This window comes from Escherichia sp. MOD1-EC6300, assembly GCF_002965045.1.
Lineage (GTDB): Bacteria > Pseudomonadota > Gammaproteobacteria > Enterobacterales > Enterobacteriaceae > Escherichia > Escherichia coli_F.
The window spans coordinates 115,343-173,013 of sequence record NZ_PTRH01000010.1 but is presented as its reverse complement, the minus strand read 5'-3'; the positions used below and the strand labels follow the sequence as shown (position 1 = coordinate 173,013).

49 protein-coding genes, 1 tRNA gene and 1 pseudogene (2 of these 51 running past the window's edge) are annotated in these 57,671 nt (G+C 49.2%); 26 read left to right on the top strand and 25 right to left on the bottom strand.

What is annotated here, in order from left to right; genetic code table 11:
- The 4 genes in view from waaO to rfaQ are tightly spaced (at most 15 nt apart) and all read right to left on the bottom strand, a layout consistent with a single transcriptional unit that may run on beyond the window.
- Positions 1-518: the 5' portion of a lipopolysaccharide 3-alpha-galactosyltransferase gene (gene waaO, locus BGE37_RS16380; RefSeq protein ID WP_105288216.1), read on the bottom strand. Its footprint begins 499 nt before the window's first position; 518 of the gene's 1,017 nt are visible here — the first part of the coding sequence; its start codon is at positions 516-518; its stop codon lies beyond the left edge, outside the window.
- 15 nt (positions 519-533) lie between these two features.
- Positions 534-1,331, bottom strand: coding sequence for a lipopolysaccharide core heptose(I) kinase RfaP (gene rfaP / locus BGE37_RS16375; RefSeq protein ID WP_001586431.1), 798 nt, complete (start codon positions 1,329-1,331; stop codon positions 534-536).
- Positions 1,324-2,448: a glycosyltransferase family 4 protein gene (locus BGE37_RS16370; protein WP_105288215.1), complete on the bottom strand. Its 1,125-nt coding sequence runs from the start codon at positions 2,446-2,448 to the stop codon at positions 1,324-1,326. The genes rfaP and BGE37_RS16370 overlap by 8 nt, the downstream gene beginning before the upstream one ends.
- Positions 2,445-3,503, bottom strand: coding sequence for a lipopolysaccharide core heptosyltransferase RfaQ (gene rfaQ, locus BGE37_RS16365; RefSeq protein ID WP_072001011.1), 1,059 nt, complete (start codon positions 3,501-3,503; stop codon positions 2,445-2,447). The genes BGE37_RS16370 and rfaQ overlap by 4 nt, the downstream gene beginning before the upstream one ends.
- A gap of 412 nt (positions 3,504-3,915) precedes the next feature.
- On the opposite strand from rfaQ, the gene waaA reads away from it, so the two are divergent.
- A complete protein-coding gene (gene waaA, locus BGE37_RS16360) occupies positions 3,916-5,193 on the top strand; it encodes a lipid IV(A) 3-deoxy-D-manno-octulosonic acid transferase (protein ID WP_000891553.1) in 1,278 nt (425 codons plus the stop codon).
- A gap of 7 nt (positions 5,194-5,200) precedes the next feature.
- On the top strand, positions 5,201-5,680 hold the full coding sequence (coaD, locus tag BGE37_RS16355) for a pantetheine-phosphate adenylyltransferase (RefSeq protein ID WP_001171863.1): 480 nt from the start codon (positions 5,201-5,203) through the stop codon (positions 5,678-5,680).
- Positions 5,681-5,718: 38 nt separating this feature from the next.
- On the opposite strand, the gene mutM is transcribed toward coaD, so the two are convergent.
- The 4 genes from mutM to radC form a co-directional block, all read right to left on the bottom strand.
- The gene (gene mutM / locus BGE37_RS16350) at positions 5,719-6,528 is read right to left on the bottom strand and encodes a bifunctional DNA-formamidopyrimidine glycosylase/DNA-(apurinic or apyrimidinic site) lyase (RefSeq protein ID WP_032185475.1); all 810 of its coding nucleotides are present in this window, start codon (positions 6,526-6,528) and stop codon (positions 5,719-5,721) included.
- Between the two features lie 97 nt (positions 6,529-6,625).
- Positions 6,626-6,793 carry a 50S ribosomal protein L33 gene (gene rpmG, locus BGE37_RS16345; protein WP_001051798.1) on the bottom strand — a complete coding sequence of 56 codons (168 nt, stop codon included), beginning with the start codon at positions 6,791-6,793 and terminating at the stop codon, positions 6,626-6,628.
- Positions 6,794-6,813: 20 nt separating this feature from the next.
- The gene (gene rpmB, locus BGE37_RS16340) at positions 6,814-7,050 is read right to left on the bottom strand and encodes a 50S ribosomal protein L28 (protein WP_000091955.1); all 237 of its coding nucleotides are present in this window, start codon (positions 7,048-7,050) and stop codon (positions 6,814-6,816) included.
- Between the two features lie 216 nt (positions 7,051-7,266).
- Entirely contained in the window at positions 7,267-7,935 is a 669-nt protein-coding gene (gene radC, locus BGE37_RS16335; RefSeq protein ID WP_032185477.1) for a RadC family protein, read from the bottom strand.
- A 171-nt stretch (positions 7,936-8,106) separates the two neighbouring features.
- On the opposite strand from radC, the gene coaBC reads away from it, so the two are divergent.
- The 3 genes from coaBC to slmA all read left to right on the top strand — a co-directional run bounded on the left by coaBC (position 8,107) and on the right by slmA (position 10,466).
- Positions 8,107-9,327, top strand: coding sequence for a bifunctional phosphopantothenoylcysteine decarboxylase/phosphopantothenate--cysteine ligase CoaBC (gene coaBC / locus BGE37_RS16330; RefSeq protein WP_032304055.1), 1,221 nt, complete (start codon positions 8,107-8,109; stop codon positions 9,325-9,327).
- The gene (gene dut / locus BGE37_RS16325; RefSeq protein WP_000976070.1) at positions 9,305-9,763 is read left to right on the top strand and encodes a dUTP diphosphatase; all 459 of its coding nucleotides are present in this window, start codon (positions 9,305-9,307) and stop codon (positions 9,761-9,763) included. Before coaBC ends, dut begins: the two co-directional genes overlap by 23 nt.
- A gap of 106 nt (positions 9,764-9,869) precedes the next feature.
- The gene (gene slmA / locus BGE37_RS16320) at positions 9,870-10,466 is read left to right on the top strand and encodes a nucleoid occlusion factor SlmA (RefSeq protein ID WP_000818601.1); all 597 of its coding nucleotides are present in this window, start codon (positions 9,870-9,872) and stop codon (positions 10,464-10,466) included.
- Positions 10,467-10,509: 43 nt separating this feature from the next.
- Here slmA and BGE37_RS16315 read toward each other — a convergent pair whose 3' ends face one another.
- The 3 genes from BGE37_RS16315 to rph form a co-directional block, all read right to left on the bottom strand.
- Positions 10,510-11,469: a reverse transcriptase family protein gene (locus BGE37_RS16315; RefSeq protein WP_105277666.1), complete on the bottom strand. Its 960-nt coding sequence runs from the start codon at positions 11,467-11,469 to the stop codon at positions 10,510-10,512.
- Positions 11,470-11,765: 296 nt separating this feature from the next.
- Positions 11,766-12,407: an orotate phosphoribosyltransferase gene (pyrE, locus tag BGE37_RS16310; protein WP_000806154.1), complete on the bottom strand. Its 642-nt coding sequence runs from the start codon at positions 12,405-12,407 to the stop codon at positions 11,766-11,768.
- A 65-nt stretch (positions 12,408-12,472) separates the two neighbouring features.
- Positions 12,473-13,189 (bottom strand): ribonuclease PH, encoded by a 717-nt coding sequence (gene rph, locus BGE37_RS16305; protein WP_001247087.1) that lies wholly within the window; start codon positions 13,187-13,189, stop codon positions 12,473-12,475.
- Between the two features lie 126 nt (positions 13,190-13,315).
- Between rph and BGE37_RS16295 the strand changes: the two genes are divergently transcribed.
- The 3 genes from BGE37_RS16295 to BGE37_RS16280 all read left to right on the top strand — a co-directional run bounded on the left by BGE37_RS16295 (position 13,316) and on the right by BGE37_RS16280 (position 16,133).
- Entirely contained in the window at positions 13,316-14,179 is an 864-nt protein-coding gene (locus tag BGE37_RS16295; protein WP_105277665.1) for a YicC/YloC family endoribonuclease, read from the top strand.
- A 220-nt stretch (positions 14,180-14,399) separates the two neighbouring features.
- Positions 14,400-15,224: a DNA damage-inducible protein D gene (gene dinD / locus BGE37_RS16285; RefSeq protein ID WP_001315077.1), complete on the top strand. Its 825-nt coding sequence runs from the start codon at positions 14,400-14,402 to the stop codon at positions 15,222-15,224.
- Between the two features lie 291 nt (positions 15,225-15,515).
- On the top strand, positions 15,516-16,133 hold the full coding sequence (locus BGE37_RS16280) for a trimeric intracellular cation channel family protein (protein WP_000924289.1): 618 nt from the start codon (positions 15,516-15,518) through the stop codon (positions 16,131-16,133).
- Here the strand turns inward: BGE37_RS16280 and ligB are convergent.
- A complete protein-coding gene (gene ligB, locus BGE37_RS16275; RefSeq protein WP_032185481.1) occupies positions 16,130-17,812 on the bottom strand; it encodes an NAD-dependent DNA ligase LigB in 1,683 nt (560 codons plus the stop codon). The two genes, BGE37_RS16280 and ligB, sit on opposite strands and share 4 nt — an antisense overlap.
- A gap of 257 nt (positions 17,813-18,069) precedes the next feature.
- Between ligB and gmk the strand changes: the two genes are divergently transcribed.
- Genes gmk through recG form a run of 5 tightly spaced genes read left to right on the top strand, consistent with a single transcriptional unit; the run spans position 18,070 to position 23,933 of the window.
- Entirely contained in the window at positions 18,070-18,693 is a 624-nt protein-coding gene (gene gmk / locus BGE37_RS16270; protein WP_001295237.1) for a guanylate kinase, read from the top strand.
- A 54-nt stretch (positions 18,694-18,747) separates the two neighbouring features.
- Complete coding sequence (rpoZ, locus tag BGE37_RS16265; RefSeq protein WP_000135058.1) at positions 18,748-19,023, top strand: DNA-directed RNA polymerase subunit omega; 276 nt, start codon at positions 18,748-18,750, stop codon at positions 19,021-19,023.
- 18 nt (positions 19,024-19,041) lie between these two features.
- Positions 19,042-21,150 (top strand): bifunctional GTP diphosphokinase/guanosine-3',5'-bis pyrophosphate 3'-pyrophosphohydrolase, encoded by a 2,109-nt coding sequence (gene spoT / locus BGE37_RS16260; protein WP_032185484.1) that lies wholly within the window; start codon positions 19,042-19,044, stop codon positions 21,148-21,150.
- A gap of 6 nt (positions 21,151-21,156) precedes the next feature.
- The gene (gene trmH, locus BGE37_RS16255; protein ID WP_001070177.1) at positions 21,157-21,846 is read left to right on the top strand and encodes a tRNA (guanosine(18)-2'-O)-methyltransferase TrmH; all 690 of its coding nucleotides are present in this window, start codon (positions 21,157-21,159) and stop codon (positions 21,844-21,846) included.
- 5 nt (positions 21,847-21,851) lie between these two features.
- Positions 21,852-23,933 carry an ATP-dependent DNA helicase RecG gene (gene recG, locus BGE37_RS16250; RefSeq protein WP_105288214.1) on the top strand — a complete coding sequence of 694 codons (2,082 nt, stop codon included), beginning with the start codon at positions 21,852-21,854 and terminating at the stop codon, positions 23,931-23,933.
- Between the two features lie 188 nt (positions 23,934-24,121).
- On the opposite strand, the gene gltS is transcribed toward recG, so the two are convergent.
- Positions 24,122-25,327, bottom strand: a complete 1,206-nt coding sequence (gene gltS / locus BGE37_RS16245) for a sodium/glutamate symporter (protein ID WP_000468836.1) — start codon at positions 25,325-25,327, stop codon at positions 24,122-24,124.
- A gap of 279 nt (positions 25,328-25,606) precedes the next feature.
- On the opposite strand from gltS, the gene xanP reads away from it, so the two are divergent.
- Positions 25,607-26,998, top strand: coding sequence for a xanthine/proton symporter XanP (gene xanP, locus BGE37_RS16240; RefSeq protein WP_001295238.1), 1,392 nt, complete (start codon positions 25,607-25,609; stop codon positions 26,996-26,998).
- Positions 26,999-27,118: 120 nt separating this feature from the next.
- Positions 27,119-28,828: an AsmA family protein gene (locus tag BGE37_RS16235; protein WP_088541995.1), complete on the top strand. Its 1,710-nt coding sequence runs from the start codon at positions 27,119-27,121 to the stop codon at positions 28,826-28,828.
- Positions 28,829-28,871: 43 nt separating this feature from the next.
- Here the strand turns inward: BGE37_RS16235 and BGE37_RS16230 are convergent, their stop codons facing one another.
- From BGE37_RS16230 to BGE37_RS16185, 10 genes are all read right to left on the bottom strand, one after another.
- Positions 28,872-29,552: a D-lyxose/D-mannose family sugar isomerase gene (locus BGE37_RS16230; RefSeq protein WP_088541994.1), complete on the bottom strand. Its 681-nt coding sequence runs from the start codon at positions 29,550-29,552 to the stop codon at positions 28,872-28,874.
- Entirely contained in the window at positions 29,533-30,465 is a 933-nt protein-coding gene (locus BGE37_RS16225) for an ROK family protein (protein WP_032185489.1), read from the bottom strand. Before BGE37_RS16225 ends, BGE37_RS16230 begins: the two co-directional genes overlap by 20 nt.
- 47 nt (positions 30,466-30,512) lie before the next feature.
- Positions 30,513-31,373 carry a ketose-bisphosphate aldolase gene (locus BGE37_RS16220; protein WP_032185490.1) on the bottom strand — a complete coding sequence of 287 codons (861 nt, stop codon included), beginning with the start codon at positions 31,371-31,373 and terminating at the stop codon, positions 30,513-30,515.
- Between the two features lie 80 nt (positions 31,374-31,453).
- Complete coding sequence (locus BGE37_RS16215) at positions 31,454-32,305, bottom strand: class II fructose-bisphosphate aldolase (RefSeq protein WP_088541993.1); 852 nt, start codon at positions 32,303-32,305, stop codon at positions 31,454-31,456.
- Between the two features lie 11 nt (positions 32,306-32,316).
- Entirely contained in the window at positions 32,317-33,408 is a 1,092-nt protein-coding gene (locus BGE37_RS16210; RefSeq protein WP_032185491.1) for a PTS fructose transporter subunit IIC, read from the bottom strand.
- Positions 33,409-33,432: 24 nt separating this feature from the next.
- A complete protein-coding gene (locus tag BGE37_RS16205; RefSeq protein WP_001028073.1) occupies positions 33,433-33,747 on the bottom strand; it encodes a PTS fructose transporter subunit IIB in 315 nt (104 codons plus the stop codon).
- Positions 33,748-33,764: 17 nt separating this feature from the next.
- Entirely contained in the window at positions 33,765-34,235 is a 471-nt protein-coding gene (locus BGE37_RS16200; protein WP_000355546.1) for a PTS sugar transporter subunit IIA, read from the bottom strand.
- A 26-nt stretch (positions 34,236-34,261) separates the two neighbouring features.
- Entirely contained in the window at positions 34,262-35,815 is a 1,554-nt protein-coding gene (locus tag BGE37_RS16195; protein ID WP_001314234.1) for a BglG family transcription antiterminator, read from the bottom strand.
- Between the two features lie 294 nt (positions 35,816-36,109).
- Positions 36,110-38,428: an alpha-xylosidase gene (gene yicI / locus BGE37_RS16190; protein ID WP_105288213.1), complete on the bottom strand. Its 2,319-nt coding sequence runs from the start codon at positions 38,426-38,428 to the stop codon at positions 36,110-36,112.
- Between the two features lie 9 nt (positions 38,429-38,437).
- The gene (locus BGE37_RS16185) at positions 38,438-39,820 is read right to left on the bottom strand and encodes a glycoside-pentoside-hexuronide family transporter (RefSeq protein ID WP_000834430.1); all 1,383 of its coding nucleotides are present in this window, start codon (positions 39,818-39,820) and stop codon (positions 38,438-38,440) included.
- A 292-nt stretch (positions 39,821-40,112) separates the two neighbouring features.
- Between BGE37_RS16185 and BGE37_RS16180 the strand changes: the two genes are divergently transcribed.
- From BGE37_RS16180 to BGE37_RS16165, 4 genes and pseudogenes are all read left to right on the top strand, one after another.
- Positions 40,113-40,207 (top strand) — tRNA-Sec (locus BGE37_RS16180).
- A 78-nt stretch (positions 40,208-40,285) separates the two neighbouring features.
- Positions 40,286-40,447: pseudogene (gene rhuM, locus BGE37_RS16175) on the top strand (RhuM family protein); the annotation flags it as partial.
- A gap of 398 nt (positions 40,448-40,845) precedes the next feature.
- Positions 40,846-42,030 (top strand): sugar efflux transporter, encoded by a 1,185-nt coding sequence (locus BGE37_RS16170; protein WP_088541991.1) that lies wholly within the window; start codon positions 40,846-40,848, stop codon positions 42,028-42,030.
- Positions 42,031-42,140: 110 nt separating this feature from the next.
- Positions 42,141-43,064, top strand: coding sequence for a carboxylate/amino acid/amine transporter (locus tag BGE37_RS16165; protein ID WP_000535948.1), 924 nt, complete (start codon positions 42,141-42,143; stop codon positions 43,062-43,064).
- Positions 43,065-43,067: 3 nt separating this feature from the next.
- Here the strand turns inward: BGE37_RS16165 and nlpA are convergent, their stop codons facing one another.
- Positions 43,068-43,886 (bottom strand): lipoprotein NlpA, encoded by an 819-nt coding sequence (gene nlpA / locus BGE37_RS16160; RefSeq protein ID WP_000779407.1) that lies wholly within the window; start codon positions 43,884-43,886, stop codon positions 43,068-43,070.
- A gap of 208 nt (positions 43,887-44,094) precedes the next feature.
- Between nlpA and yicS the strand changes: the two genes are divergently transcribed.
- The 7 genes from yicS to eilA all read left to right on the top strand — a co-directional run bounded on the left by yicS (position 44,095) and on the right by eilA (position 51,673).
- Positions 44,095-44,388, top strand: coding sequence for a protein YicS (gene yicS, locus BGE37_RS16155; RefSeq protein ID WP_001306625.1), 294 nt, complete (start codon positions 44,095-44,097; stop codon positions 44,386-44,388).
- A gap of 301 nt (positions 44,389-44,689) precedes the next feature.
- A complete protein-coding gene (locus tag BGE37_RS16150; protein WP_088541990.1) occupies positions 44,690-45,187 on the top strand; it encodes a SycD/LcrH family type III secretion system chaperone in 498 nt (165 codons plus the stop codon).
- Between the two features lie 9 nt (positions 45,188-45,196).
- On the top strand, positions 45,197-45,379 hold the full coding sequence (locus BGE37_RS16145; protein ID WP_088541989.1) for a hypothetical protein: 183 nt from the start codon (positions 45,197-45,199) through the stop codon (positions 45,377-45,379).
- Between the two features lie 55 nt (positions 45,380-45,434).
- A complete protein-coding gene (locus BGE37_RS16140; protein WP_088541988.1) occupies positions 45,435-47,216 on the top strand; it encodes a YopB/SseC family type III secretion system translocon subunit in 1,782 nt (593 codons plus the stop codon).
- 12 nt (positions 47,217-47,228) lie between these two features.
- Positions 47,229-48,380, top strand: coding sequence for a hypothetical protein (locus tag BGE37_RS16135; protein WP_105288212.1), 1,152 nt, complete (start codon positions 47,229-47,231; stop codon positions 48,378-48,380).
- A gap of 43 nt (positions 48,381-48,423) precedes the next feature.
- Positions 48,424-49,773, top strand: a complete 1,350-nt coding sequence (locus BGE37_RS16130) for an IpaD/SipD/SspD family type III secretion system needle tip protein (RefSeq protein ID WP_105288211.1) — start codon at positions 48,424-48,426, stop codon at positions 49,771-49,773.
- A 202-nt stretch (positions 49,774-49,975) separates the two neighbouring features.
- A complete protein-coding gene (gene eilA / locus BGE37_RS16125) occupies positions 49,976-51,673 on the top strand; it encodes a HilA family transcriptional regulator EilA (protein WP_001176834.1) in 1,698 nt (565 codons plus the stop codon).
- Positions 51,674-51,724: 51 nt separating this feature from the next.
- On the opposite strand, the gene iatC is transcribed toward eilA, so the two are convergent.
- On the bottom strand, positions 51,725-57,671 hold the 3' portion of the coding sequence (gene iatC, locus BGE37_RS16120; protein WP_105288210.1) for an inverse autotransporter adhesin IatC. The gene runs 2,858 nt beyond the window's last position; the window shows 5,947 of its 8,805 coding nt (coding positions 2,859-8,805); the start codon falls outside the window, past its right edge; it ends in the stop codon at positions 51,725-51,727.

The following is a 57,671-nucleotide window of genomic DNA, read 5'->3' as shown; positions in this document are numbered from 1 at the left end:
TGCAGACTTTGAGCCCGTAACGACCACCAGTTAGCATCGCGTTCAGTAACAACAGCAGCAACGTTATTGGCAAGATCCATTGTTATCAGCGGTTTTAAGGTTCCCTGACAGGCGATATCAGCATCCAGGTACAGGATCTTATCTTGTTGATCAATAAAGTAATCTGCAATTACAAAACGGAAATACATGGCAATAGACCAATTTTTGGTCGTCGGTAATACCTTAAGCCGTTCACAATTTACCAGATGGATCTGGATACAGGTATGATAGCTTTTCGCCAATTGGGATAAACGCTGGATATCGGCGTCAGGGATATCATCAATAAAAACGTGGAAGACAAAACTCACGTCGTTGTTATGTAACAAAACTGACGTGATTGAAACACCACAACCAAAAAGAAAGTTTTTATCAATGCCATAAGCAACATGGAATGATGATGCCACTGACGCCTCTGGCCTTTCATCGAAGATGATTGTCTTATTGATCATCTCTTGTGGATTAAAATAGTGGGCACTCATATTTCTCTCCGGAAATTACAACGATTTTCGAATCGTTCTTTCCCTGATTTTTGTGGCTTTTGCTTCTGCTTGCGACAGCAGCCCTTGTTCCTGCTTGAGAATGTCTTTAAGCGGGGCAGCAAAATACACCTTCATGAACCGCCAGATATCCCGCTGAGTCAGGCCAATATTCATCGAAGAAAAATAAAGCCCAATAAGATCTTTATCGCGCCAACGACGTGGAACGCGCGTGCGAAGCTGCGCCCGGTGCAGGTCAATTACTGAAATTTTTAACTCCTCTTCCTTACCGGAAAAAGGCAAGTGCAGCAGGAAATGACAGATATAACAGTCACGGTGGTTAATGCCCGCAGCATGCATATCGCGCACCATCATCGCGACACGCTTAATAAGCATACGCTTTACGCGAACATCTGGAGGGTTAGTCGCCCAGTCAGCACAGTAATCTTCCAGACTGATGGTTGGTGTCAGATCTTCGGTTATAATAAACGAGGTTCTGGTCAGTGGATTAATGCCTTTTTCGCCGAATGCCACCCCATACATAGTATCAACGCCGACATCCCGCAGTCGATGAATCGCATTCCATTCGCGGTCTGCGCCTAATACTGGCATCCGCAATGAGAGTAAATTTTTGATTATCTCTTTCAGGGTCGTGCCGCGATGCCATTTGAGAAAATAGCTTTTGCCCGCCATTTCAAAGCGCAGAGTGCGGCGAGTTTCCAGTTCACGAAAAACCTCACCCTGCAAGGTTTTAACTTCCTCAAAAGGATCTTTACCGCGCCATAACGTGGCAAACGGCTCTTTAAGTTCAACCATCCAGACCACCCGTTATGATGTCCGCTGCTTTCTCTGGCAGACTGTATAAATCTTGTGTATCAGCATAATGTCGCGCATTTTCCGCCCAGGCCTGGCGCAATGAAGATTGCGTTAACGCTTTGCGTAAAATCTCATTCAATGTTTCCTGGCGGAATGGCTCAGCAATAGCCTCGCCGCAATTGGCGTCAACAATATAACGCGCATAGCCACAAACGGCTGTTGTTAGTACCGGTAATCCTGCAGTAATCGCTTCCAGCAGCACAATTCCCGCCGCTTCCTGGTAGGCAGGATGCAGTAATAAATCCGCCGCCGCCATTAATTCCGAGACATCGTTGCGCCCCGAGAAGAAGTGAACATTACTGCGCACGCCGCGTTTTTCTGCCAGCGCCTCAAATTTTCGCGGTTTATCCTGCCCAACAACATATAGCAATGTGTTGTGGCGCAGCGAATCCGGTAATGAAGCAAGTGCTTCAATGGAACGATCAACACCTTTACGCGTGAAGTCTGAACCGACCTGCAACAATAAATATTGTTGTTCGGTTATTCCATTCTTCTTACGGAAGATTTCACGGCTATTGGCTGGCTGCTGGCTATATTTACGATCAGGATAAATCCCCGGTGGCAGAATATGAAAACGCTCCGCTTCAGTCTGATAATGTTTCTGGAAATCGGCGATTTGCTTGTCCGTCAGCATCAGCAACTGTGTCGGCTTGCCCTGTTCAAAGGTTGCCCGCTCAAAGGCGGCATAATGGCGATAACGTGACGTCAAGCGATAGAAAAAGCCTTTCTCCTGCGCCACTTTCTCGGCATAACAAACATCAGCGGCATAATAAACGTCCAGCCCCGGCATTTTGTTGAATCCAACGACTCTATCGACGGGATGTTCACGTAAATGTTTTTGCACCCAGGCAAAATACTCCGCATTGCGCCCGTGATTAGTATGCGATTTAACCGGCACGTTGATCAGTTCAAATACATCAGGGCATTCGCCTTCCCACGACTGGGTATAAACCCGAACATGATGACCTCGGGCAGCGACTGTCTGAGCAATACGCATAAAATCGCGCTGCAAACCGCCAAAGGGAAAATATTTATATAAACAAAAAGCAACGATCATAACGACGTACCTGTCGTGGAGGAGGGAAGTAATTTATCGACAGCTGCAATGACATCTGCCGCCGGAATAACCGAAAGATACATCTCATTTCGGTCACGCTGATCGCGTGTTGGCATTTCCCGGTAATCTCCAGCCCAGAATTGAATCATGTTATTTGACCAGGGACGCCAGAAAATATGGTCTGTCGCACCAAACAGCGATATCAGCGGCGTATTAACTGCAGCGGCAATGTGCGCCGGTGCGGAATCAACGCCAATAAACAGCTGCGCATGATCGATTAACGCACCAAGTTCCGGGAAGGTTACCTTTCCGGCCAACGCCGTTACTGGTGGCGTCTGGCATCCCTGCGCAATTTCATTGACGCAGGCCAGATCGTCTTTATCCGGGCCGGACGTCAGAACGACTTCATAGCCACGTGTATGTAAGGCATCAATCACAGCGGAAAACTTGGCGTTGTCCCAGCATTTAAAGATTTGCCGCGCGGTAGGTTGGATAACCACATAATTTTGTCCAACACCTGCGTGATCAAGTTCGCGACGCATTCGTTTCCAGCTTGCAGGCGGGTAACTCATGGTTGTCTGCTTCACCAACGATTCGAGACCCAGTGGCGTCAGCACGGATAAGTTACTTTCCACCACATTTCCACCCTGCAACGGCACCAGATGGGTGAAGCTTTTACGCCAAAAAGCAGACTGCCGATGATGATAATCCTGGGAAATTTTCACACGGGCATTTAATAAGCGAACCAGTATAGCAACCATCCATTGATCGGTAAGATTGACGATAAGGTCATACTTATTGGCACGTAATACCTTGATGAGATGAAAAAAGTTGGAAATTTTTTCTGAGGCTTTTGCTTTTTTATTTTTTATGCCGTAGAGCGCGTTAATCTCTGGATTTTCAGACAGAATCGGGATGGTATCCTGATAAAGCAGCACATCGATTTTTGCGTCAGGGTAATTTTTTTTCAGCGAACTAATGACGGGAGTAGTTAATAACATATCCCCATGAAAACGCATCTTAATGAGCAAAATTCTTCGAAATGGCTTATCCACAAGTAACTCTTTTTGTTGAGATTATCCGATTAAGGTGAAGCAGAAAAAGCACGCTACCGCCCCAGGCTCAACAGCTACCTGAATACTGATACCGTACTGATATTGACGCGCTAGTGTATCACTTCTTTCGCGGCAATCCGATCCGAATGATTTTTAAGCACATCGTTGTTTTTCAATAAAGAAATCAATCAAATAAAATCATTAGCAACAATATTCTTTCACTGTTGCTCCGCGATTCCTTACTGCACGTACTGCGGAAATCAATGAATCGCATAAAAATACAAAAAAAGTATAGATGTTCAGCAAGAATTGGCGGGTAAATTGCTATTTAAGTCAAAAACGGGAAAAGTAATGGTAAAGCCACAGCTAAATACATAGAATCCCCAGCACATCCATAAGTCAGCTATTTACTATGCTCGAATTGCTTTACACCGCCCTTCTCTACCTTATTCAGCCGCTGATCTGGATACGGCTCTGGGTGCGCGGACGTAAGGCTCCGGCCTATCGAAAACGCTGGGGTGAACGTTACGGTTTTTACCGCCATCCGCTAAAACCAGGCGGCATTATGCTGCACTCCGTCTCCGTTGGTGAAACGCTGGCGGCGATCCCATTGGTGCGCGCGCTGCGTCATCGTTATCCTGATTTACCGATTACCGTCACCACCATGACGCCAACCGGTTCGGAACGCGTACAATCTGCGTTCGGTAAGGATGTTCAGCACGTTTATCTGCCGTACGACCTGCCCGATGCGCTTAATCGTTTCCTGAATAAAGTCGACCCTAAACTGGTGTTGATTATGGAAACCGAACTATGGCCTAACCTGATTGCGGCGCTACATAAACGTAAAATTCCGCTGGTGATCGCTAACGCGCGACTCTCTGCACGCTCTGCCGCAGGTTATGCCAAACTGGGCAAATTCGTCCGTCGCTTGCTACGTCGAATTACGCTGATTGCCGCCCAAAATGAAGAAGATGGTGCACGTTTTGTGGCGCTGGGTGCAAAAAATAATCAGGTGACCATCACTGGTAGCCTGAAATTCGATATCTCTGTCACGCCGCAGTTGGCTGCCAAAGCAGTAACGCTGCGCCGCCAGTGGGCACCTCATCGCCCGGTATGGATTGCCACCAGCACTCACGAAGGCGAAGAGAGTGTGGTCATTGCCGCACATCAGGCATTGTTACAGCAATTCCCGAACTTATTGCTCATCCTGGTACCACGTCACCCGGAACGCTTCCCGGATGCGATTAACCTTGTCCGCCAGGCTGGACTAAGCTATATCACACGCTCTTCAGGGGAAGTCCCCTCCACCAGCACGCAGGTTGTGGTTGGCGATACGATGGGCGAGTTGATGTTGCTGTACGGTATTGCCGATCTCGCCTTTGTTGGTGGTTCACTGGTTGAACGTGGTGGGCATAATCCACTGGAAGCCGCCGCACACGCTATTCCGGTATTGATGGGGCCGCATACCTTTAACTTTAAAGATATTTGCGCGCGGCTGGAACAGGCAAGCGGGCTGATTACCGTCACCGATGCCACTACGCTTGCAAAAGAGGTTTCCTCTTTACTCACCGACGCCGATTACCGTAGTTTCTATGGCCGTCATGCCGTTGAAGTGCTGTATCAAAACCAGGGCGCGCTACAGCGTCTGCTTCAACTGCTGGAACCTTACCTGCCACCGAAAACGCATTGAGGTTGTTATGCAAAAACGGGCGATTTATCCGGGTACTTTCGATCCCATTACCAATGGTCATATCGATATCGTGACGCGCGCCACGCAAATGTTCGATCACGTTATTCTGGCGATTGCCGCCAGCCCCAGTAAAAAACCGATGTTTACTCTGGAAGAGCGTGTGGCGTTGGCACAGCACGCAACTGCGAATCTGGGAAACGTGGAAGTGGTCGGATTTAGTGATTTGATGGCTAACTTCGCCCGTAATCAACACGCTACGGTGTTGATTCGTGGCCTGCGTGCGGTGGCGGATTTTGAATATGAAATGCAGCTGGCGCATATGAATCGCCACTTAATGCCGGAACTGGAAAGTGTGTTTCTGATGCCTTCGAAAGAGTGGTCGTTTATCTCTTCATCGTTGGTGAAAGAGGTGGCGCGCCATCAGGGCGATGTCACCCATTTCCTGCCGGAGAATGTCCATCAGGCATTGATGGCAAAATTAGCGTAGCGTTTATGCCGGATGGTATGCCATCCGGCGCGCATCAATTACTTCTGGCACTGCCGACAATAAAACGTTGCCCGCTGCGCATGTTTCGTCGCCACAATCGGCGTACCGCACACTCGACACGGCTCGCCTTTTCGCCCGTAAACCTGCAATTCCTGAGCGAAATAGCCCGGTTTACCATCACTTTGCAGAAAATCTTTCAGCGTTGTACCGCCCTGCTCAATCGAACGCAGCAACACCGCTTTAATCACCCGAGCTAACAATTCACACTCTGCCAGTGACAGTGATGACGCCAGCCGATCCGGATGGATCCCCGCCGCAAACAGAGATTCGCTGGCATAGATATTCCCTACCCCTACCACCAGCTTGTTATCCATCAGCCACGGTTTAATCGCCGTTTTTTTCTTCGCGCACTTCTGATGCAGGTACTCACCGTTGAAATCGTCGCTAAGCGGCTCCGGTCCAAGGTGGGCCAGCACATTATGCCCTTCCAGCTCTTTGGTCCACAGCCAGGCACCAAAGCGGCGAGGATCGGTATAGCGCAGTACTTTGCCGTTGCTCATCACCAAATCAACATGGTCATGCTTTTCGGGAGGAAGTTCTTCTGAAAGGATGCGCAGGCTGCCAGACATCCCCAAATGAATGATAATCCAGCCCTCCGGCAGCTCCAGCAGCAGATATTTAGCCCGCCGCTGCACGCTAAGCACTGGTTGATCACTTAATCGATAAATCTCTTCTGAAACCGGCCAGCGCAGGCGTCCGTTGCGCACCACCGCATGAAGAATGGTTGCACCAACGAGATGCGGTTCTATGCCGCGACGGCTGGTTTCAACTTCGGGTAATTCAGGCATAGCATCTCCAGGAATCAACAGATGCAGTCAATATGGGGGCAAGCAGATAACAAAAAACCCCGCCGGAGCGAGGTTTTTCGTTACATCAAAGCGAGAATTATTTGATTTTCGCTTCTTTGTAGATCACGTGCTGGCGAACAACTGGATCGAATTTTTTCAGTTCCAGTTTTTCCGGCTTAGTACGTTTGTTCTTCGTAGTGGTATAGAAGTGACCAGTACCAGCAGAAGAAACCAGCTTGATTTTCTCACGAATACCTTTAGCCATGATTTATTTCCTCTAAGTACTTAGTACTTTTCGCCACGGGCACGCAGTTCAGCCAGAACTGTATCGATGCCTTTTTTATCGATTACACGCATACCTTTAGCAGATACGCGCAGGGTGACAAAACGCTTCTCGCTCTCAACCCAGAAACGGTGAGAGTGCAGGTTCGGCAGGAAACGGCGTTTAGTCGCGTTCAGTGCGTGGGAACGGTTGTTACCGGTCACCGGACGCTTGCCAGTAACTTGGCAGACTCGGGACATGTCTATTCTCCAAAAATCAAATTAGCTCGAGCTTCGTATGGGGTATTGGCGCCTCGTCAGGCTTTACAGCCCGGTCATCGCAGTTCTATGTGAACTCTCGATTGCCAGGCCCAAATGCCAAACCCGAGATTCTCAAAGGTGGCGTAGTATACGCTGACTCAGCGATGTGCTCAAGTCCCGAACAGACAAAGATCCCGAAGGATCGCGCATAGCGGGTTAAATCCAGCCGCGTTCGGCAAAAGAAACATACTCTCCACGCCCAATCACGATATGGTCGAGCACGCGTAAATCCATGAACTGACAACTTTTTATTATCCGTTCGGTAATGAGTTTATCCGCTTTACTGGGTTCAGCACAACCCGAAGGGTGATTATGTGCAAGGATCAGCGCCGAGGCGTTTATTTTTATCGCTTCGCGGATAATTTCCCGAGGATGGACTTCAACATGGTTTAGCGTGCCGGAAAAAAGACGGCTATGCGTTATAACCCTGTGTTGGGAGTCGAGAAAGATCACCATAAAGATCTCCCGCTCCTCGCCCGTGAGCTGGCTTTGTAAAAATTCCCTCGTCATCTCCGGGCTGAGTAAAGGGCTTTCTTCACGCATCCGCACGTTGTAGTAACGCCGCGCCAGTTCAGCAATCCCCTTTAACTGAGCGAACTTCGCCACACCAATTCCATGAACACCGCTAAATTGTTCATATTCAGAGGTTAACAAGCCATAAAGAGAGCCGAAATTCTCCAGCATCTCTTTTGCCAGGGTTAATACATCTTTACCGCGCGTTCCGGTACGCAGAAATAGCGCCAGCAGCTCAACATCCGTTAACGCACCAATGCCAAACTTCAGCATTTTTTCGCGCGGCATCAACAGCTGTGCATTGTTTTTCACCTTCACCTCCTTTGTGGTGCTCGCATCCTGTCATAGCCGTTCCGTTAAATCGACGGTCAGTTTTCAATCCTGGAAAGCGCCTCGCAAAGTGATTTTCAGGTGAAGGCACGACAACAAAAGTATTGTGATAAAATCGCCAACTTCTGGTGTCACCCAACAGGAAAAATCATCATGAGCCTGGCCGGTAAAAAAATCGTTCTCGGCGTCAGCGGCGGTATTGCTGCCTATAAAACCCCTGAACTGGCGCGTCGTTTGCGCGATCGCGGGGCCGACGTCCGCGTAGCCATGACCGAAGCGGCAAAAGCCTTTATTACCCCACTTAGCTTGCAGGCAGTTTCGGGGTATCCCGTTTCCGACAGTCTGCTTGACCCGGCAGCCGAAGCCGCTATGGGCCATATTGAGCTGGGTAAATGGGCTGATTTAGTGATTCTCGCCCCTGCCACGGCAGATTTGATTGCCCGTGTTGCTGCCGGAATGGCGAATGACCTGGTATCGACGATTTGCCTGGCTACACCTGCGCCTGTAGCCGTGCTGCCCGCCATGAACCAGCAGATGTACCGTGCAGCTGCCACGCAGCATAATTTAGAGCTGCTTGCCTCGCGTGGTTTGCTCATCTGGGGGCCAGATAGCGGCAGTCAGGCTTGTGGTGATATCGGCCCTGGGCGAATGCTCGATCCGTTAACCATTGTTGATATGGCGGTAGCACATTTTTCGCCCGTCAACGACCTGAAACATCTGAACATTATGATTACCGCCGGCCCGACGCGTGAACCGCTCGATCCGGTGCGTTATATCTCTAATCACAGCTCAGGCAAGATGGGTTTTGCTATCGCCGCCGCCGCTGCCCGTCGTGGCGCGAACGTCACGCTGGTATCAGGTCCGGTTTCACTACCGACGCCACCGTTTGTTAAACGTGTTGATGTGATGACTGCGCTGGAAATGGAAGCGGCCGTGAATGCTTCTGTACAGCAGCAAAATATTTTTATCGGTTGCGCCGCCGTGGCGGATTATCGCGCAGCTACCGTAGCCCCAGAGAAAATCAAAAAGCAGGCCACGCAGGGTGATGAATTAACAATAAAAATGGTTAAAAACCCCGATATCGTCGCTGGTGTTGCCGCACTAAAAGACCATCGACCCTACGTCGTTGGATTTGCCGCCGAAACAAATAATGTGGAAGAATACGCCCGGCAAAAACGTATCCGTAAAAACCTTGATCTGATCTGCGCGAACGATGTTTCCCAGCCAACTCAAGGATTTAACAGCGACAACAACGCATTACACCTTTTCTGGCAGGACGGAGATAAAGTCTTACCGCTTGAGCGCAAAGAGCTCCTTGGCCAATTATTACTCGACGAGATCGTGACCCGTTATGATGAAAAAAATCGACGTTAAGATTCTGGACCCGCGCGTTGGGAAGGAATTTCCGCTCCCGACTTATGCCACCTCTGGCTCTGCCGGACTTGACCTGCGTGCCTGTCTCGACGACGCCGTAGAACTGGCTCCGGGTGACACTACGCTGGTTCCGACCGGGCTGGCGATTCATATTGCCGATCCTTCACTGGCGGCAATGATGCTGCCGCGCTCCGGATTGGGACATAAGCACGGTATCGTGCTTGGTAACCTGGTAGGATTGATCGATTCTGACTATCAGGGCCAGTTGATGATTTCCGTGTGGAACCGTGGTCAGGACAGCTTCACCATTCAACCTGGCGAACGCATCGCCCAGATGATTTTTGTTCCGGTAGTACAGGCTGAATTTAATCTGGTGGAAGATTTCGACGCCACCGACCGCGGTGAAGGCGGCTTTGGTCACTCTGGTCGTCAGTAACACATACGCATCCGAATAACGTCATAACATAGCCGCAAACATTTCGTTTGCGGTCATAGCGTGGGTGCCGCCTGGCAAGTGCTTATTTTCAGGGGTATTTTGTAACATGGCAGAAAAACAAACTGCGAAAAGGAACCGTCGCGAGGAAATACTTCAGTCTCTGGCGCTGATGCTGGAATCCAGCGATGGAAGCCAACGTATCACGACGGCAAAACTGGCCGCCTCTGTCGGCGTTTCCGAAGCGGCACTGTATCGCCACTTCCCCAGTAAGACCCGCATGTTCGATAGCCTGATTGAGTTTATCGAAGATAGCCTGATTACTCGCATCAATCTGATTCTGAAAGATGAGAAAGACACCACAGCGCGCCTGCGTCTGATTGTGTTGCTGCTTCTCGGTTTTGGTGAGCGTAATCCTGGCCTGACCCGCATCCTCACTGGTCATGCACTAATGTTTGAACAGGATCGCCTGCAAGGGCGCATCAACCAGCTATTCGAGCGTATTGAAGCGCAGTTGCGTCAGGTATTGCGTGAAAAGAGAATGCGTGAGGGTGAAGGTTACACCACCGACGAAACCCTGCTGGCAAGCCAGATCCTGGCCTTCTGTGAAGGTATGCTGTCACGCTTTGTCCGCAGCGAGTTTAAATACCGCCCGACGGATGACTTTGACGCCCGCTGGCCGCTAATTGCTGCGCAGTTGCAGTAATTCTCCCAAACGTTCAGGCAGAAACGTCTGCCTGACGCTTTTCTTACCATGCCACCAGCATTCGCTTTACACTCACCCTCGCCTGTTTAAAGGCCTCATCCTCAGGATTGATTTGCAATAACCAGTTTATTCTTCCCTGCAAAGCATAAAGATACGCCGTTGCCTGTGCGTGGAGATCGCCAGAAGGATCAAGTTCACCACGATGACTAAGATGCGAAATAACGCCATATTTTTGGCACAAATGTACTTCCTGACGCAGCGCCCGGCGCGCTTCACGGGCAAGCTGTGGCTTGTGATTAACAACAATCCCGGTTACCTGCTGGCGCTTACAGGCAGCTATCAGGCAGCTTTTGCGTTGATTGAGGCTCAGGCCCAGCTCCGCTAACAATCCGCATACTTTATTTTTAACCTGGCGGGCATTGAAGTGACCAGAAAAGGTCATGTCATCGCAGTAGCGGGTGTAGGTAATTCCCCGAGCCTGACACCATTCCCCTATGCACTCATCAAAACGGCGCATCACAAGATTGGAAATGGCAGGCGAAGTTGGCGCCCCCTGCGGTAACGCGTCGTTATAGCAACAAAGCCAGGTCAGCATGGTTACCACATTGCGTGGCAACTGGGTCTGGCTAAACACACGCCAGACCTGTAGCCAGCTAATGCTATCGAAAAAGTTTTCGATATCGAGTTTAAGGATCTGCGGCTGTTGGCAGTGAGGCTGCGCGTTGCTGACGATTGGGCGACCCTGTCGGTAGGCGGTAGCAAAAGAGGAAAGTGGAAATTGTGAAAGGACGTTCTTAAGAATGTTGCGCTGTACGGTTTTGAGCAAGTAATCAGGGGCTAACACCAGCCGCTGACCACCGTGGCGTTTAGAAAGAATAATGCGTCGGTAATGGCGTCCGGCATGATTACTGAGCGCATACAGCCGCTGTATTTCTTTATCGGCGCTCCAGCCCGGCGAGCCGAACAAATCGAGCGCCAGAAGGGTTATCCGGGTAGCATCCATTCCACTCTCCACATCACGGCGGCCAAAAGAGGCGCCAACAGCAGCAATACCATCAAACCATCCCGAAGGCGCGTAACTGTACTGAGCGCGTCAGCGCGACGTACGCGAAGCGTACTTAAGTACAATGGAGCGACTTTGGGTATCTGGACAACCTACTGGCGTTAAGTCGGCGACTCGCCGACCCTCCCGGCATAAAAGGCCGGAAACGCTATTGCCACTGCTGGCGAAAGCAGATTAACACGATATCTTAAACCGCATCACGCTGCGCACAGTAAAAACCTGCGCAGCGCATATTTTTAAACGCCAAACTCTTCGCGGTAGGCCTTAACCGCCGCCAGATGTTCCGCCATTTCTGGCTTCTCTTCGAGGTAAGCAATCAGGTCTTTCAGGGTGATGATAGAGATCACTTTGCAGTTGTAATCACGTTCAACTTCCTGAATTGCCGAAATCTCGCCGCGACCACGCTCCTGACGATCGAGCGAAATCAATACGCCAGCAAGCGTCGCGCCATTGGCCTGAATAATTTCCATCGACTCGCGAATCGCCGTTCCGGCGGTGATCACATCATCCACCAGCATTACGCGTCCTTGTAACGCGCTACCGACCAGATTGCCGCCTTCACCGTGGTCTTTTGCTTCTTTGCGGTTAAAGCAGTACGGCAGGTCCAGGTCATGATGCTCCGCCAGCGCCACTGCGGTAGTAGTGGCAATTGGGATCCCTTTGTAAGCAGGGCCAAACAGCAGATCGAACTCAATGCCGGAATCCACCAATGCTTCAGCGTAAAAACGGCCTAACAGTGCCAGATCGCGCCCGGTATTAAACAGCCCGGCGTTGAAGAAATAGGGGCTTTTGCGCCCGGACTTCAGCGTAAACTCGCCAAACTTTAACACCTGCTTGCCAAGCGCAAATTCAATAAACTGGCGCTGATATGGTTTCATGCCTTCGCTCCTCATCTTACTTTTCTACAGACAAAAAAAAGGCGACTCATCAGTCGCCTTAAAAATCAGTTTGCCAGCGCCGCCTTCTGCGTCGCTACAATGGATTCGATTCCCCCTCGGGCCAGCGCCAACAAGGTGAGTAGCTCTTCATGGGTAAACGGCTCGCCTTCTGCCGTTCCCTGAACTTCAATGATGCGCCCGTCTTCGGTCATCACCACGTTCATGTCCGTTTCAGCGGCAGAGTCTTCAACGTATTCCAGATCGCAAACCGCTTCGCCGTTCACAATCCCGACAGAAACCGCGGCTACCATCCCTTTCATCGGGTTGGTTTTCAGCTTGCCATTTTCAACCAGTTTATTCAGGGCATCGGCCAGTGCAACACAAGCACCGGTAATCGAAGCGGTACGCGTGCCACCATCAGCCTGAAGCACGTCGCAGTCCAGCGTAATGGTGAACTCACCCAGCGCTTTCAAATCTACTGCCGCGCGAAGAGCACGGGCGATCAGACGCTGGATTTCCATTGTGCGTCCCCCCTGCTTACCTTTCGCCGCTTCACGGGCATTACGGGTATGAGTAGAACGCGGCAGCATACCGTATTCTGCGGTGATCCAGCCCTGGCCCTGACCTTTCAGGAAGCGGGGCACGCCTTCTTCAATAGAGGCGGTACATAATACTTTGGTATCGCCAAATTCGACCAGCACCGAGCCTTCTGCATGTTTTGTATAGTTACGAGTCAGGGTAACGGGACGCACCTGATTATTGCTACGGCCTGCTGGACGCATATTGAAATCTCCGGCTTGAAACAAATGTGGCTGCGCATTATACGGACTTCCGGCGGTTATTCCTATCCTGACAAGGCATCGATGGCTATAATCCTTCCACCTCTCCTTTTATAAACAGGAACGTCTATGATCCGCAGTATGACCGCCTACGCCCGGCGTGAAATCAAGGGTGAATGGGGGAGCGCAACCTGGGAAATGCGCTCGGTAAACCAGCGTTATCTGGAAACTTACTTTCGTCTGCCGGAGCAGTTCCGTAGCCTTGAACCTGTCGTTCGCGAGCGTATTCGTTCTCGCCTGACGCGTGGTAAAGTGGAATGTACCCTGCGCTATGAGCCAGATGTCAGCGCACAAGGTGAGCTGATCCTCAACGAAAAACTGGCTAAACAGCTGGTAACTGCCGCGAACTGGGTAAAAATGCAGAGTGACGAAGGGGAAATCAACCCGGTTGATATTCTCCGCTGGCCAGGCGTGATGGCGGCCCAGGAACAGGATCTCGACGCGATTGCCGCTGAAATTCTCGTGGCGCTGGATGGTACGCTGGATGACTTTATCGTCGCGCGCGAAACCGAAGGTCAGGCGCTGAAAGCATTGATCGAGCAGCGTCTGGAAGGCGTGACCGCCGAAGTGGTCAAAGTCCGCGCCCACATGCCGGAAATCCTGCAATGGCAGCGTGAACGTCTGGTGGCTAAGCTGGAAGACGCCCAGGTGCAACTGGAAAACAACCGTCTGGAGCAGGAGTTGGTTCTGCTGGCACAACGAATTGACGTTGCCGAAGAGTTGGACCGCCTCGAAGCGCATGTTAAAGAGACCTACAACATTCTGAAGAAAAAAGAAGCCGTTGGTCGTCGTCTGGACTTTATGATGCAGGAGTTCAACCGCGAGTCGAACACCCTGGCCTCGAAGTCTATCAATGCCGAAGTGACTAACTCCGCGATTGAGCTGAAAGTGTTGATTGAGCAGATGCGCGAGCAGATTCAGAACATTGAATAACTCGTAACGCCAATTCTTACTTTTCAGCCTTCACAAATGCCGCCCACTCAAACAGAGCGGCATTTTTCTTCCCCGCAACTTCAATTCTGTTTTGCGTGCCTGCTCCAGATTTTGCGATGTTTTTTTGCCCAGCACACTGAGAACGTGAGATACTCACAACTGTATATAAATACAGTTGCAGATTTACTTTCTTTGCAATCGATATCACATGGAGTGGGCAATGAACGAACATCATCAACCTTTTGAAGAGATAAAGCTGATTAATGCAAACGGAGCAGAACAATGGTCAGCAAGACAACTTGGAAAACTACTGGGTTATTCAGAGTATCGTCACTTTATACCTGTATTAACGCGCGCCAAAGAAGCTTGTCTGAATAGTGGTCACACAATTGATGACCATTTCGAGGAGATCCTCGATATGGTCAAAATTGGCTCAAATGCCAAAAGAGCATTAAAAGACATCGTACTCTCCCGCTATGCCTGTTACCTGGTAGTACAAAACGGCGACCCTGCGAAACCGGTTATTGCGGCAGGGCAAACTTATTTTGCTATCCAGACCCGACGGCAGGAGCTGGCTGACGATGAAGCTTTCAGGCAACTTCGTGAAGACGAAAAGCGTCTTTTTCTGAGAAATGAGTTGAAAGAACATAACAAACAATTAGTTGAGGCAGCGCAGCAAGCTGGGGTAGCGACAGCTATCGATTTCGCCATATTTCAGAATCATGGTTACCGGGGACTGTATGGTGGATTAGATCAGAAAGCCATCCATCAGCGGAAGGGGCTGAAAAAGAGTCAGAAGATCCTGGATCATATGGGTTCAACAGAACTGGCGGCTAATCTCTTTCGAGCTACCCAAACAGAAGAAAAACTCAAGCGGGATGGCGTGAATTCAAAACAGCAAGCTAATACCACACACTTTGACGTGGGTAGCAAGGTGAGGCAAACCATTCAGGAACTTGGCGGAACCATGCCTGAGGAGTTGCCGACCCCGCAGGTCAGCATCAAGCAGTTGGAAAACAGTGTAAAAATTACAGAGAAGAAATAGCAGAAACTAAAAACTCTTTTTGTTGATTGAGATACCCGATGCGTAAGCCAAAGTCCAGGTGCGGTGAACACAATGGCTAAACATTGCACCTTTCTTTTCCACCCCTCAATTTTAACCTATTTTTTCTTATGCATTTTCTCAGACAAGAAGTCAGAAGAATGCATCTACGCTACAGAAAATAACAATTTCACATAACTACAAGTTATCAATTCCCTCTCACCTTAAAAAATCTCAATCGTGACAATGCGCACAAATCGCTACCCTGCCAGACAGATTTTTAGGGAGAGAACCATGCTGTTACACATTTTGTATTTGGTTGGCATTACTGCCGAAGCCATGACGGGGGCGCTGGCGGCCGGACGACGGCGCATGGATACATTTGGCGTAATTATTATTGCGACCGCCACGGCAATTGGCGGAGGGTCAGTGCGCGATATTCTGCTGGGCCACTATCCGCTCGGCTGGGTCAAACACCCGGAATATGTGATTATCGTCGCTACCGCCGCAGTACTCACCACTATTGTTGCTCCTGTAATGCCTTACCTGCGCAAAGTGTTTCTGGTGCTCGATGCGCTCGGACTGGTAGTTTTTTCTATCATTGGCGCACAGGTTGCACTGGATATGGGACACGGCCCGATCATTGCCGTTGTCGCAGCTGTGACGACCGGCGTATTTGGCGGCGTTTTGCGCGATATGTTCTGTAAACGCATCCCACTGGTATTCCAGAAAGAGTTGTATGCCGGTGTCTCATTTGCCTCCGCCGTGCTGTACATCGCGCTGCAACACTATGTTTCTAACCATGATGTGGTGATTATCTCCACCCTGGTATTCGGCTTTTTTGCCCGTTTACTGGCGCTACGTCTTAAGCTGGGATTACCGGTCTTTTACTACAGCCACGAAGGTCACTAAGGTTCAAAACCTGTGATCTGCTGGGCAGCCAGCCAACTGCCCAGCTTCTTGATTTGCGCATTTTCCTTCCATTCAATAACCTGTCTGGCGCGCCCCGATCCAGTCCCCGGCAACTGCTGCCAGAACTGTTCTGTGCTAAATAAAAGTTGCGACCAGGACCGTTCATCACTGGCGTTAAGCGCCGCCCGGGTTAGTGGTATTCCCATTGCCATCACCCAGCGAGTAAAAGGCTGCTTACGAGCCAGATTAAACTGATGCCATAACTGTGTGCTTTTACTTTTCGCGATCCCCGGCGTGTTCTGTAATTGCTCTGGCGTTAATAAAAGCCAGGAAAAGATATGCTCAAAGCGATGAGTCTGATGCAGCGCGCGCCAGCCAGCCTCACCAATGCCATCCAGCCCCAGAACCTGTTTTGACCCCAGCCAGACTAAGCGTGAAATGAACTGTTCCCGACAAACATCAGAAGCAAAGTAGCAGGTCAACGAGTTAAAGCGGTTTTCTGGTGGTGTCGGTTTTGTGCGTTCTGTACCGCGCCAGACCACATTATCAATGCGAGGAATACCCTGCCCGGCAAGGCTGACGAGGATCTGATCACCAGGCGCAATATCCCACTCCTGCCAGCGTCTGACGGAACCAACATTCACCCGCTGAACTTTTTTATCATCCAACATGACAGGCACAAGTGACGCAACCACCGAGATTTTACCGCTCTTGCCCACCGCAAACTGAATCGCCTTCACTTCGGCAACCTGAGCTACAGGTTGATATTTCCAGGCCACCAGCCACTCTGCCTGGCCCGGCAGCCAATGGCGAGATTCGGGTTCCTTAGCCGCTCGTACAACCACGCCATCGGTGACGAAGGGTAATTTCGCTTTCCACCACTCATTGCGTATGCGCTCAACCTCATCAGCATTGTTAACCGCACGGGTATACGTCTGCGTTAGAGTAAAACCTGCGGTAGTCAGCTGCTGTAAACGATCGGTCATTAACTGCGTTCCATCCGGCCATGCCCAGACAAAAACGCCCAGTGAATTCAGCGTGTCGCTATTCCCCTGGCGCATCAGGAGACCAGCAACTTTTGAGCGGGCATTTATTCCCCCCATTTGTTGTTGGATATGCCCCTCGCGCTTGAGAAATATTTCCCCCTGAAGTGTACTATTGACTAAAGGCCCGCTAACGGTTTGCGGCACAGAGGGAATTAAGCTAACTTTCTGCGTCCAGTCCTCCCCTTTCAGGCCATTGCCGCGACTGATTGCTTTGTTCAGTTTCCCGTCCCGATAAACCAGGGTTACCGCAACGCCATCGACTTTCGGTTGCACCCAAAGATCGTTGTGTTCACGCATCCAAAGACGTAGTGCATTTTTATCCGCTAATTTACGCACGCCTGTATGCGCAACTGGATGCATAACTGTGCCTGCCAAAGGTGGCATCATCGCGTCGCGGGACTCGTTCCCAAAACAGCGTTGCCACTGCGTGAGACGGGCGCTTAACTGATCGTAAACACCGTCTTCAATCTCACTTTCCCCTTCCTTCCAGTAGTCATCGTCCCACTGTTTTATTTGCTGTTGCAGGCGGGAAATTTCTTCCTGTGCTCTGGCTGGCGACCAGGCCGGACAGACCGCCCACGCCGATGATTGCCAGCACAAGATACTTATTAATATCGCCATCCATACTTTCATCATCACCTCCGCTGTAGATAGTCAGGCAGATATACAACGTGATGAAAGCAAAGCCGAGTGGCAAAAACGGAGTCTGCGAGGACGCTTCCTGAGAATCGTCTTTATTGCAGTGAATCACAGGCAAATGCGGAAGCAGCTACGCAAAACGCAACAACTTTGCGCAAAAAGTGTGAGCAAGGGCTACGTCACATGGCCGCGCCGTGTATAATAAGCTCGTATGTAGGCTTTATTTCGCTAATCACATACGAAAGATACTCATGGCTCAAGGCACGCTTTATATTGTTTCTGCCCCCAGTGGCGCGGGTAAATCCAGCCTGATTCAGGCTTTATTAAAAACCCAACCGTTGTATGACACCCAGGTTTCTGTTTCACACACCACACGCCAACCGCGTCCTGGTGAAGTCCACGGTGAACATTATTTCTTTGTTAATCATGATGAATTTAAAGAAATGATTAGCAGAGATGCGTTCCTGGAACACGCAGAAGTTTTTGGTAATTACTATGGCACTTCGCGTGAGGCCATTGAGCAAGTACTGGCGACCGGTGTCGATGTTTTTCTCGATATCGACTGGCAGGGCGCGCAGCAAATTCGCCAGAAGATGCCGCACGCGCGGAGTATCTTTATTTTACCGCCGTCCAAAATTGAACTGGACCGCCGTCTACGCGGTCGCGGTCAGGACAGCGAAGAGGTCATTGCAAAGCGTATGGCGCAAGCTGTTGCAGAAATGAGCCATTACGCCGAATATGATTACCTGATTGTGAATGATGACTTCGATACCGCGTTGACCGATTTGAAGACCATTATTCGCGCCGAACGTCTGCGCATGAGCCGCCAAAAGCAGCGTCATGACGCTTTAATCAGCAAATTGTTGGCAGACTGAACCTGATTTCAGTATCATGCCCAGTCATTTCTTCACCTGTGGAGCTTTTTAAGTATGGCACGCGTAACTGTTCAGGACGCTGTAGAGAAAATTGGTAACCGTTTTGACCTGGTACTGGTCGCCGCGCGTCGCGCTCGTCAGATGCAGGTAGGCGGAAAGGATCCGCTGGTACCGGAAGAAAACGATAAAACCACCGTAATCGCGCTGCGCGAAATCGAAGAAGGTCTGATCAACAACCAGATCCTCGACGTTCGCGAACGCCAGGAACAGCAAGAGCAGGAAGCCGCTGAATTACAAGCCGTTACCGCTATTGCTGAAGGTCGTCGTTAATCACAAAGCGGGTCGCCCTTGTATCTGTTTGAAAGCCTGAATCAACTGATTCAAACCTACCTGCCGGAAGACCAAATCAAGCGTCTGCGGCAGGCGTATCTCGTTGCACGTGATGCTCACGAGGGGCAAACACGTTCAAGCGGTGAACCCTATATCACGCACCCGGTAGCGGTTGCCTGCATTCTGGCCGAGATGAAACTCGACTATGAAACGCTAATGGCGGCGCTGCTGCATGACGTGATTGAAGATACTCCCGCCACCTACCAGGACATGGAGCAGCTTTTTGGTAAAAGCGTCGCCGAACTGGTAGAGGGGGTATCAAAGCTTGATAAACTCAAGTTCCGCGATAAGAAAGAGGCGCAGGCCGAAAACTTTCGCAAGATGATTATGGCGATGGTGCAGGATATCCGCGTCATTCTCATCAAACTTGCCGACCGTACCCACAACATGCGCACGCTGGGCTCACTTCGCCCGGACAAACGTCGCCGCATCGCCCGTGAAACCCTCGAAATTTACAGCCCGCTGGCACACCGTTTAGGTATCCACCACATTAAAACCGAACTCGAAGAGCTGGGTTTTGAGGCGCTGTATCCCAACCGTTACCGCGTAATCAAAGAAGTGGTGAAAGCCGCACGCGGCAACCGTAAAGAGATGATCCAAAAAATCCTCTCGGAAATCGAAGGGCGTTTGCAGGAAGCGGGAATACCGTGCCGCGTCAGTGGTCGCGAGAAGCATCTTTATTCGATCTACTGCAAAATGGTGCTCAAAGAGCAGCGTTTTCACTCAATCATGGACATCTACGCCTTCCGCGTGATCGTCAATGATTCCGACACCTGTTATCGCGTGCTCGGGCAAATGCATAGCCTGTACAAGCCGCGTCCGGGTCGCGTGAAAGACTACATCGCTATTCCAAAAGCGAACGGCTATCAGTCTTTGCACACCTCGATGATTGGCCCGCACGGCGTGCCGGTTGAGGTCCAGATCCGTACCGAAGATATGGATCAGATGGCAGAGATGGGTGTTGCTGCGCACTGGGCTTATAAAGAGCACGGCGAAACCAGTACTACCGCACAAATTCGCGCCCAGCGCTGGATGCAAAGCCTGCTGGAGCTGCAACAGAGTGCCGGTAGCTCATTTGAATTTATCGAGAGCGTTAAATCCGATCTCTTCCCGGATGAGATTTACGTTTTCACACCGGAAGGGCGCATTGTAGAGCTGCCTGCCGGTGCAACGCCCGTCGACTTCGCTTATGCGGTGCATACCGATATCGGTCATGCCTGCGTGGGCGCTCGCGTCGACCGTCAGCCTTACCCGCTGTCGCAGCCGCTCTCCAGTGGCCAAACCGTTGAAATCATTACCGCACCGGGCGCTCGCCCGAATGCCGCATGGCTGAACTTTGTCGTTAGCTCGAAAGCGCGCGCCAAAATTCGTCAGTTGCTGAAAAACCTCAAGCGTGATGATTCTGTAAGCCTGGGCCGTCGTCTGCTCAATCATGCGTTGGGTGGCAGCCGTAAGCTCAATGAAATCCCGCCGGAAAATATTCAGCGCGAGCTGGACCGCATGAAGCTGGCAACGCTTGACGATCTGCTGGCGGAAATTGGTCTTGGCAACGCGATGAGCGTGGTGGTCGCGAAAAATCTGCAACATGGGGACGCCTCCATTCCGCCGGCGACTCAAAGCCACGGGCATCTGCCGATTAAAGGTGCTGATGGCGTGTTGATCACCTTTGCGAAATGCTGCCGCCCCATTCCTGGCGATCCGATTATCGCTCACGTCAGCCCCGGTAAAGGTCTGGTGATCCACCATGAATCCTGCCGTAACATCCGTGGCTACCAGAAAGAGCCAGAGAAATTTATGGCTGTGGAATGGGATAAAGAGACGGCACAGGAGTTCATCACCGAAATCAAGGTGGAGATGTTCAATCATCAGGGCGCGCTGGCAAACCTGACGGCGGCAATTAACACCACGACCTCGAATATTCAAAGTTTGAATACGGAAGAGAAAGATGGTCGCGTCTACAGCGCCTTTATTCGTCTGACCGCCCGTGACCGTGTGCATCTGGCGAATATCATGCGCAAAATCCGCGTGATGCCAGACGTGATTAAAGTCACCCGAAACCGAAATTAATGTTTTATGAACCCAACACGTTATGCACGCATCTGCGAAATGCTCGCCAGGCGGCAGCCTGATCTGACCGTCTGCATGGAGCAGGTCCACAAACCACATAACGTTTCTGCGATTATTCGTACCGCAGATGCCGTTGGCGTACATGAAGTTCATGCCGTCTGGCCTGGCAGCCGGATGCGCACCATGGCTTCGGCTGCGGCTGGCAGCAACAGTTGGGTACAGGTAAAAACGCACCGCACCATTGGCGATGCCGTCGCCCATCTGAAAGGCCAGGGCATGCAGATTCTGGCTACACATCTTTCTGATAACGCTGTCGATTTCCGCGAAATTGATTATACCCGCCCGACCTGTATTTTGATGGGACAGGAGAAAACGGGTATCACGCAGGAAGCGTTAGCCCTGGCGGATCAGGACATCATCATTCCGATGATCGGCATGGTGCAGTCGCTGAATGTTTCCGTTGCCTCAGCCCTTATTCTTTACGAAGCCCAGCGCCAGCGGCAAAACGCAGGCATGTATCTGCGGGAAAACAGCATGTTGCCGGAAGCGGAGCAACAACGGCTGTTGTTTGAAGGCGGCTATCCGGTGCTGGCGAAAGTCGCAAAACGCAAAGGCCTACCTTACCCCCACGTTAATCAGCAAGGCGAGATCGAAGCTGATGCCGACTGGTGGGCCACTATGCAGGCAGCAGGGTAAGCGCCATGAAAGGTCGCCTGTTAGATGCTGTTCCGCTCAGTTCGCTAACGGGCGTTGGCGCGGCGCAAAGTAATAAGCTGGCGAAAATCAACCTGCATACCGTGCAGGATTTACTCTTACACCTTCCTCTGCGCTACGAAGATCGCACCCATCTCTACCCCATCGGTGAACTACTGCCGGGCCTTTATGCCACGGTGGAAGGCGAAGTGCTGAATTGCAATATCTCCTTCGGCGGTCGGCGGATGATGACCTGCCAGATCAGCGACGGTTCCGGCATTCTCACCATGCGCTTTTTCAACTTCAACGCGGCAATGAAAAATAGCCTGGCGACGGGCCGCCGTGTGCTGGCCTATGGAGAAGCAAAGCGCGGTAAATATGGTGCGGAGATGATCCACCCGGAATACCGCGTGCAGGGCGATCTCAGTACGCCAGAGTTGCAGGAGACGCTCACGCCGGTTTATCCAACAACGGAAGGCGTAAAGCAGGCCACGCTGCGTAAATTAACCGACCAGGCGCTGGATCTGCTCGACACCTGCGCCATTGAAGAACTCCTGCCGCCGGAACTGTCACAAGGAATGATGACGCTGCCGGAAGCGTTGCGCACTCTGCATCGCCCGCCGCCGACGCTGCAGCTTAGCGATCTGGAGATCGGGCAGCATCCGGCACAACGCCGTCTGATTCTGGAAGAACTGCTGGCGCACAACCTCAGCATGTTAGCCTTACGTGCCGGAGCACAGCGTTTTCATGCCCAGCCGCTGAGCGCCAATGACGCGCTGAAAAATAAACTCCTCGCAGCCTTACCGTTCAAGCCAACGGGCGCACAGGCACGCGTGGTGGCGGAGATCGAGCGCGATATGGCGCTGGATGTGCCGATGATGCGCCTGGTGCAGGGCGATGTAGGTTCCGGTAAAACGCTGGTCGCCGCCCTCGCCGCGTTGCGTGCGATTGCGCACGGCAAACAGGTGGCATTGATGGCACCAACCGAATTACTCGCCGAGCAGCACGCCAATAACTTCCGTAACTGGTTTGCTCCGCTCGGTATCGAAGTGGGCTGGCTCGCCGGTAAACAGAAAGGTAAAGCACGACTGGCACAGCAGGAAGCCATCGCCAGCGGTCAGGTGCAGATGATTGTCGGTACACACGCCATCTTCCAGGAACAGGTGCAGTTTAACGGCCTGGCGCTGGTGATCATCGACGAACAGCATCGTTTTGGCGTGCATCAGCGTCTGGCGTTATGGGAGAAAGGCCAGCAGCAGGGCTTCCATCCGCATCAGTTGATCATGACCGCCACGCCGATCCCCCGCACGCTGGCAATGACTGCATATGCCGATCTCGATACCTCGGTCATTGATGAGTTACCGCCAGGTCGTACGCCTGTGACGACGGTGGCTATCCCGGATACCCGCCGCAACGACATTATCGACCGCGTGCGCCACGCCTGCATGACTGAAGGTCGTCAGGCGTACTGGGTTTGTACGTTGATTGAAGAGTCAGAGTTACTGGAAGCGCAGGCAGCAGAAGCCACGTGGGAAGAGTTGAAACTGGCGCTACCAGAGTTGAATATTGGCCTGGTACACGGACGGATGAAGCCAGCCGAGAAGCAGGCCGTCATGGCATCATTTAAACAAGGCGAGTTACACCTGCTGGTTGCCACGACCGTTATTGAAGTCGGCGTTGATGTGCCTAACGCCAGCCTGATGATCATCGAAAACCCGGAGCGTCTGGGTCTGGCGCAGTTGCACCAGCTACGTGGGCGTGTAGGTCGTGGCGCGGTGGCTTCTCACTGTGTGCTGCTCTACAAAACGCCGCTCTCCAAAACCGCGCAAATCCGCCTGCAAGTGCTACGCGACAGCAACGACGGTTTTGTGATTGCACAAAAAGATCTGGAGATTCGCGGCCCTGGCGAATTGTTAGGCACGCGTCAGACGGGTAATGCTGAATTTAAAGTGGCGGATTTGCTGCGCGATCAGGCGATGATCCCGGAAGTTCAGCGCCTGGCACGCCATATTCACGAACGTTACCCACAGCAGGCAAAAGCCCTGATAGAACGCTGGATGCCAGAAACAGAACGTTACTCAAATGCGTAAAAGGCGGCGGTGAGAAACCGCCATTTCAGGTTACCCTACCTTCCTGCCGGATGCGGCGTGAACGCCTTATCCGTCCTACAAAAAAACTACAAATTCAATAAATTGTGAATCAATACGCAGACTTGATAAGCGAAGCATATCAGGCTTTTGTCTTTGTTGCGGCGGCACTTCTACCGCCGCTTCATCAATTAACCCGCAAAAATCGGCAACATCAAATACAGTTTAATCACCAGCGCGTTAACGATATCAATAAAGAACGCACCAACCATCGGCACGACCAGGAACGCCATGTGCGACGGGCCAAAACGTTCGGTGATTGCCTGCATGTTGGCGATTGCCGTTGGCGTTGCACCAAGGCCAAAACCACAGTGACCCGCTGCCAGCACTGCCGCATCGTAGTTTTTACCCATCATGCGCCAGGTGACGAAAATGGCATACAACGCCATGAAGATGGTCTGTACCACCAGAATCGCCAGCATCGGCAGCGCCAGCGAAGCCAGCTCCCATAGTTTCAGCCCCATCAGCGCCATCGCCAGGAACAACGACAGGCTTACGTTACCAAGCACGGATACCGCACGCTCAAAGACGCGGTAAAAGCCCATCATTGACAGACCGTTGCTCAGAATCACGCCAACAAACAGTACACAGACGAAGGTCGGCAGTTCAAAAGCAGTGCCAGCCAAAAGTTGCGCAACGATCTTCCCCACCGTCAGGCAGATAGCAATCAGCGCGATAGTTTCAATCAGCACCAGCGAGGTGATCATGCGGCCCACATCCGGCTTTTCGAACGCCGTCGGGACTTCCTGGTCATCCGGAATACCGTTCGGTGTGGTGGAGTGTTTCACCAGATAGCGCGCCACCGGACCGCCAATCAAGCCGCCCAGCACCAAACCGAACGTTGCACAGGCCATCGCCACTTCCGTCGCATTGGTGAAGCCATAACGTTCAATGAACAATTTACTCCAGGCAGCACCCGTACCGTGACCGCCCGAAAGCGTAATAGAACCGGCCAGCAGCCCCATCAGTGGATCAAGCCCTAACAGGCTAGCCATACCAATGCCAATGGCATTTTGCATCACCAATAGGCCAACAACCACAATCAGGAAAATACCAACCACACGCCCACCAGCGCGCAGACTGGCAATGTTGGCGTTCAGGCCAATGGTGGCGAAGAAAGCCAGCATTAACGGATCGCGCAGGGACATATCAAAGTTGACTTCCCAGCCCATGCTTTTTTTCAGTACCAGTAGCGCCAGCGCCACCAACAAACCACCCGCAACAGGTTCCGGTATGGTGTATTTCTTCAAAAAGGAGACGGAATGGACCAACTTACGCCCGAGCAGCAACGTCAGCGTTGCGGCAACAAGCGTTGCTAAAGTATCGAGATGAAACATAGTTACTCCTTTGTATCCGCATCACTCTTTCATACTCGTCATACTTCATCGCGCAGTGGCACCTTCATGAAATATGACGGGTATCGAGTCATGCTTTCCTGGGTCAAATTCTCAGCTGTTAATGAACAAATGGCATGGATTTTAAGCAGAAAAATACCAAAAGTTATATAAAAAAGTGCATTTATCTCATTTAAATATTTAGCAGAGGCCGTGGCAAACGTTTGCTTTTCTCTTTCGGTCAGCTAAAATGCCCGCTTTGCTACCACGGGATTGTTTTCGATGTCTGTTTCCACCCTCGAGTCAGAAAATGCGCAACCGGTTGCGCAGACTCAAAACAGCGAACTGATTTACCGTCTTGAAGATCGTCCGCCGCTTCCTCAAACTCTGTTTGCCGCCTGCCAGCATCTGCTGGCGATGTTCGTTGCGGTGATCACGCCAGCGCTATTAATCTGCCAGGCGCTGGGTTTACCGGCACAAGACACGCAACACATTATTAGTATGTCGCTGTTTGCCTCCGGTGTGGCGTCGATTATTCAAATTAAGGCCTGGGGTCCGGTTGGCTCCGGGCTGTTGTCTATTCAGGGCACCAGCTTCAACTTTGTTGCCCCGCTGATTATGGGCGGTACAGCGCTTAAGACTGGTGGTGCTGATGTTCCTACCATGATGGCGGCTTTGTTCGGCACGCTGATGCTGGCAAGTTGCACCGAGATGGTGATCTCCCGTGTTCTGCATCTGGCGCGCCGCATTATTACGCCGCTGGTTTCTGGCGTTGTGGTGATGATTATCGGCCTGTCGCTAATTCAGGTTGGGCTAACATCCATTGGCGGCGGTTACGCAGCCATGAGCGATAACACCTTCGGCGCACCGAAAAATCTGTTGCTGGCAGGCGTGGTCTTGGCCTTAATTATCCTGCTTAACCGTCAACGTAACCCATATTTGCGCGTGGCCTCACTGGTGATTGCGATGGCGGCCGGATATGCGCTGGCGTGGTTTATGGGCATGTTGCCAGAAAGCAACGAACCGATGACGCAAGAACTGATTATGGTGCCAACGCCGCTCTATTACGGTCTTGGCATTGAATGGAGTCTGCTGCTACCGCTGATGCTGGTCTTTATGATCACTTCGCTGGAAACCATTGGCGATATCACGGCGACCTCTGACGTTTCCGAACAGCCAGTGTCCGGTCCGCTATACATGAAACGTCTGAAAGGCGGCGTGCTGGCAAACGGTCTGAACTCGTTTGTCTCGGCGGTGTTTAACACTTTCCCGAACTCCTGCTTCGGGCAGAACAACGGTGTGATCCAGTTGACCGGTGTTGCCAGCCGCTATGTCGGTTTTGTCGTCGCGCTGATGTTGATCGTGCTGGGTCTGTTCCCGGCAGTGAGCGGTTTTGTACAACACATTCCAGAACCGGTTCTGGGCGGCGCAACGCTTGTAATGTTTGGCACCATCGCCGCCTCCGGTGTGCGTATCGTTTCTCGTGAGCCGCTGAACCGTCGGGCGATTCTGATTATCGCGCTGTCGCTGGCGGTCGGTCTGGGCGTGTCTCAGCAGCCGCTGATTTTGCAGTTTGCCCCTGAATGGCTGAAAAACCTGCTCTCCTCCGGGATCGCCGCGGGCGGTATTACTGCCATCGTGCTGAATCTGATTTTCCCACCAGAAAAACAGTAATTCACTGACGGCGGTAAGATAATTACCGCCGCAGTCTCACCTCTTTCACCATTCCCGCCTTGAGGATTGCGCGTAAATCGTGCATAACTCCCTTATGTGCATTTCACGGGATGGAAGACCATGAAATTTATTGGGAAGCTGCTTCTCTACATTCTCATCGCTCTGTTAGTGGCGATCGCTGGCCTCTATTTCCTTCTGCAAACCCGCTGGGGAGCAGAACATATCAGCGCATGGGTTTCCGATAATAGCGACTATCATCTGGCCTTCGGGGCGATGGATCACCGTTTTTCCGCGCCATCTCATATCGTACTGGAGAACGTCACGTTTGGTCGTGATGGTCAGCCCGCGACCCTGGTGGCAAAAAGTGTCGACATTGCGCTAAGCAGTCGGCAACTGACCGAACCACGCCATGTCGATACCATCCTGCTGGAAAACGGGACGCTGAATCTCACCGACCAGACCGCGCCGCTGCCGTTCAAAGCCGATCGTCTGCAACTGCGTGATATGGCGTTTAATAGCCCGAATAGCGAATGGAAACTGAGCGCGCAACGGGTAAATGGCGGCGTGGTTCCGTGGTCACCAGAAGCCGGTAAAGTGCTGGGTACGAAGGCGCAGATTCAATTCAGCGCCGGATCGCTTTCGCTCAATAATGTTCCTGCTACCAATGTACTGATTGAAGGCAGTATTGATAACGATCGCGTTACGCTGACTAATCTGGGTGCTGACATCACCCGCGGGACATTAACCGGAAACGCGCAGCGTAACGCCGACGGCAGCTGGCAGGTGGAAAATCTGCGCCTGGCGGATATCCGTCTACAAAGCGAAAAATCGCTAACTGACTTCTTTGCACCATTACGCTCTGTCCCGTCCTTGCAGATTGGTCGTCTGGAAGTCATCGATGCTCGCCTGCAAGGCCCGGACTGGGCGGTGACCGATCTCGATCTCAGCTTGCGCAACATGACCTTCAGTAAAGATGACTGGCAGACACAGGAAGGCAAACTGTCGATGAACGCCAGCGAGTTCATTTATGGTTCGCTGCATTTATTTGACCCTATTATAAACGCGGAATTTTCCCCGCAGGGCGTAGCGCTCCGCCAGTTCACCAGCCGCTGGGAAGGTGGCATGGTCAGAACGTCAGGGAACTGGTTGCGTGACGGGAAAACGCTGTTGCTTGATGATGCGGCAATTGCCGGGCTGGAATATACCTTGCCGAAAAACTGGCAACAGTTGTGGATGGAAATGACACCCGGCTGGTTAAACAGTCTGCAACTGAAGAGATTTAGCGCCAGCCGCAATCTAATTATTGATATCAACCCTGACTTCCCGTGGCAACTCACCGCGCTCGATGGTTACGGCGCGAATCTGACGCTGGTTACCGATCATAAATGGGGCGTCTGGAGTGGTTCGGTGAATCTGAATGCCGCCGCCGCGACGTTTAATCGTGTTGATGTCCGTCGCCCGTCGCTGGCGCTGACTGCCAATAGCAGTACGGTAAATATCAGCGAACTGAGCGCATTTACCGAAAAAGGTATTCTGGAAGCCACCGCCAGTGTTTCACAAACGCCACAACGTCAGACCCATATCAGCCTGAATGGACGCGGTGTGCCGGTGAATATTTTGCAACAGTGGGGATGGCCTGAACTACCGTTGACTGGCGACGGCAATATTCAGCTTGCCGCCAGTGGCGATATTCAGGTCAATGTCCCGCTGAAACCTACGGTTAGCGGGCAATTGCATGCCGTGAATGCCGCAAAGCAGCAAGTGACTCAAACCATGAATGCGGGCGTAGTTTCCAGTGGTGAAGTTACGTCGACGGAGCCGGTGCAGTAAAAATTAGGACGCTAGCGGATATCAGCGCTAGCGTTCCCCGTTATTAGCGCAAAATTCCATACTCACTGCACAATAACCATTTCACCGGTTCATCTTCTTCTATCGCCGGAAAACGTCCTCCCGGCTCAAGAAAATAATTATCGTGTTGGTCATCATTTACCATCGAAATTTCCCAGCCGAGAACAAACGCTTTTTCCGCCCAGAAGCGATGATACAGACGCGGCGGCAGGCAAATGCCCTGCCCCGGCTTTAACACCAGCGTTTCACCAGGTTTCATGGTACGCCGCTGACCATCAACATTCACGGTAATGACTCGTTGATCATCACAGAGATTGGCTTCGTTGGCCCAGGCCAACTGCATGCATAAGTCTCCACCGCCCCGATTGAGGATATCTTCCATTTTGTGGGTGTGAAAATGCCAGGGAGTCTGCTGATCTTGTTGGATCTGCAACATTTTCTCAGCATACGGTTTTGGATATGCCGCCGACCCCAGCGCGCCGTTGCGCATCGTTAGCAGTGTTAGTCCCGTTTGGTTGAAATCACCACGACCAAAATCGGTGATATCCCAACCGAGCTGTAAGTCGACTACTTCTTGCCAGTTATCCCGTTCCCGCTGCAGCCAGTCATCCACCGTAAAATAGGCGAACTCAGGCAAACAAACGCGGAAGGTCTGCGCAATGGCATGTGCTTTATCAATAACATAATTAATTTGTGAGCGTTTCATTGGCTTCTCCGTTGCGCATAGCAAGCCAGGCAGCGCCACGCATTCCGCTACTGTCGCCGTGCTGTGCTTTTACAATGGGAGTGGTGAATTGATCGGTGAAAACCAGTGGAGCGACTTCTGCGTTCAGATCGGTGATAAGCAGTTCCACATTCGAAAGCCCGCCGCCGATCACAATCACGCCAGGGTCAACAACGTTAACGATGGTTGCCAGCGTGCGGGCAAGCTGTTGGCGAAAACGTGCCACCTGCTGCATGGCACAAGCATCACCACGTTGTGCCAGGGTGACAATCGCCGCAGGAGTGAGCAAGTTACCAGTCATCTGTTGATAGCGTTCACTAAAACCGCTGCCGGAAACAAACGACTCCACGCAGTTGTGTTTGCCGCAATAGCAACTGACTGATGGACCATCTTCCTGCTCCGTATAGCCTGGCAACGTGATATGACCGCATTCGGCAGCATTTCCCCAGGCCCCTATAAACGGTCGTTGCTTGATGGCAATGCCACCGCCGCAGCCCGTGCCAAGCGTAATACCAAATACCACGTCATAATCTTGCCCGGCACCGTCGCAAGCTTCTGATAGCGCGAAACAGTTACCATCATTGGCTATCACCACCGGTTGCCCAAGCAATTGCTGCAAATCAGCCTGTAACGCATGACCGTTAATCACCTGAATATTCGCATTTTTAATCAGGCCAGTGAGTGGCGAGATACTGCCGGGTAAGGCGATCCCTGTCAGCATCGGTCGTTGAACGTCCCGCCTAATCTGCTCGATAAGCGCCACAACGCATGAGACAAATTGTTGATATGTCGACTTTTGCGTCGGGCAGCGGTAACGGCGAATCTCCCAGCCATGCGCATCCATGACGACGGCGGCGATTTTGGTCCCACCAATATCCAACCCCAGATAGTGCATATCTCGTTCCTTGTTGCGTAAAAGGCGGGTCACCCCGCCCTTCTGGCTTAGTACAGTGATGCTTTACCGAGCGAACCGAACAGTTTCATTTTGTGGCGAATGACTTCCCGCGCCGCGTTAATCGCATCCGGATAGATGACGTTCGGGTCCCACCAGCTCTCTTTAGCGAGAATTTCACGCACTTTCTGGAAATAGGCGTATTTCATATCGCTGGAGATATTGATTTTGCCGACGCCGAGCGTAACTGATTCAGCAATCTCCGCGTCCGGGTTTGCCGAACCACCGTGTAGCACCAGCGGAATATCAATACGTCCGGCAATGTCGCGCAAAATGTCCATTTGCAGCTTCGGTTGCATCCCTTTTGGATAGATGCCATGCGCTGTACCAATCGCCACAGCCAGTGTGTCGGCACCTGTACGAGCAATAAAATCGGCGGCTTGCGCCGGGTCAGTGTAGGTAACTTGTGAAACTCCACCTTCCACTGACGTTCCTGTTTGTCCGATGGTCCCCAGTTCACCCTCAACCGACACGCCAACCGCATGAGCGAGGCGAACCACTTCTGCGGTCAGCGCCACGTTTTCTTCATACGGCAGCAGCGAACCGTCGATCATTACTGAGGTAAATCCGCAGCGAATCGCACGCAAAACATGCTCTACAGAGGCACCATGATCGAGGTGCAGTACAAACGGGACCGGACTACGCTGGGTAATTTCGCGAATGTGAGCGAAAAAGGCATCGCCCACAAAATCATGTTCGCTGGGATGGATGGCAATAATCGCCGGAGTATTTGTCGCTTCTGCTTCATCCACGACTGCGCGAAGGAAACAGTTATCCGCCACATTAAATGCGCCAATGGCAAAGCCGTGCTGGCGGGTAGGTTGCAGTAATTCTTTCATCGAAACTAACATGTTAAATCTCCAGTTTCAGCGTGTAGTCCGCCCTGCCGGTGCGTTATTGCACTGGCATAAAGGCCATGACAGAAAATGAATCAGGCTTTGCCGATAGAGCCGCTCGCCTGTAAATACGGTGTAACCGCTTCTTCGAAGGCCAGTTCCATAGCTTTCAGCGCGTCCACCAGTTCAATGGATATATCGTGACAGAGGGTATGCAGGAGCGCGGATTTCCCCCGTTCAAAAATGGCCGCCCCCACGTTGATTTTTGCTACCCCCAGCGTCGTACAGAGCTGGAGCTGATCGAACGGCGTACCGCTACCGCCATGTAATGCCAGAGGCACGCTCGAGCAGTGGAAAATCTCCGCCAGACGCTGAAAATCAATAGCAGGTACAACACCAGGCGCGTACATGCCGTGCGCCGTGCCTACCGAGACGGCCAGTAGATCAATGCCTGTCTGCGCGATAAACGGTTCCACATCAGTGGGTTGCGTCATCAGGTCGGCATTGGTGGCTTGGTCGTAACGCGGCGCATCTGCCAGATGGCCCAGTTCGCCTTCCACGCAGAGCTGCGCGCTGGCGGCGAGTTCCACCACCGCCCTGGTCTGGCGCACGTTTTCCTCCAGGGGAAAAGCAGAAGCATCAATCATTAATCCGCTGAAACCAGCACGAAACGCCTGACGAATACAGTCCGGATTTTTGCCATGATCAAGCGCCAGAGCGACCGGTACTGAGGCAGATTCCGCGAGCGTTTTAACCACTGCCGCCGCGACGGGTGCAGGAAAATGCGCCAGATGCCCCTGATAGAGATTGAGAATGATCGGAGCGCGATTCTTCTCCGCCACGCGGATAGCTGCGTGAGCACTTTCCAGATTCATACAGTTGATCGCCAGCAAGGCGTAATGTTCATGCCAGGCTTTCATCACCATACTTTTCATATCGGCAAACATAGGGCCTCCGGTTATTCGAGGGTGAAAGTGATCTCTTCATCTTTCAGCTTTTGATCGCTCAGTTCGTCAAACTCTTCGTCACGTTCCGTTACCGGTTTCTTCCAGAGTGAAAGCATCACGCCACAAATCACCGTGCCTATACCCAGCGCCAGGCAAAACAGCAGAGGATGGGTGAACAAAGGCACAACAAACAGGCCGCCATGCGGAACCGGACTCTCCACGCCCCACACCATGATCAAGCCGCCAGCTACCGCAGAAGCCACCACACAAGATCCCACCACTCGCAGCAAGTCACGCGCGGCGATCGGAATGACTCCTTCAGTGATCATGCAGATCCCCATCGGAAACGCGGCTTTCAGCGCCTCGCGCTCCGCACGGGTGTATTTATGGCGTGTCAGTAAGAACGAAAGTGTGATGCCAAACGGAGGGATGATTGAGCCGACAAATTTCACGGCTTCTGGCCCATAGACGCCGCTGACCAGCAAGCCATCGGAAAACAACGACATTGTTTTATTTACCGGACCACCGAAATCGAAGGTTGCCATCGCGCCAAGTATGGCCCCCATCAGGAAGCGCGATCCGCCCTGCATCGACTCGAGCAAATGAATCAGTGCTTCTTGTAACCAGGCGATGGGTTTACCAATCAGCGTCATCATTAACAGCCCACCGATAATGGTGCTTAATACCGGCAACACCATGATTGGCATGAGTCCTTGCATCGACTGCGGCAGGCGGATATAGCGTTTAAGTAGCAAAATGGTGTAGCCCACCAGGAAACCACCCAACATACCGCCAATAAATCCGGTATGGATTTGCCCGCAGAGAAAGCCGACAATCAGGCCCGGGGCAAATCCGGGACGATCGGCAATAGAATAGGCAATTGCCGCGCTAATCAGCGGCACAATCAGCCCCATTCCCCAGCCGCCAATCTGATTAAGCATCCACGGGATTGTTCCTGTTTTTTCACCAACATCTGTACCGCCAAGAACTTGCCCCAACGCAATACATATCCCGGCGGCCACAATAAGGGGTATCATCCACGAGATGCCGGTTAATAAATGTTTTTTAATTTCCTGTGAAACCGGAATTTTATTGTCTTTCATATTAAGATCCCTCCAGTATAAGGATCATTTGTTTCCCAGTGATTTTTCGACCTTTTCAAGAAATTGAACGGGCGATTTAATGACGATCTCTGTCTTTACTCGCACAATACGTTTATTGGTGAAGCGTTCTTCTCCTTTTATTTTCACATCTACAGCAAGAATCACGACGTCAGCAGCAGAGATATCTGCCGCCTGTAATTCATTTTCTGTACCAATGGTTCCCTGGGTTTCAACTTTAATGGTATGGCCCAGAGCTTTTGCTCCTTTGATTAACTTTTCACGAGCAATATAGGTATGAGCAATACCCGCCGTACAGGCGGCAACACAGACAATATTCATGACATACTCCCTGTTATTTAGCAGACATCGGATTGTGCATACTGACTAAAGAGATCAATGATTTTTTGCGGACTCGTCTCAACTAACAATTGTTCTATGATGTCATCATCCGCCAGCGCGCCCGCGACCTGGGAAAGTAAACGGATATGGGTGGTATTTTGATCTTCAAGACGTACCGCAAATAAAATAATACAGCGCACGCTACTGCCATCCAGCGTTTCCCAGGGAATATCCTGCCGGGTACGGCCAATTGCCAGCGTAGTATTAATCACAGCTGAAGATTTACCATGCGGGATCGCAATATGATTTTCAAAACCAGTCGAGCCTTCCGCTTCGCGCTGCCAGACATCTTTAATAAAGGTTTCCCGACAATCGATCGCACCATCTTTTTTGAGAAGATTAGTTAATTCTTCAATCGCCTCCGCTTTATTCGTCGCTTGCATATCTAAAATAACGCGATTCGTATTCAGGATTTTTGTTATGTCCATTCGTCATACCTCATAAAATTCTGACATTAAATTTCAACGACCCGAGACGTCGCATGATGTAATTTTTCCGTAATCACCATTTCAGTGACCCGCTTAATATCGGCATCATTAAAAAAAGCGGTAACATAAGCGACCGGCATAGTGACTGTAGGCAAATTAATGGTCGAAATAATCAGTTCGATATTGTCAGGCAAAACCTGTGATAAATTCGCTGCTGAAATAACATCAACAATCGTCCATTCAGGAAATGCTCGCAGAATACGGCTTTTCAGTAGATGCGAAGTTCCGATTCCGGTTGAACAGACCAGTAATACACGTTTACGGGCAATTTGCCGCTCCATCGCAGCCTGAAAATGAACGGTCAGGTAACCCACTTCATCCTCGCTCACTGCATTCTCACCCCAGGTTTTAAATACCTGATTCACCACATATTGCGTCAACCGCCAGACATCCGCTAATTCTGCTTTAATATCTTCCAGCAATGGATTACGGATATGAATGCGATAATTTAAACGGTTAATCAGCGGCTTAATATGAACCAACAAGCCATCATATAATGCGCTGTCTTCACTAAAATCGCAGTCCACGATGTCACTGAATACCGTAATTAAACGCCAGGTAATCAGACGCGCTTCATTGCTGGCCTGCATATGTGAAATAATGCTAACATCTTTTTGTCCATCAATCGCCACACCTGATGAAATGATATATTGATAAATAAACCAGACTTCATCATCGGGCAACGTATGTGCAATTCGTTGTTCTATCTTATGAATCATCTGACTGGCAACATTAAAGATATTTTCATCATATTGCCTGGTTTGATCTTCTTCTCTTGATAACGCATTCCCGTGCGTGTTGCGATACATCATAATAAGGATGTGAGTAAAAATGTTAACGTAATAAGGTTCTCCCAAAGACCAACTTAATTCATTTTCCATATCCAGTAACAATGACTGGACAAATAACACTTCTTCCTCTCCAAAATAATGGACTAATGCTTTATAACTTCCGGGATCCAGACGTGAATACACGACACCTTGCGGCTCATTATGGTTAATAATGCCGTTAATCAGTAATGCCATTGCCTGTCGGACTTGCCCTTCACTACCTTCAATATGCGTACCACTTGGGCTGCGGATCAACGATAACCCCAACGGCGCAAGCCAGGACTCAATTACTCTCAGGTCATTAACAATAGAGGCTCCGCTGATAAAGTAGCGTTCTGACAATTTACTGATCGACGTTTCATTCGGTGTTTCACTTAATAACTGCGACGCTATTTTAACGCGCCTGGCATTATTCATTACACCATCAATCTCTTCACATTCTGCCACCAACAAATGATCAAGATGCAGCAAATCAGCAATATTCTCCGCGCTTAACATCACACCCGCGCCAGCACGCTTCTCAACATTTATTCTCCATTGCCCCAGCCATTGCTCAAGTAAACGTAAATCACGTTGAATGGTTTTTTCCGAAACATTTAAATAGCCGGCAATCGTAACAATAGTCGTATATTCCCTTCGTGGTAGAAGGAATCGTAATAATCTGTTTTGTCGCGAGGTAATCATTTGCATTTTTTACCCTTATCACAGATTAAGAAGCCCCATGAGGAAGAGCTTCAGTTGCCATCTCTGAGGGTAAATATAAAGCAGAATAATTTCACAACAATACTAAAATCTGTCCGTAATCCGGACAGTGATAAAACAAAGCAAGGCGGTTAAGGGATATTTTTCAGCACAGATCACATTTTCGCGATGAATAATCGTGATCATGCTCGCAAATACGATGGAAGAAATATTTATTACCAGATGTGAGATTATTTACCGGATACGACACAAAACCATTCGTATCCGGCATTCTTCAATAGATTACAACGTAATTGTCAGCGCATTCCCTTGAGGCGTCACCACCAGCCCCTGCTCACTTTCAGCCTGCGAACCGCCTTGCAGACCATTTACTTTCACAACATTGCGCAAGCACAGCGTCCAGTTCTTCGCCACGCCCGCACCATTCACAGTAATTGTGTTGCCAGTACGCGCCGCTTTCAGGGTGAAAAGAACGGAACCATCGGCAGCGGGCACTTCACAGATGGCTTCATGCCCGTCTTGCAGATTAAAGAGCTGGAATGCCGTGCCTTCGTGCCACGCGTAATCGGGACGTTGCTCGTTGTTGCCCAGCGCCAGTAGGGTGTTATCACGCACATAAACGGGCAGACTCAGGAAGCCGTGCTGCTGTTTATGCCAGCGACTACCATCGAGTTCATCGTTGTGCCACAGGTGTGTCCAGCGACCTTCCGGCAAGTAGAACTGCACATCGCCCGATTCAGTGAACACCGGAGCAACCATCACGTTGTCGCCTAACATGTATTGACGGTCAAGGTAATCACAAGCCGGATCGTCCGGAAACTCCATCATCATGGCCCGCATCATCGGCGTACCCCGCGCGTTCGCACGAGCAGCCTCACGATACAGATACGGCATCATGCGGCATTTCAGTTGCGTGAAGAAGCGCACCACATCACAGGACTCATCATCATAGGCCCACGGCACACGATAAGATTTGCTGCCGTGTAAACGGCTATGGCTGGAGAGCAAACCAAACGCGCACCAGCGTTTGTAAACGTGCGCCGGAGCGGTATTCTCAAAGCCGCCGATATCGTGGCTCCAGAAGCCAAAACCAGAAAGGCCAATAGACAAACCACCGCGCAGGCTTTCCGCCATTGATTCGTAGTTAGCATAACAGTCGCCACCCCAATGTACCGGGAATTTCTGCGCACCGACGGAGGCCGAGCGGGCAAACAAGACGGCTTCTTCCTCGCCAACGGTTTCCTTGAGCACGTTCCACACCAGTTCGTTGTAGATGTACGCATAATGGTTATGCATTTTCTGCGGATCGGAACCGTCAAACCATTGAACATCGGTTGGAATACGTTCGCCAAAGTCGGTCTTAAAGCAATCAACGCCCATCGCGACCAGACCTTTCAGTTTGTCGGCGTACCATTTGCAGGCATCCGGATTGGTAAAGTCATAAATCGCCAGACCTGGCTGCCATTTATCCCACTGCCACAGCGAACCGTCCGGGCGTTTGAGTAAATAACCTTTCTCTTGTAACTCTTTAAAGACAGGGGATTTTTGCCCGATATAGGGGTTAATCCAGACGCAGATTTTTAGCCCTTTCGCTTTCAGGCGGCGGATCATCCCTTCCGGGTCCGGGAAAGTCAGCGGGTCCCACTCAAAATCGCACCACTGGAAGGCTTTCATCCAGAAACAGTCAAAGTGGAAAACATGCAGTGGCAGATTGCGTTCCGCCATACCATCGATAAAGCTGTTAACCGTCGCTTCGTCGTAGTTGGTGGTAAATGAAGTGGTTAGCCACAGGCCGAAGGACCACGCGGGCGGCAGCGCCGGACGACCAGTAAAACGGGTATAACGATCAAGTACCGCTTTCGGCGTCGGGCCGTCAATAACAAAGTATTCGAGATATTCACCCTCAACGCTGAACTGCACTTTGGAGACTTTCTCCGATCCCACTTCAAAAGAGACGCATTGAGGATGATTGACCAGTACACCATAACCACGGTTAGTCATATAGAACGGGATATTTTTATACGCCTGTTCAGTACTTGTGCCGCCGTCCCGGTTCCAGGTCTCTACCGTCTGGCCATTGCGCACCAGGGCAGTAAAGCGCTCTCCCAGACCGTAAACTGTTTCGCCAACGCCAAGATCCAGCCGCTCAAACATATAATTTCGTTGATTATTCGTGTCCTGCACGTAGCCATTATTTTTCACCTGACTACCGGTAATACGTTCGCCGTTGCGCAGAAAATCCAGTGACCAGAACTCACCTTTGCTGACACGCGCACTTAAGTTGCCACTTTTAAACTCAGCGTAACGTTCTGTGTTTTCGATTGTGACCTTCACGTCCTGCAAAATATTGAGCGGGTAATGAGGACCGTTATTCAGCGCCCCCTGAAAATGCTCAATCCGTACACCGACAATACCTTCCTGTGGGGAGAAAAAGCGCAGCGTAAATAAAGGCGTATCAAGCTGCCAGGTACGTTCACGCACATCACGGGGGGCAGCATAGACCACCATTTCATTACCCTGCTGTTCAACCTCGAACACCTGAAGCGGGTGAATCAAATTGAGGCCAGGTTGAATCAACCAGTTTCCGTCGCTAATTTTCATTGCCGTTCCTTAGTTCTGCACTTCTTGAGAGGTGAATTGTTGCTGGCAACGGCGTTTGCCCTGGGCCAGCTGTTCCATAACGGTTTTCAGATTGTGCGTCGTGAGTGAGTAGTAGCGTTTAGCGATAATCGCGCTCAGCAAGTAACAGATCGCCGGAACAATCGTGAATAGCGCGATAATGATGCTAATCGTGGCGCTGTTCTGCGCTTTTTCTGCCGCATCATATCCGCCATAAGCCAGCATCCAGCCGATAAGAGCGCCGCCGAAGGCCAACCCCAGTTTGAGCACAAACAACGTGCCAGCAAAACTGATCCCGGTAAGGCGTTTACCATTGCACCACTCGCCGTAGTCGACGGTATCGGACATCATTACCCACTGGATAGGTGTCACCAGTTGATGCAACACACCAATCACGAAGATGAAGACAAACATGGTGATGCTGGCCTGCATAGGAACAAAGAACATCGCCAGGCTAATCACTGCCAGCAGGGCGTTCGTCCACCAGAAGATAGTGACTTTACATTTCCAGTCGGTCAGCGGTTTCGCCAGTGCGGAACCAATCAGGTTACCCACGCAATAAGTGGTAAGAAAAGCGACAAACACTTCCGGCGTACCCAAAATCCATGTGACGTAATACATCATCGCCCCGCCGCGTACGCACACCGCCAGAATATTGAAAATGGTCAGGAAACCGACAATACGCCACTGGTCGTTTTGCCAGATATCACGTAAATCTTCCCGCATAGACGTCGTTGTAGGTGGTGCTTCAACGCGTTCTTTAGTGGTGAAGAAACAAAAGGCCAGCATCATAAATGCCACCACGGAAAGGACCGCGATACCGCCCTGGAAACCGAGTGGTTTATTATCACCACCAATTAAATTAACCAGCGGCATCATCAGCACAGTAGAGAGCATGCCTCCCGCGGTCGCCAGCACAAAACGCCAGGATTGCAGCGAGATACGCTGAGTCGGGTCATTGGTGATTACACCACCCAATGCGCAGTAAGGGATATTGACGACGGTATAAAGTAAGGTAAGTAGGGTGTAAGTAATTGCTGCATAAATCATTTTTCCGTTCATACTGAGATCTGGCGTGCTATAGGCCAGTACACAGACGATCCCGAATGGCAGTGCGCCAAACAGTACCCATGGACGAAATTTACCCCAGCGAGAGCGCGTTCGATCGGCCAACAACCCCATGCAAGGATCAGAAATTGCATCCAGTGCACGAGCGACCAAAAACATGGTTCCGACAAATCCGGCAGGAATGCCAAAAATATCGGTATAAAAGAACATCATATATAACATTACGTTATCGAAAATAATGTGGCTGGCGGCGTCTCCCATGCCATAACCAATTTTCTCTTTAACGGACAACACTTCACTCTTCATCTGCTTTTCCTTGATGCTATAGGGGTGCTGAGACCGATAACGCATTTTGTAAACCATCCCTGTGAGAGCGAATATTCCGATATCTGGTTATTAATTTATGATTCTTGTTTTATGTGATCGTGGTAGCGTAAATTACGCTCATATATCATTGTAAAATATGGGTTTTATATGAAATATAATGCTTTCGTGATAATACGCTGCATGTATTAGGCGGAAAAAACTGATCTGGGGGATGTAGAAACTCAAGGAAGTAGCTATAATGCGCCCCGCCTCCATGTAGCAATCGAGGCGCGGAAGATCGTCGTCTCCGGTGAGGCGGCTGGACTTCAAATCCAGTTGGGGCCGCCAGCGGTCCCGGGCAGGTTCGACTCCTGTGATCTTCCGCCAATTTGCTTCTACTGACGTTCTCCAACCCCTTGTAATACAGTCAATCCAGATATTTTCTACTGCTCAATATTTAATCAACTTCAGGAATACCTGATCAAAGGTTTTGTGATGGACGATGAGCGACTGAAGAATCCGCCTGTCGGTTCTTCTGTCCTCGAACGCATCCGCGATATTCGCGCCAGCATGCGCCGTGTTTATTTGCAGGTGATTTGCCCCCCTGCTGACTCTCAGCCAACTGTATCGCCATTAAGGTGAAGATGTTGTTTTACACGCCCCAAAACACCCTTTTTTTATACGACGATTCTATTCCTTTAACCGCTGGCGAAAAAAACTGACCTATAAACTTCACCAATAATCAGACTGCCATCAAGATTAATTTTTTCATTTAATATATCAATTAAACTTGTTTTATTTTTACTATCAAAAATAGCTCATTGCCTTACTATAATTAATATATAAATTCGGTGATTAATTCTTAACATGCTTTTGCTAATAATCTCAATTGCTGGCCCTATAATATTGCGCTAGCATTGCTTTCTGGTTGTATCAGCGATACTCAAAAATTCTTAATATAATACTCATTCGACTGGTACTTATTTGTAACTCAGTTATATTTTGTCGCCCGGTGATTCAGAAGAATGCAAAAAATGGCTACCACTCCATCAAAAATACTTGATCTCACTGCCGCGGCATTTTTACTTGTCGCCTTTCTGACTGGTATTGCGGGCGCTCTCCAGACTCCCACCCTAAGTATATTCCTCGCAGATGAACTGAAAGCCCGTCCTATAATGGTAGGTTTTTTCTTCACCGGTAGCGCTATTATGGGAATTCTGGTCAGTCAATTTCTGGCAAGGCACTCCGATAAACAAGGCGACCGTAAATTACTGATCCTGCTATGTTGCTTATTTGGAGTGTTGGCCTGCACTCTTTTTGCGTGGAATCGCAACTACTTCATTCTCCTCTCTACGGGCGTACTTCTGAGTAGTTTTGCTTCCACTGCAAACCCGCAAATGTTCGCCCTCGCCCGTGAACACGCCGACAGAACAGGCCGTGAGACGGTCATGTTCAGTACATTTTTACGTGCTCAGATCTCGCTTGCCTGGGTTATCGGGCCACCGCTCGCTTATGAGCTGGCAATGGGATTTAGTTTTAAAGTGATGTATCTCACCGCTGCCATCGCATTTGTTATTTGCGGGCTGATAGTCTGGTTGTTTTTGCCATCAATACAAAGAAATATTCCTGTCGTTACCCAACCCGTAGAAATTTTACCCTCCATCCATAGAAAGCGGGATACACGGCTACTTTTTGTAGTCTGTTCAATGATGTGGGCGGCGAATAATCTCTACATGATAAATATGCCGCTATTTATTATTGATGAACTGCATCTAACCGATAAACTGGCTGGAGAAATGATTGGTATTGCTGCCGGTCTGGAAATTCCGATGATGTTAATCGCAGGCTATTACATGAAACGTATTGGCAAGCGACTATTAATGCTCATTGCTATCGTGAGTGGTATGTGTTTTTACGCCAGCGTACTCATGGCGACGACTCCGGCAGTTGAGCTGGAATTGCAAATTCTAAATGCCATTTTCCTTGGTATTCTCTGTGGTATCGGCATGCTTTATTTTCAGGATCTGATGCCTGAAAAAATAGGCTCTGCGACAACGTTATATGCAAATACCTCACGCGTCGGCTGGATTATCGCCGGCTCTGTTGACGGAATTATGGTTGAAATCTGGAGCTACCACTCGTTGTTCTGGCTGGCGATAGGGATGTTGGGTATTGCGATGATTTGCCTGCTGTTTATTAAAGATATTTAGCTCACCAGTCTGAGCTAAGAAAAATCGGCGTGGCGCAAACAGAGCCATCCTCGCCATTTTTGCTATCATGCCTGCATACATAAACGACAAAACAGTATGCAGAGGGAAAAATGGGTTCCACCAGAAAGGGGATGCTGAACGTTCTGATTGCCGCCGTGTTGTGGGGAAGTTCAGGGGTCTGCGCGCAATACATCATGGAGCAAAGCCAGATGTCGTCGCAGTTTTTGACTATGACGCGTTTGATATTCGCCGGTTTGATTCTGCTGACGCTGTCATTTGTGCATGGCGATAAAATCTTTTCTATTATTAACAATCACAAAGATGCCATTAGTCTGCTGATTTTTTCCGTGGTTGGCGCGCTAACCGTACAGCTCACTTTTTTGCTAACCATTGAAAAATCGAATGCTGCCACGGCAACGGTGCTGCAATTCCTCTCACCGACGATTATCGTCGCCTGGTTCTCACTGGTGCGTAAATCCCGCCCGGGCATTCTGGTTTTTTGCGCTATTTTGACATCGTTGATCGGGACTTTTTTATTGGTGACACACGGTAATCCGACGTCATTATCGATCTCTCCGGCCGCGTTATTCTGGGGCATTGCCTCGGCATTTGCTGCTGCATTCTATACCACCTATCCCTCAACGCTGATTGCCCGCTATGGCACGTTACCGGTCGTCGGCTGGAGTATGCTGATCGGTGGTCTAATCCTGCTGCCCTTCTATGCCGGGCAAGGAACAAACTTCGTGGTTAATGGCAGCCTGATTCTGGCGTTTTTCTATCTGGTGGTAATCGGAACTTCGCTAACCTTTAGTCTATATCTGAAAGGCGCACAGCTCATTGGCGGGCCAAAAGCCAGCATTTTGAGCTGTGCAGAACCATTAAGTAGCGCGCTGCTCTCTTTGCTGTTGCTGGGGATCACGTTCACATTGCCGGACTGGCTGGGCACACTGCTGATTCTGTCATCGGTGATTTTGATTTCAATGGATTCCCGTCGCCGCGCCAGAAAAATAAATCGTCCGGCGCGGCATGAGTGAGAATTACCAGCCAGGCACCGCGCCACCGTTAAAGATGGTTTCTGCCGCTTTAGCGACTTCGGGCGATTGATAAGATTGCAGAAATTCCTTCACGTTTTCTGCATTCTTATTATCTTCCCGTGCCACCAGAATATTCACATACGGCGAATTCTTATCTTCAATAAATACGCTGTCGTGCACCGGAGAAAGCCCGGTCTGCTGAATGTAAGTGGTGCTGATAATCGCCACATCAACTTTGGGATCATCCAGTACGCGCGGGAGCTGCGCCCCCTCGAGTTCCATAATCTGCAAATGACGAGGATTCTCGGTTATATCCAGCGCGGTAGGTAGTAACCCTTTTCCCTCTTTCAGAGTAATTAGCTTCTCTTTTTGCAACAGTAAAAGCGCGCGACCAAGGTTGGTCGGGTCGTTGGGGATCGCCACTGTCGCGCCTTCTTTTATTTGCGCCACGGTTTTGATTTTTTTGGAATAACCCGCCATGGGGAAGACAAATGTATTTCCCACCGCTACCAGTTTATAACCATGCGCCTGATTATCTTGTTCAAGAAAGGGTCGATGCTGGAAGACGTTCGCATCAAGCTCGCCATGATTTGTCGCATCGTTCGGTAGCAACGAACCGCTAAATCCTACCAGTTCAACATCGAGGCCATATTTCTCTTTTGCCACCTTTTTAGCGACTTCCGCGACATCTTGTTCTGCGCCATTAATAACGCCCACTTTAATGTGCTTTTCATCGCTGCTGCTCTGGTCGCAACCTGCCAGCAGAATTCCTGCCAGTAATAATGCGGCCCCCGCCCGTAGATGATGTGTTGTCAGTTTCATTTTTTATCCTTTTTTTAATCGTTAACTGACTATAATGGCAAGATCACTACGATTTAAAAAACGAAAAGCTATCGAATAGAAGAAAAAGGTATATAAAACTGGCACTTCTTACTGACCACGCAAACACCTTTCGTACAGCATGATGAGAGCGGCAAAAGCAAACTACACTTATGCTTCATTCGATGCACATTTGCAGAAGGTTGCAGCTATGAAGCCAACGATGCTACTCATGATTACCGTATTCCTGACTTTCCCAGCCATTTCTCAGGCCGAGTCGCCATTCAGTTCTCTACAGTCGGCAAAAGAAAAGACCACGGTATTGCAAGATTTACGTAAAATTTGCACGCCACAGGCGTCATTATCAGACGAAGCGTGGGAAAAATTAATGTTGTCTGATGAGAGTAACAAACAACATATCCGCGAAGCTATTGTGGCGATGGAGCGTAATAATCAGAATAACTACTGGGAAGCGCTGGGTAAGGTGGAATGCCCGGATATGTGAATTTCGCACACCTCCGCGCTCAGGCCAGCAGCCACTGACGTACGCTCGCACATCAGTAAATCACCTGCTTTTTCAAATTCCAATCAGAATTGAACCCGTTCATCAGGATTGTGGATAAAATTCCCTCTACATTATTTTCATTTCATCACATAGAAAATCTTATCTCATTGAAACAATAGTTGTTTTTAATGCAGAAAAGGAAGTCCAACGGATGGGCATAAAAATGAGCGAATTTTGATATCACCACCCTCTAAAAAATGGTGAAGTCTGAACAAAGAATGTTCGAAAGGAGAGAGTAGAGATGGAAAGCGCAAATCTGGATTTAGAAGAAAATAAAGAAATTGCCAGTAAGTTCGAACGTGCACTAGGTATGGGAGCAACGCTTGCAGAACTGCATGGCATAACCCCGGATACCCTTGAAGGCGTTTATGCTTACGCTTATAACTTTTATGAAAAAGGAAGACTTGACGAAGCTGAACTCTTTTTTAAATTTCTCTGTATTTATGATTTCCAAAATTATAATTATTTAAAGGGATATGCCGCCGTCTGTCAGTTGAAGAAAGAATATCAAAAGGCATTCGACATGTATCATATCTGTTTGATGCTATCTCCCGATAACGATTTCTCTTTGGTTTATTATATGGGCCAATGCCAGATGGGCTTAAAAAACATTAAAATGGCCACGGAGTTATTTAATACAGTCGTAACCTACAGTCAAAATGAAAAAGTTAAAGAGATGGCTAATGCTTATCTTGAACTCTTGACAGCCAATTCCGAAGAGGAAGTTCAAACAGAGTGAGTCGGCAAAATGAACATAAACATAAAAAAATCTTCTTTTACGCCTGAAGAAGCAACCAAGAAATATAAAGAGGAAGCAACAATTGATTTAAAAAACAACCATACCAATAAAATAAATGAGAAGAATAACAATAAACACATTGCTTATTTTCCCGTTGATGCCATTTTAGATGGAAATAAACATCTGCCATGAGTTAAATAATAAACAGTTAATTAAGCCAGATGATAGCTTAAAAAGGAGGTGAATTATGTCGGCACCGATTACGGGACAGACGATCACGTTTGAACAAATCAGCGAAACATTGCGTACACAATATAGCGATGAGGAAAAAAGACTGCAGGACAGCAGCAAAACGCAAGTTGATCCCATGCGACTTAATAAAAACCCGAAGTCCCTTGATAACGATATTCGCGCTCGTCTTGAAAACAAACCTATGCTTGCTCTACCTGCAATGCAGGTTTCCGATTCTGATAACGCCACTGCAGCAAAGACGAATGATGCCCGCCTGACGATGATTTTGGGTAATTTATCAGGCATTGCCGATCAGGATATTACTACACGCTTGCATAATAACCTGGACAACACCCTGCTTCGACACGAAATGGCACATAATAAGTTTCGTGAATTAAGCGACGCCTACACCTCGTCATTAGATTCAGCGCAAAAAGCCAACGATAATCTGCATCAGGCCAACAATAATTACAATGCAGTCGATAAAAGAGTGCAATCGCTGGAAAAAAAAGTCAACACATTGGATCAAGAGTTGTCGCAACTGCAACCAGACGATCCACAATACAATAAAGTACTGACGCAAAAAAACGCGGCTGAAAAAACACTCACGCTGTCGTTACAAAAAAAATCGTTAGCTGAGAAATCATTAAATACAGCCATTATGGATGCTGACGCTGCGATCGGCCAAAGTATGGAAATTTTTGACGAAATTCAACAGCAAGAACAGATTAATAACTTCACCACCAATATTTGCCTGACACAGGAAAACCAGAAAAACAGAAACGCGACAGCCACATTTATCCTTTTGATTACCTCAGTAATGGAAGTTATTGGCGATACAAATTGCGAATCTATTAAAAATCAATCTGAGGTAATGAAAGAGATTAACCATGTCAGGGAAAATAAACTCAATGAAACAGCACATAAATATACTACCACGACTAAAGTTTTAAAAATAGTTAATGAGTGTGTAACTGTAGTTACCTTTTCCGTAAGCGCAGTCTTAATTGTTGTTGGTCTTCTTGCTGCAGTTCCAAGTGGTGGTTCAAGTATTGCGGGTGCATTGGCACTTATTGGAGGAATAGCGGGCGCAGTAGTATTAGGTGTAGATATCACTTGTCAAATCGCTCTGGGCACCACGGCTACCGGCTGGATTTTAGGGAAAGTTGTAGAAGGTCTTTCGGCTGCGATTAAAACAGTTGATCCCACTCTGCTCGCAATCACCGCGCTTCTGGACGTTATTGGTGTCGATCAAGATACGATTGAACTGGTTAAAAGTATTTACGCAAGTGCAGCCGCTTCTATTGTCATGGCGACAGTAATGATTGGTGCAGCAGTAATATGTTCTGTAGCAATAGGGGCCGTTGTTTCTGCATTATCAAAAACAGCCGCCGAAGAAGTCACCAAAGAAATAACAAGCACTATAAAATCAACCATTGAATCAATTATTAATTCAGTTTCAAAAAATATTATAAAGGTATTAGACAGCGTATGCAGCGTGCTACAAACATCAGCCGTAGTGTTGAAGTTGATTGCCAAAATAAGTAATGGCCTGGAGAAAATAGGCTTACTCATCTGTGCAATAGCAACATCGACGATGAATTGTTTTGTTGCTGGAAACTCTGCCGACATGGCAATTTTACAACAGGACATGAGTAATCTATCAAAAACGCGTGAACAAATGCTTTCAGTATTGCAAAGGGTGGATAAAACCGTCGAACAAGAGGTAAGCCAGATGGTACGAGTATTACAACACCGAACTGAAGCCTTAAAATTTGCTTCCCATTCTATCGTATAAGAGGGTTTTAACATGGCCACCTATGAAATTAAAAATGCGTCCAGCACATCTAATATTAACAGTCTTGATAAAACAATCTTTGATAGAGATTATAGTAAAAAAAACAACATACCAAATGATAATAAAATTGTGCAATACTATAACCTTAAAGATATTAATCATGACATAAGCTCTCAGTTTATAATATTAAAAAATACAGACAGAGAAGTCTGTCCGGAACTAAGAGTAAAACTATTGGATAATCTTAATTACTCAAGGAGTACGCTAGATAATTTGAGGGGTGACCTTGACCAAGCTACAATTTCATCCAGTCAATCAAGCAGTTCTGCAGAACAGAGTTCTATTAAAATATCTAAATATAATATCCTTGATATGCTAGATAATTTGACCATGCGACAACAGGCTGTTATGGAGGAATTTTTAAGGGTATTCACATCAATGTATAAAGCCTCTGCTATGTCTGAGGCTATTATGAGCAACGTTTTTGAACAACTTGTCCAGTATCAGAAAACAGAAACCGTACACGCTACAATGGCAAGTTCGGCTGGTGTTCTTGCCGGGTCAACAGTTGGCGCAGCCGGAGCTGCAGCATCTGTTGTAGCAAATTTCAGAAGCCCTCCCGAAAAGATGCAAACCCTTACACCTGATCAGAAGCACACTATCAGTGGAACTGATGATAAAACACAGCGAGGATTAAAAAGGGAAGTTCAAGATCAACAAGCTTATCTCAAGCAAATAGATGAAGAAATAAAAACAACAACGAAAGATACAACACTTGATGAAGAACAAAAAGAAGAGACCCTGAAATATTACGATAAAGAAAAAGAAGCTACGGAAGAAAAGATTAGAGATAAAAACGAGCGTATTAGTATAAAACATAACAAAAGATATAATAAATATTTTACTATAGGTAAAGCAGATGTACTTTCACAGCTTGTTAATCAATCAACTCAAGCATCACTTAGAATTCTAGAAAGTACTACTCATGCAGAAAAAGAAATTGTTGAGCAAGCTAAAAATGTGATGCATTCAGTTATGAGTAGCTATCTGGATCAAATTAATCGTGATGTTCAAGGAAGAGATCAGGCACTCAATTTATTACAGCAAATAATACAAACCATTATTGATACTGATAGTGCTATCGTTCAAGGCATTCGCTCATAAATTATTGCAATAATAGTTAATTATATTTAAGGAGGAATGACACATGATTAATAAAGATAATAATTTAAATATAGATATTTTACGTCAGCAGAATGCAAACATTCCTCTTAAAGAGGCATCCTCGCAAAGTGAGGAGCCTCATCAACTGGAAAACAGCAAAAGCGAGGGTAATTTGTATAACAGCGCCAGTAAGGATAATAATATTGGCGCTATGCTCAAGAAAGATGTTGAAAAACTATCAACTTTAGTCAGTGAACGTATCCCGCGAAATGAAGACTGGAAATGCCAGCATGACATACAACTCAACTTCGTTAAAAACATGCTCAGAAATTTCCCAACTGAGAACCTGTCAGAGAAAGGATCTGCGCTCTTACACGAAAGTTATTTGCTGATAAAAAACGTTCTGCATCTTACAGAAAATGTTAATACTATTGACGGAAAATTAAAGGATCCCGATAAAATATTGACCCTGCATAACTCTGTGAGAAAAACCCTGGCTAACGTTGCTCACAACACAACCGGGTCAAGTGCAATGGCATCGACCAAAGGTACCTTAAATCACGCTATCGCTTCTTTAGAGAGTTCTGCGCCTGAAATGAGAAGTTCAGCAACCAGCAGTACTTTAACGGCCAGTAGTTCAAACGAATTTAAAAGTGATAAATATATATGCAGTGATATTGCTGATTTGATGAGTGTGCTCGGTAGCGACTACCTCGAAATTTATGCGAATAGCGTTGAGATAATGAGCGCATACTGGCAGGACTTCAGTGAACATATCCAAAGCAATATGGGAAAATGGACTCACTCTAATAAAAAAGGCGATGCGATAATTTTTGATGTCAATGCATTTCAAAAGGCCTTGATGCATTTTTATTATATCGATAAATATCCTAATGGTGATTTCCACTATCATTACAATCCAGACTATGTTTTATACCCTCCGGCACCTGCTGACAAAATTGGTGTTCCATTGGAAGAAGCAGAAAAATGGTGCGCCGCTTTAGGACTTCCGGTAATTCCACCCGATCCCAAACACCGCACACCTTCTCCGATTGTCGAAGTTGAACCACAAGGTAGCGGTTTATATGTTATTATTCCCAACCCTCAGATTATTGACAGTATGAGTCAATCTTCAGATTCAATGGTGCACAGGGATAATAAAGGGAAGGAAAAAAATATATCTAAAGAATTCACCGGTTATGAAATAAGCACAGCTGAATACCAAGCATGGTTAGCGGGTTATAATGGGCAAGCAGAAAACATGAAAACCGATGTACAGGTTATCACGACTAAATACAGCACAGCCAACTCCACCTACGATACGATTATAAAATTATTATCGTCAACCATTACAGCATTATTTGATTCAGCGAAAGATTATTTACGTTTCTGATTAAGTAACGCCAAATATTATAGTCCACTATCTGGTCTCGTAAAATGGGACCAGCGTTTCATATTATTAAGCATCAGCTTTCATTCATTTCTTCATCACAATCTTACAAAATGAGCGTTTTTTGATAGAGCAATTCTGCCAATACTTTATTTTATATTGATCAAATTAATACTATGAATAGAGAAAACGGAAGGAGCGTTCTATGCAACTGCAACATGGAAAAAATAATACACAACAATATATATTTGGCGACTTTGTATTAAAAAACAATGGAATATTATTATTCAAAAACAAAGAATATCATATTCCCCCGAAAGAACTTGGCGTTATTATTCTATTACTTAATGCTGACGGTGAAATTGTTAGCAAAGAAGAGATTATTGATAAGGTCTGGAGCGCAAGTGTTGCCAGTGATGAATCTTTAACACGGTGTATTTATGCATTGCGCAAACTTTTGCATGAGAATAAACAGTGTAAGTATATCGAAACGGTCTATGGTCGTGGATACCGTTTTACTGTACCCATTGTGATTGTAACCGATAATGAACCGGTAAAGTCGACTACCACTCTTGCTGTTTTTCCATTTCGTACCGAAGGCTCAATCAATGTTCTAAAACTGCATTACGAACTTGTGCAGGGCCTTTCAAAATATGCTTTTTGTGGTTTAGATATTTTACCTGCCTCGGTAACGAATGAGGCAAGCGATTTTTCTACTATCCATCAGTTTATTAATAAAACAGGCCCAGAATATTACATTATGGGTCAGGTCGTTCACTATGGTAAAAACTGGCGTTTATTTATTGAATTAATTCATGCCAGAACGCATAAGTTGATTGATCATCAAAGTATTGATTTTAACCCCGACAATCCTCTTTCCGTATTATTATCACAAGTAATTAATATTCTTATTGAAAAAATACCCAATATTAATTTTAAATCTATTAATACACAACAAATGCCATCTCTGGATTCTGCTGTTATGTATATGAATGGCAGAATGGAAATGTATCGTTATACACCAGAGAGTTTGAAACGAGCATTAGTAATATTTAGAGATTGTGTGAGTACGCAACCGCAAAATACCTTGCCCTACTGTTGCCTGGCGGAATGCCATATATCATTAGCACTCCTTGGACTCAGTGAACAAAAACAAGCAATAACAACGGCAGTAACCTCCATTGAAAAGGCTCTTGAAATTAACCCTTCAAATTCTCAGGCATTGGGTTTACTGGGTTTAATCAGTGGGCTAAAAGATGAACATTCAGTGTCTAATGTGCTATTTAAGCAAGCACATTTACTCAAACCTAATTCGCCAGACGTTTATTATTATCAGTCTCTGCTATGCTTTTTGAACGGTGACCTTGCAAGAGCATTTAATCTAATAGAAAAAAGCATTGCTCTTGAACCCAATAAAATGGGCATAAGCATTCTTAAATTAATTATACTTTATTACACATCCCCCCTCGATAACGCGATATCTTTTGCATTAAATCTGAATAGTCAAAACACCTGTAATAATCCAATTATTACCTCTATTCTGGCTATGTTCATGGCACTGAAAGGACATAATGACAAAGCCAAAAGTTTATTGCTTAAACTTGAGCCTGAACATGGTCTTGATTACAGCTGTGTTAACTCGCTTTATACGAAGTTTCTGATCTATGGCGCATCTATAAAAAATGACATTATGAAGTTACTGGCAAATATTAACACCAACAAAATAAATGGTGTGATTTTGCCATTAATTTACACTGTTTATGGTAAAAAAGAATATGAAAAGCGCTGGCAACAATTAGTTAAAGACAATGATTTATGGTCAAATGTTTTGCTTCACGACCCTCGTTTGCTCAATGTAAAAAATGAATTTAATACTATCAGTGCGATGCGTACTTCTGCGTAAGAACGAAGAGAAATTGCCCTGCTGATGCAGGGCAATTTAGTAGTTATTTCGTTAAAAATATCTCACACACAAACCAGAAGACTTTCCTGATCCTGGTGTTGATATACCAGTTTCAGGATTGAATTTCTCGTGAACCCCTATAAGTACAGTACTTGTCCAGTAATCCGTACTGCTAAATGTACTGCCATAAGCTTTCAAATTACCATATTCTCCCCACAACGTACCTACTTTTCGTGGAACTACACCACTACTTGGTCGCTGCGCTAATTCTAAAGATGACGCCACTTGTCCATAGCTATTGCATGATGTATTTATAATATCCCAAGTGTTATTACTGGCAGCACCTAAACTAGTAAACCATTTTTTCATCTTGAATTTGAATACAACATTATTCCCTTTACCGTCTTTTGGTTTCCCGGTAATAGTGATTTCACTATTTAGGGGCAGACTTATTGTGACTTCTCCATTATTGTTAACATTAATACCATAGATGCCTGCCGTCCAATCATAATCTGTATTCTTCATATTATGGGTTAATACTAAGGTGAATTTAGCCCCATCAAATCCTGTTTCAGGAAAACCATCTATCGCCCTGAATATTGCACCATTCACACTCAGAGAATCGACTACTACAAAAGGAAGGATGGTATAGGAAGGTTGCCCGTTTACACGCCAACCGTTAATCTGCAGAAATGAATTTAAGTTCTCTCCTTCTTTGTAGGCCATATAGGTACGCTCATATATGCCATCACCCAAATATATCCATTTAGCCCCTTCTTTCTTCTCCACATTTTGTAAGTACACTGCATTATCCAGCAAATCCAGACCGTTATCCAACGGGTTACCAAAATCATCAGCTAATAAAACACTGACAGGTAAATCCGCCCCAACAACCACAGCATCTTCTCGTATACGAAGCTGTGAACTAAGTGGACTCGCTTCACCCGGTTTAATAGTATAATTATTTGAATAATTGGCATCGCTCCAACCAACCATCTTCAGTTGTGCATTCAAATTCACTTCCGCGAATTGCGCCATATACTGTCTTTGATATTGCCCATTGCCGTTGTATATCCAATTATTACCCTGGATAGGATCTGCATTCCTGACTTTTACGTTTTCCTCATTAAGCTGAGCGACACCATCAGTAATAAAGTTACCCTGAGCATCACTAAGTACAACAGTCACCGTTATGCTCTCCCCAGCGATATATACCGTTTTGTCCGTGATAATCGTGGACTGAGTTTTTGCTGCTGCACCTGGTTGTATCCCGTATAGCGCGGAATTAATCTCCGTTGCCCATGTTTTTAATTTCAGACTGGCAACCAAATTTTTCTCGGCAAACCATGCTGTCCAGATCATGGTATATTCACCATTATTCTGTTCGACCCATTGCATCGAATCGGGGACTGCGCCGCCCACCGTAAAATTATCGATATATGATTCGATAACTCCTGATGTCAGCCCTAAAGCCGGGTTACCAAACTCATCCCGCAACGTTACTGTGACAGTTAATGACTCCCCGGCGATATATGTCGTTTTATCTGTCCTGATGGCTGAATTTGTTTGCACCGGAGCGCCACTATGGATGGAATAACTCTCTGATTGTTTACTGCTGCCCCATTCAGACAACGTCAACGTCGCGTGGTGAGACACTCCCGCCATTTGCGCCGACCATATAGCAGTATAAACACCGGCACTTTCAGACCATCCTCCTGAACGTACGGCTCCTTCCACTATTACGTTATCACCAGACAGTAAGGACTCGCCCCCTTCAACCAGGTTACCGTGCGCGTCTTTCAGCGTCACGGCGACGGTTATAGTGTCGCCAGCGGTGTAGGCGTTTTTATCCGTAGCGATAGTTGATGTGGCTTGCGCCGGAGAACCGGACTGTATGTCATAGCGATCTGACGTTACACCATCACTCCACGTCTGCAATTGCAGGTTGGCGTGCTGATTGGTACTGGCAATCGTCGCCATACGGGTTGTGGTATACACGCCACCTGATTCAATCCAGCTTCCCGTTTCTGACGGGTCGGTGCCAGCCACCGTAAGCACACCATTAGCGGCTAACTGTGAAGCTGCACCGGTTACCAGATTATCGAACGCATCCCGGAGCGTTACCGTGATGGTGATTGTCTCTCCAACCGTATAGTTCGACTTATTTGTTTCAACGGTTGACGTGAGCTGCGATGCATCACCCGGTACAAAGGTGACGTTCTGGCTCAGGCTGCTGCTGTTGATGCTGGCGGTGACCGCACTGGTGCCCGCCGTCTGGCTGGTGACACTGATCTCCACCGTGCCGTCCGGCTGCGTGGTGACCGTCGGGGCAACCGTTGCACCGTTGTCCGCCAACACGCTGACTGTCTGCCCGGCAAGCGTATTACCGAATGCATCGGTGACCTTCACCCGCAGCGTGTTCGCCATTGCGCCGTCAGCCACTGAGCCGTCCTTAATAACCACCAGATCCGCGATCTTCGCCGTGCTGACATCAGCAATAAACGTCACGTTCTGGCTCAGAGTGCTGTTGTTGATGGTTGCGGTAACTGTACTGATGCCCGCCGTCTGGCTGGTGACGGAGATTTCCACGGTGCCGTCCGGCCCGGTGATAACCGTCGCGGCAACCGCTGCCCCGTTGTCCGCTGAGACGCTGACCGTCTGTCCGGCCAGCGCATTGCCGAACGCGTCGGTGACTTTCACCCGCAGCGTGTTCGCCATCGCACCATCTGCCACTGAGCCGTCCTTAATGACCACCAGATCCGCGATCTTCGCCGTGCTGACATCAGCAATAAACGTCACGTTCTGGCTCAGAGTGCTGTTGTTGATGGTTGCGGTAACTGTACTGATGCCCGCCGTCTGGCTGGTGACGGAGATTTCCACGGTGCCGTCCGGCCCGGTGATAACCGTCGCGGCAACCGCTGCCCCGTTGTCCGCTGAGACGCTGACCGTCTGTCCGGCCAGCGCATTGCCGAACGCGTCGGTGACTTTCACCCGCAGCGTGTTCGCCATCGCGCCATCTGCCACTGAGCCGTCCTTAATGACCACCAGATCCGCGATCTTCGCCGTCCTGACATCCGCGACAAACGTCACGTTCCGGCTCAGGCTGCTGCTGTTGATGCTGGCAGTGACAGTACTGGCTCCCGCCGTCTGGCTGGTGACACTGATCTCCACCGTGCCGTCCGGCTCTGTGATTACCGTCGGGGCAGTCGTTGCGCCGTTGTCCGCCAACACGCTGACCGTCTGCCCGGCAAGCGCATTACCGAACGCATCGGTGACCCTCGCCCGCAGCATATTCGCCATTGCACCGTCTGCCACTGAGTTATCCCGGGTGACTACCAGATCCGCTATCTGCGCCGTCCTGACATCGGCGATAAACGTCACGGTCCGGCTCAGGCTGCTGCTGTTGATGCTGGCGGTGACTGTACTGGTGCCCGCCGTCTGGCTGGTGACACTGATCTCCACCGTGCCGTCCTGCCCTGTGATGACAGTCGGAGCGACCGTTGCGCCATTGCCTGCCGTCACGCTGACCGTCTGCCCGGCAAGTACATTCCCGTTAGCATCGGTGACCTTCACCCGCAGCGTGTTCGCCATTGCGCCGTCAGCCACTGAGTTATCCTGCGTCACCTCCAGACTCGCGATCTGCGCCGTGCTGACATCGGCGATAAACGTGACGTTCCGGCTCGCGGTACTGCTGTTGATACTGGCGGTGACCGCACTGGTGCCCGCCGTCTGGCTGGTGACACTGATTTCCACCGTCCCGTCCTGCCCGGTGATGACAGTCGGAGCGACCGTTGCGCCGTTGCCTGCCGTCACGCTGACCGTCTGCCCGGCAAGCGTATTACCGTTAGCATCGGTAACCTTCACTTGCAGCGTGTTCGCCATTGCGCCGTCAGACACTGAGTTATCCCGGGTGACCACCAGATCAGCGATCTTCGCCGTCCTGACATCCGCGATAAACGTCACGTCCCGGCTCTGACTGCTGCTGTTGATACTGGCGGTGACCGCACTGCTGCCCGCCGTCTGGCTGGTGACACTGATTTCCACCGTGCCGTCCTGCCCTGTGATGACAGTCGGAGCGACCGTTGCGCCGTTATCCGCCAACACGCTGACCGCCTGTCCGGCAAGCGTATTACCGAACGCATCGGTCACCCTCGCCCGCAGCGTGTTCGCCATTGCGCCGTCAGCCACGGCGTTATCCTGCGTCACCTCCAGACTCGCGATCTGCGCCGTCCTGACATCCGCAATAAACGTCACGTTCCGGCTCTGGCTGCTGTTGTTGACGCTGGCGGTGATCACACTGGTTCCGGCGGTCTGGCTGGTGACACTGATCTCCAACGTGCCATCCGGCTGCGTGGTGACCGTCGGAGCAGTCGTTGCGCCGTTGCCTGCCAACACGCTGACCGTCTGCCCGGCAAGTGCATTCCCGAACGCATCGGTGACCTTCACCCGCAGCGTATTCGCCGTCGAACCGTCCGCCACCGAGTTATCCCGGGTGACCACCAGATCCGCGATCTGCGCCGTCCTGACATCGGCGATAAACGTGACGTTCCGGCTCTGGCTGCTGCTGTTAATGCTGGCAGTGACCGCACTGATTCCGGCGGTCTGGCTGGTGACAGAGATCTCCGCCGTGCCGTCCGGCTGCGTGGTGACCGTCGGAGCAGTCGTGGCACCGTTGCCTGCCAACACGCTGACCGTCTGCCCGGCAAGTGCATTCCCGTTAGCATCGGTGACCTTCACCCGCAGCGTGTTCGCCATTGCGCCGTCAGCCACTGAGTTATCCTGCGTCACCTCCAGACTCGCGATCTGCGCCGTGCTGACATCGGCGATAAACGTGACGTTCCGGCTCGCGGTACTGCTGTTGATGCTGACAGTGACAGTACTGGCTCCCGCCGTCTGACTGGTGACACTGATCTCCACCGTGCCGTCCGGCTCTGTAATCACCGTCGGAGCAACCGTTGCGCCGTTGCCTGCCGTCACGCTGACCGTCTGTCCGCCCAGCGCATTCCCGAACGCATCGGTCACCTTCACCTGCAGCGTGTTCGCCGTCGCGCCGTCTGCCACCGCGTTATCCTGGCTAACGACCAGATCCGCTATCTTCATCGTCCTGACATCGGCGATAAACGTCACATCCCGGCTCTGGCTGCTGCTGTTGATGGTTGCAGTGACGGCACTGGTGCCCGCCGTCTGGCTGGTGACACTGATCTCCACCGTGCCGTCCGGCTCTGTAATCACCGTCGGAGCGACCGTTGCGCCGTTGTCCGCCAACACGCTGACCGTCTGCCCGCCCAGCGCATTACCGAACGCGTCGGTGACTTTCACCCACAGCATGTTCTCTGTCGCGCCGTCTGCCACCGCGTTATCCTGCGTTACCCCCAGATCAGCAATACGCGCCGTACTAACATCAGCAACAAAGTTCACCGTTTTACTATCGCTGCTTTGATTGACCTTAGCCTCAACAGTGCTGGCATCCGCTACGGTACTGCTCAGATCAACCTCTGCCATGCCATGCGCATCCGTCCTGATATCTGCGCTCTGCCTTGCATTGGCAAATACAGCCGCCCCTTTCGTCACCGTAAAGGTGACAGTCTGCTCCGGCAGCACATTGCCAAACTGATCTTCCACCCGAACATTCACCGTATGTTGATCGCTACCATTCGCCAGCACATCCGGGTTACCCGTTGTCACTTGCATCGAGACAATTTGTGCGCTGGCGGCATCGCCACTAATACTGTAAACATTTGAAGTCAGGGCGCTCGCCCAGCCGGACATCTGTAGCTGTGCTTTTAAACCGGTGCCAGGAAGTAAAGCGGTATACGTTGCGGTATAAATGCCTTTTTGATCTTCATTCCAGGTAATGCTTTCCGCTTTTGTATTTGGCAGCTGGATAGCCTGGCTGATAGCGTCTCGTTGCCCCCCGACCAGGTTTTCATAGCTATCCTTGAGCGTTACCGTAACTTTAATCGCACCGCCTGCGGTATAGGTCGTTTTGTCGGTAACG

Coding starts and splice junctions, on each gene's coding strand:
- BGE37_RS16230 (WP_088541994.1), bottom strand. CDS start 29,552: ATGAAACGCTCACAAATTAATTATGTTATTGATAAAGCACATGCCATT.
- BGE37_RS16370 (WP_105288215.1), bottom strand. CDS start 2,448: ATGATCGTTGCTTTTTGTTTATATAAATATTTTCCCTTTGGCGGTTTG.
- BGE37_RS16145 (WP_088541989.1), top strand. CDS start 45,197: ATGAACATAAACATAAAAAAATCTTCTTTTACGCCTGAAGAAGCAACC.
- BGE37_RS16225 (WP_032185489.1), bottom strand. CDS start 30,465: ATGCACTATCTGGGGTTGGATATTGGTGGGACCAAAATCGCCGCCGTC.
- slmA (WP_000818601.1), top strand. CDS start 9,870: ATGGCAGAAAAACAAACTGCGAAAAGGAACCGTCGCGAGGAAATACTT.
- ligB (WP_032185481.1), bottom strand. CDS start 17,812: ATGAAAGTATGGATGGCGATATTAATAAGTATCTTGTGCTGGCAATCA.
- BGE37_RS16185 (WP_000834430.1), bottom strand. CDS start 39,820: ATGAAGAGTGAAGTGTTGTCCGTTAAAGAGAAAATTGGTTATGGCATG.
- BGE37_RS16170 (WP_088541991.1), top strand. CDS start 40,846: ATGCAAAAAATGGCTACCACTCCATCAAAAATACTTGATCTCACTGCC.
- mutM (WP_032185475.1), bottom strand. CDS start 6,528: ATGCCTGAATTACCCGAAGTTGAAACCAGCCGTCGCGGCATAGAACCG.
- recG (WP_105288214.1), top strand. CDS start 21,852: ATGAAAGGTCGCCTGTTAGATGCTGTTCCGCTCAGTTCGCTAACGGGC.
- dut (WP_000976070.1), top strand. CDS start 9,305: ATGATGAAAAAAATCGACGTTAAGATTCTGGACCCGCGCGTTGGGAAG.
- waaA (WP_000891553.1), top strand. CDS start 3,916: ATGCTCGAATTGCTTTACACCGCCCTTCTCTACCTTATTCAGCCGCTG.
- yicS (WP_001306625.1), top strand. CDS start 44,095: ATGAAGCCAACGATGCTACTCATGATTACCGTATTCCTGACTTTCCCA.
- BGE37_RS16215 (WP_088541993.1), bottom strand. CDS start 32,305: ATGTTTGCCGATATGAAAAGTATGGTGATGAAAGCCTGGCATGAACAT.
- BGE37_RS16140 (WP_088541988.1), top strand. CDS start 45,435: ATGTCGGCACCGATTACGGGACAGACGATCACGTTTGAACAAATCAGC.
- eilA (WP_001176834.1), top strand. CDS start 49,976: ATGCAACTGCAACATGGAAAAAATAATACACAACAATATATATTTGGC.
- rfaP (WP_001586431.1), bottom strand. CDS start 1,331: ATGGTTGAACTTAAAGAGCCGTTTGCCACGTTATGGCGCGGTAAAGAT.
- xanP (WP_001295238.1), top strand. CDS start 25,607: ATGTCTGTTTCCACCCTCGAGTCAGAAAATGCGCAACCGGTTGCGCAG.
- pyrE (WP_000806154.1), bottom strand. CDS start 12,407: ATGAAACCATATCAGCGCCAGTTTATTGAATTTGCGCTTGGCAAGCAG.
- BGE37_RS16295 (WP_105277665.1), top strand. CDS start 13,316: ATGATCCGCAGTATGACCGCCTACGCCCGGCGTGAAATCAAGGGTGAA.
- rph (WP_001247087.1), bottom strand. CDS start 13,189: ATGCGTCCAGCAGGCCGTAGCAATAATCAGGTGCGTCCCGTTACCCTG.
- BGE37_RS16150 (WP_088541990.1), top strand. CDS start 44,690: ATGGAAAGCGCAAATCTGGATTTAGAAGAAAATAAAGAAATTGCCAGT.
- BGE37_RS16220 (WP_032185490.1), bottom strand. CDS start 31,373: ATGTTAGTTTCGATGAAAGAATTACTGCAACCTACCCGCCAGCACGGC.
- gltS (WP_000468836.1), bottom strand. CDS start 25,327: ATGTTTCATCTCGATACTTTAGCAACGCTTGTTGCCGCAACGCTGACG.
- BGE37_RS16165 (WP_000535948.1), top strand. CDS start 42,141: ATGGGTTCCACCAGAAAGGGGATGCTGAACGTTCTGATTGCCGCCGTG.
- BGE37_RS16315 (WP_105277666.1), bottom strand. CDS start 11,469: ATGGATGCTACCCGGATAACCCTTCTGGCGCTCGATTTGTTCGGCTCG.
- trmH (WP_001070177.1), top strand. CDS start 21,157: ATGAACCCAACACGTTATGCACGCATCTGCGAAATGCTCGCCAGGCGG.
- rpoZ (WP_000135058.1), top strand. CDS start 18,748: ATGGCACGCGTAACTGTTCAGGACGCTGTAGAGAAAATTGGTAACCGT.
- BGE37_RS16205 (WP_001028073.1), bottom strand. CDS start 33,747: ATGAATATTGTCTGTGTTGCCGCCTGTACGGCGGGTATTGCTCATACC.
- rpmG (WP_001051798.1), bottom strand. CDS start 6,793: ATGGCTAAAGGTATTCGTGAGAAAATCAAGCTGGTTTCTTCTGCTGGT.
- BGE37_RS16210 (WP_032185491.1), bottom strand. CDS start 33,408: ATGAAAGACAATAAAATTCCGGTTTCACAGGAAATTAAAAAACATTTA.
- coaD (WP_001171863.1), top strand. CDS start 5,201: ATGCAAAAACGGGCGATTTATCCGGGTACTTTCGATCCCATTACCAAT.
- dinD (WP_001315077.1), top strand. CDS start 14,400: ATGAACGAACATCATCAACCTTTTGAAGAGATAAAGCTGATTAATGCA.
- BGE37_RS16200 (WP_000355546.1), bottom strand. CDS start 34,235: ATGGACATAACAAAAATCCTGAATACGAATCGCGTTATTTTAGATATG.
- BGE37_RS16130 (WP_105288211.1), top strand. CDS start 48,424: ATGATTAATAAAGATAATAATTTAAATATAGATATTTTACGTCAGCAG.
- BGE37_RS16135 (WP_105288212.1), top strand. CDS start 47,229: ATGGCCACCTATGAAATTAAAAATGCGTCCAGCACATCTAATATTAAC.
- BGE37_RS16195 (WP_001314234.1), bottom strand. CDS start 35,815: ATGCAAATGATTACCTCGCGACAAAACAGATTATTACGATTCCTTCTA.
- rpmB (WP_000091955.1), bottom strand. CDS start 7,050: ATGTCCCGAGTCTGCCAAGTTACTGGCAAGCGTCCGGTGACCGGTAAC.
- gmk (WP_001295237.1), top strand. CDS start 18,070: ATGGCTCAAGGCACGCTTTATATTGTTTCTGCCCCCAGTGGCGCGGGT.
- yicI (WP_105288213.1), bottom strand. CDS start 38,428: ATGAAAATTAGCGACGGAAACTGGTTGATTCAACCTGGCCTCAATTTG.
- coaBC (WP_032304055.1), top strand. CDS start 8,107: ATGAGCCTGGCCGGTAAAAAAATCGTTCTCGGCGTCAGCGGCGGTATT.
- BGE37_RS16280 (WP_000924289.1), top strand. CDS start 15,516: ATGCTGTTACACATTTTGTATTTGGTTGGCATTACTGCCGAAGCCATG.
- BGE37_RS16235 (WP_088541995.1), top strand. CDS start 27,119: ATGAAATTTATTGGGAAGCTGCTTCTCTACATTCTCATCGCTCTGTTA.
- nlpA (WP_000779407.1), bottom strand. CDS start 43,886: ATGAAACTGACAACACATCATCTACGGGCGGGGGCCGCATTATTACTG.